Genomic DNA, 40,963 nt, shown 5'->3' with positions numbered 1-40,963 from the left:
GTAACGGTTCTTTTGAGGATTAGATTAAGGACTAAATCCTCGACTGGGTGTATTAGTTCTACTCACTTGATGCTGATAGGACTCTAAACCGCTCTGTATCGCTTTGTGTTGGCTTTCAGACAACTCTTTACCATATCGCTCAGTAAACGTCTCTAAAGTGGCTTTAAGAGCCTCTGAGTAGGTTTTACGCTGGGTTGTTGGTAAGGAATTAACATCACGCAACGCAAGTTTGAATTGCTGACAGGTTTTATCCAAGATATCTGCTAAATGTTCTTTAGCAACCTCCCTTGCCTCAGCTGGGTAGTTATCCTGATTGATGTAATCCATTAATTCTTCTATATAGCTGAACGATGACATGGTGTCCCGAGTCATTCTGCCAACCTCTCCTGCGCTACCGCCTAGCTTGTCAATGATACTAGTATTAAATGTCGCACGCTTTTGATCAATATCGTCCCTAAAGTCCTCAAAATGCTTAATAAGTGCCAGATACTGCTCTCGTTCAGCTTTAGGATCACGCAAAAGCTTGATAATGGATTTGTTATTTTCAACTAGCGTGTAATCAAAACGTTTGCCCACTTGCTGTAAGTGATCTCTAAACCCTAGCGCTTTATCTTTATCTTCAATACCAAGGCGCTTTGCAAACTCGCTAAGTATCGCAACTTGACGCTTATCAAATTTATCAGGGGCATCCTCTATCGTTTCTCCTTGTGCCCAGCTGATTGCCATTGAATTGTGATGGCGTTGAATTAAACGCATGGCTAAGTGCAGCTTCATACGTTCAGCATACTCAAAGATTCTCTCATCTTTGTGACGGTTTTCTCGAGTGTCTCGATCAATTTGTCCTTGCTGTCGATCAAGTCGAGCAGCTCTTGCTCGTCGTGCTGCGTCATCGAAGGGGCTGGGGGCTGCTTTTGCTCGCTCTGCAATACCTTGATGGATGTCCTGAGCGATTGATTCGCTGTCTGTAGCTCTTTTTGTGTTTGCAGTAACCCATTGTTTTGAGTGCTCAACTCTGTATTTTGCTTTTTGGCTTCTTTCGTCTGTGCCATTAATCCACTTTGGTAGGTTTTCGCATCGTTTAGCTGCCCAAGCAATGCCTGATTTTGCGTCTTCAACGCATCGTTTTGTGTCGTCAACTCGAATTGCTGTTCTATTATTTTGTTCTGTGCAGTACGTAATGTGAGGTTCTGAGCTTCTAGAGAGTTGTTTTGCAAAGTCAGCTCGTCGTTTTGTGCCTCCAATGCTGCCAGGTAGTCTTGCATTTTTCTCAGTTGCCCAAGCAAGTCCTTTTCTAAGTGCGCTAATTCGTCGCTCATTGTCTGCCTCCTGTTTGATATGGTTCTCAGCCACCAATTTATTACGTGCTTTGATGGCGCGGTTGGTATTACCTTTTTCGGTCGTGATGCCTCGGCGCTCCATGGCCGTTGCTTCCACGCCCATTTTAATGGTGGGCTGCTGATCAAGCCCCTGATCCTTGTAACTGCGCGCATCCATCAGCGGTAGATGGTATTCGGCCAATACCTTATTGGCGGTATCTACCCACATCTCCCGAATACGCTTAATCTCCTGCATCGATGACGGCAGATCATGCGCCTTACGTTTTTTATTGGACCACTCAAACGGGGTCTTAAGCTTTGGATCAAATGCCAAGGTTTTATTTGGTCCAACGGTAGGCGCTCGAGTAGTGACTAAAATATGCGCGTGAAAATTACGGGGATCAGGGTTTTCCTCACCCTCACGCAAATACTTAGAGCTTGGCGGTACATTAGGATCAAAAGGCAATTTCATCACCGGACGATGGATACACACATCCGCAATCACATCCATATCGTCGCAAAGCTTTTGGGCAAAGTTTATGGCCAGCTGATGCCGATCATACTCGTCTAACTCATACGGCAAATTAATCAGCCACTCACGTGCCACCCGACTGTCCGAACGTGTCTCTGCCGCTTCAGCGGTATTCCAAAGCGTCTCCCGATCCACACTCACACCCAGCGCCTTTAATGAAAATGGTAAAACGATATCGCTACTCATCACACCAGACTTTTTACTATAGTCATGGGTCTTGCCATATTTGGCATCATCAAGCACATCGCCAGCACGATAGGCCGCCGACGCCACTGCCGACTGTCCTGCTTTTCGAGAAATCGCCTTTGTTGCAATGTGTACCATCGTCATAAAGAGTCACCTGCTATTTTTGCTTTTTGCACACCACGGTTTTTTGTGGTGTGCGGGGTTTGGGGTTTCCCCAACGAAGAAGGATTCAAAATTAAGAATAGTAACGAAGTGGATAGATTGAATTTTGAGTCGTTACTTCGCCCTTAGTCAGGGGGACGCCACCATTAAATAATAAACTAAGCTATCTAAGGTTTCGGATGTAATTGTGTTAAAGCTTACCACAAGTGATTGAACGATAGTAAGGTGCTTGCTATGCTGAGTAAAATTTAATTGATAAGGATAAATCTGATGTCAGTATCTAATAATAAAGCGCCTGTGTCTATTTTTGATAGTCAAGACTCTAATGAGCTAAAAGAGCGACAACGGTTAGAAGAGTTAAAACGCCAAGCTAAGGTTCAGCAGGTGAAGCTGGATAAACGATTAAACAAGCAGAAGATTCTAATGGGGGCATTTTTAGGTCAGGTATTGGCAACTGATGGTGAGAGTGAGCAGATGATTCGAGAGTATTTTGCGATTCATTTTCCAGATTTTTTAACGAGAAAATCTGATAAGTTTTTATTCAAAAGCATGATTGAAAGTTTAGGCGGTGATATAGGTTTAGGCGATGAAGAGGATTCATTTGAGATTCAACAAAAAGAGAAGAGTCAAAAAGCTATTCATGAGGAAGGGGAAATGAAAGTTGATGCTACGGAACAGAGCCAACCAGAGAAATTTGTGAGCACGACCGATAGGAGTCCACTAGATTTTTCTTTGGGTGAGACAGATTATTCTGATCAGGGCAGTCACCAAAATTATCATCGTTAAAAGCGTGACAATAAATATGGTATCGGCTAATAAAAAATAGCCAGATGGTGACAACTGGCTATTAAGGCAATAAATATCAAGCTCTATCGGTCATAAGAGAGGCCTTTTTAATCTAAAACGATTATGCTGCTTGGTCAGTATGAGCTGTGACCAACTCTATAAAGGCGGTTTCAAGGGTGCTTAACGTATAATCATCAATCATAAGACCGTCATCTAGCTGTCGTTGCACCCAGACATAAATCGCTTCATCATTATAAAGGATAGAGTCAACACCAAGTAATGATGCCAGTTGTACGCCCTGCTGTATTTGTAAGCTGAATAACAGCTGAGAGGCTAAAGCTTTAGTCTGTTCACTAAACCATGTGCAGCTGTTGAGCCGCGATAAATTAGTGTTCATAGATATTCTCCTATAGATTATTGTATGTAAATAATGGATAAAATGACCTACTACAGGTCAAATTATACCTATATTTTAATCTATTGCAAGAGAAAATGACCTTCTAAAGGTCTTTTTATGCGTCTAAAGGTGATAATGTCTTATGAGCGAGGGTATTCACTCAGGCGTTTCACTGCTGTCCTCATTTATAATTTCATATAAATCACCAACATTGATTCTAAGATACGTGCATAAAGACTCGATGACATCTAGATCAACTCGGGTGGCTTCTTCATGATACATGCGAGTAATGGTGCCACGATTGATACCAGTATCTCTTGCGACATCGGCAATTTTAAGGCGTCTTTCGCCCATGATGGTCGATAAGTGACACTTCACCATAGTGGTTTCCTCATTAACGATTAGTAGTTTTTGATTGGTGAACGGATTATAACGAATATGAGCGGCTAAAGTATTCCTTTTAGTAGCTCAAATTGGTATCCAATAGCGCAATTTGCCTAGTAATAGGCAGTTTATTATGCTGTCTTTGATACAGGACGTCTATCATGATGGATATACGCTAGTTAGAAAAGGCGATGCTATTTTTACTATGAAGTATTGCTATTAATAGTGATGTGACGTACGTTTTTAGTTATACTTATATACTTATATACTTATATACTTATATACTTATATACTTATATACTTATATACTTATATACTTATATACTTATATACTTATATACTTATATACTTATATACTTATATACTTATATACTTATATACTTATATACTTATATACTTATATACTTATATACTTATATACTTATATATTCAATGCATGCTACAGGGATCTGTATTTATGAAGGTAATCGCGGTATTAAATCAAAAAGGTGGCAGCGGCAAGACTACCATCGCAACGCATCTGGCTCGTGGCTTACAGTTAAAAGGCCATAGTGTTCTGCTAGTAGATAGCGATCAGCAGGGCAGTGCGCGTGACTGGAGAGCGGTTGATGAAGACAATCCGGTACCAGTGATCGGGCTCGACAGACCAACACTTGATAAAGATTTAAAAAGCGTCTCTGATAAAGATTATGTGGTGATCGATGGATCTCCGCAAGCTACTAGTCTGGCTATTTCTGCTATAAAAGCGGCTGATTTTATATTGATTCCGGTGCAGCCGAGTCCCTATGATATCTGGGCGACTAGCGATTTGGTTGATTTAGTGCAGCAGCGTATTGAAATGATGGATGGCCAACTAAAGGCAGCCTTTGTCGTCTCACGCGCCATTCAAAATACCAATATTGGTAAAGAGGTTGCAACCGCGCTGCTTGATTATAATCTTCCGGTATTAGAGACCAGAGTGATGCAGCGAGTTGCTTATCCTAATAGTGCCGCCCTTGGTAAGACAGTATTTGATACCGAATCGCCTAGTAGCAATGCGTTACAAGAGATAACCGCATTGGTCAGTGAGATTCAAATATTTTTTGGTGAGGAGTAAGTCATGAGTTTATCAGCAGGTCGTCCTAGTAAGAACGTTAAGGATCAATTGGCTTTATCGGATGTGACGGACAGTCCCAAAAAGACGGTACGTGTGAATTTTAATTTAGATGAAGATAAGCACATTGCGCTCAAACGGTACGCGCTTGAAAGTCGAAAAACGGTGACTGAGTTGTTGACTGAAATGATTGAGGAAAAATTGGTTGAGCGATAGGTATAAAAAATTCGTTTTTCTATACCTATAAAAAGGATATGTATAAAAAACTCAAAAAATTATACATATCGTCGAACGCTGTGCACCTTACTAGTATCATCAGATGCTTGTTTTCTTAAGACAGACGCAGAAGCAAGCTGTAAAGAAAATACCCATGGCAAAACAAGCACTGTTTCCTATATCAGCACCATATAATAGAACCAAAAACGGTTAGCAGTGCTAAGGTATATTGCTCTTAATCAAAGCGTACTCAATAACGATTTAAGTTACACAAAACATAAGGGGCTTCTAGCCCCATCATTATTCCTATAGGATTTTCATCATGACAAGTACCCAACAACGTGCGGAACTGCATCGACAAATTTGGCAAATTGCAAACGAGGTTCGTGGCTCAGTCGATGGGTGGGACTTTAAACAGTATGTGTTGGGGACTTTGTTCTATCGCTTTATCAGTGAAAACTTCTCCAGTTATATTGAGGCAGGGGATGAGAGTGTTAATTATGCCGCTCTTCCTGATGAGGTGATTACTGATGATATTAAAGACGATGCGATTAAGACTAAGGGTTATTTTATATACCCAAGTCAGCTGTTTTCTAACGTGGCTGCCAATGCGCATAGAAATGAGAACTTAAATACGGATTTGGCCGCTATTTTTAAAGAGATTGAAAGCTCGGCCAATGGCTACCCGTCTGAGCCTGATATTAAGGGGCTGTTTGCTGATTTTGATACCACCAGTAACCGATTAGGTAATACGGTCGCGGATAAGAACACTCGATTAGCTGCGGTGCTTAAAGGGGTGGCAGGCCTTAAGCTGCATCAGTTTGAGGACAGTGAGATTGATCTATTTGGCGATGCTTATGAGTATCTGATCTCAAACTATGCGGCTAATGCCGGTAAATCAGGCGGTGAGTTCTTCACCCCTCAAAGCGTGTCTAAACTGATTGCTCAAATTGCGATGCATAAACAAGAGACAGTTAACAAAATCTACGATCCAGCTGCAGGCTCTGGCTCTTTATTGCTGCAAGCTAAAAAGCACTTTGATAATCACATTATTGAAGAGGGGTTTTTTGGTCAAGAGATTAACCACACCACCTATAACCTTGCACGTATGAATATGTTTTTACATAACGTGAACTACGACAAGTTTAATATCAAGCTTGGTAATACGTTGCTAGAACCGCATTTTGGGGATGATAGGCCTTTTGATGCGATTGTCTCGAATCCGCCGTATTCAGTGAAGTGGATTGGTAGTGATGATCCGACCTTAATTAATGATGAGCGTTTTGCACCAGCGGGTGTATTGGCCCCTAAATCAAAGGCGGACTTTGCTTTTGTGCTGCATGCTTTAAATTACTTATCGAGTAAGGGGCGCGCCGCTATTGTTTGCTTCCCTGGTATCTTTTATCGCGGCGGTGCTGAACAAAAGATTCGTCAGTATTTGGTAGATAACAACTATGTAGAGACGGTAATCTCCTTAGCACCCAACTTATTCTTTGGAACCAGTATCTCGGTTAATATCTTAGTGTTATCAAAGCACAAAACAGAGGGTAAGACGCAGTTTATTGATGCCAGTAAGCTGTTTAAGTCAGAGACCAATACTAACGTACTGAACCGCCCCGACTTTATCGGAGAGTGATTTACTTGAGTCAGGCAGCGATGCCTGACAGGGTTAAATTATCATAATACCGCTTTTCAAAATCAAAAGGTGACACATAACCAATCGTACTATGCAGTCGTGTTTTATTAAACCAGTCCACCCACTCAAGGGTTGCCAGTTCAACATCGTTCACACCAGTCCAGTTTTGCTTTAAATAATGAATCACCTCAGACTTATAAAGCCCATTGACCGTTTCAGCCAATGCGTTGTCATAAGAGTCGCCTGTTGTACCAACAGAGGCAATCACGCCAGAATCCGTCATTTTATCAGTATAGCGAATGGATAAGTACTGAACCCCTCGATCACTGTGATGAATGACATCTTTGGGATGGTTTCTATCTGCTATTGCTTGATTTAAAGCCGCCATCACCATATCGGTGTTCATACGATTAGATACCTTCCAACCAACGATAGCACGGGCAAACACATCAATAATAAAAGCGGTATAGACCCAGCCGCTTGTCGTCTTGATATAGGTAAAATCTGCAACCCACAGCTGGTTAGGACGATAAGCGCTAAAGTTACGATTGACTAAGTCATCAGCGCGCTTTTGGTCGTCACGGCTGTTGGTGGTAATCTTGCCTTTGCCACGCCAGACGCCTTGTAGGCCATACTGCTTCATTAATCGCTCTACGGTACACCGAGCAACCTTTAACCCGTCAGCTTTCATCTGCTGCCATACTTTACGCGCACCGTAACGGCATTTGCTGTCCTGCCAGATGCGTTTAATCTCGCTGAGATAGTAGTCGTCATGCTGACTGCGCAGTGAGCGTTTTTCAGGGTAGCTCTCCAAGTCTTTAGCACGGTGATAGGTTGATGGGGCAATCGGTAATACTCTACAGATCAGCTCGACCCCATAATTATTCTTATGATCGTCGATGAATTGAATCATGATTTTAGTCAGCGGTCGAGCTCCGCCTGGGCGAAAAAAGCGGCAGCCTTACGTATGATCTCATTGGCTTGCTTGAGCTCTCTGCATTCGCGTTCAAGCTCCTTGATGCGCTCTTTATCACTTTGCGCTTGCACCGATGCAGGAATAGTTTGATCGATGTGTTTTTTATGCCACGACCGCAGGGTTTCAGGCGTACAGCCAATCTTAGGGGCAATGGCTTGAATCGCTGACCATGTGGAGGGATAGTCGCCCAACGCTTCTATCAGCATGCGAACGGCGCGTTCTTTAATCTCAGGAGTGTAGGTTTGTTTTTTCATTGTCGTATTCTCTCAGAATGTTGAGTCTCCGACAATCCCGGGGCGGTTCATACTGACTGATGCGCATATCGAGCAGATCATGACGTTGTTTGATACTAAAGAAGATACGGATTATTTGTCTGCCAATATTGATAACAGTACTATTGCTAAAAATGACTATAACTTATCGGTAAGTGCTTACGTAGAGGCAGAAGATACGCGTGAGGTTATTGATATTAAAACTTTAAATAGTGAGCTTAAAATGACAGTCGCTAAGATTGATAAGCTGCGTGCTGATATCGATAAAATCGTTGCGGAGATTGAGGCATGAGTCAGTTAGGTTATATAGAGAAGCTACTTGATGGGGTTGATGTTGAGTGGAAGAAATTATCAGAGATTTTCAATTTAAAAAATGGTTATACCCCATCAAAATCAAAAAAAGAGTTTTGGGAAAACGGTCAGATCCCTTGGTTTAGAATGGATGATATCCGTGAGAACGGCCAAATTCTTAACGACTCCCTACAAAAAGTCTCTAAATCTGCCGTCAAAGGAGGGAAATTATTCCCAGCTGACTCGATTATAATATCAACATCTGCAACAATTGGGGAACATGCCCTAGTGACCGTTCCTTTTTTGGCAAATCAAAGGTTCACTAACTTATCTTTGAAACCTGCTTATACTAATCGTTTTAATATGAAGTTTATTTTTTATTACGGCTTCCTATTGGCTGAGTGGTGCAAAAATAACACAACAGTATCTAGTTTTGCCTCAGTGGACATGAATGGGTTTAGAGAACTCCAAATCCCTATCCCTCCCCTAAACATCCAAGCCGAAATCGTCCGAATTTTAGACACATTTACCGAACTTACAGCAGAACTTACAGCAGAACTTACAGCACGTCAGCAGCAGTATGCGTACTATCGTGAGCAGTTGCTGACGTTTGAAGAGAGGGAGGTTGAGTGGAAGGAGCTAGGAGAAGTGTGCGAAAGTATTTCTTCCGGTAAGAATAAAATTAAGTCTGAGTTAGGGCTTTATCCTGTCTTCGGTTCAACAGGGATTATTGGAAGAACAGATACCAAGGTGTATGAAAAGGAACAAATTTTAGTGGCTAGAGTTGGTGCTAACGCTGGACGTGTAAATATAGCAACAGGCGAGTATGACGTTTCAGATAATACGTTGATAGTTCAAAATAAAGACAGTATTGTCCTAAAGTTTTTATATTATTACTTGGTATATATCAACTTAAACCGTTTTACTAAAGGAGCTGGACAACCATTGCTCACAGCTGGCCAATTAAAAAAAATGTTAATTCCCACCCCGCCTATTTCCGAGCAAAAACGCATCGTCTCTATTCTCGATAAATTTGATGCTCTAACCACTTCGCTTACTGAAGGCCTCCCGCGTGAAATAGCGCTACGTCAGCAGCAATATGAGTATTATCGTGACCAGCTTTTAAGCTTCCCTAAGCCTGAGGTAGTAGCTCATGACTGACCAAACAAAAACCATTGCTGAATCGAATAATTTTATCGTTTTAAATAAATATACCAAGTGCGATCAGCCTGATGGGGGGTATCAGACTGAAGACGATCTAGAGCGTGAACTACTCAAAGACTTACAAAACCAGGGATATGAGTTTGTCCCTGGTTTAAACTCGCCTGAAACGATGCTGGCTAACGTACGTGTACAGCTGCAAATCTTAAATGATGTACAGTTTACAGATGCTGAGTGGCAGCGTTTTGTGATGGAGTATCTTGATAATCCTAGTGATAACATCACGGACAAAGCTCGAAAGATTCATGATGACCACATCTATGACTTCACCTTTGATGATGGGCATTTGCAGAACATTGCCCTGCTGGACAAAAAAAACATCCCACGTAACAAAGTACAGGTCATTAAGCAGTTTGCCCAAAAGGGCACACAAGCCAATCGCTACGATGTGACTATTTTGGTCAATGGCTTGCCGCTTGTGCAAATTGAGCTTAAAAAACGTGGTATTGCCATTCGCGAAGCATTTAACCAAGTACATCGTTACAGCAAAGAGAGCTTTAACTCCGATAACTCCTTATATAAATATTTACAGCTGTTTGTTATCTCAAATGGCACCGATACCCGTTACTTTGCCAATACCACCAAGCGCAATAAAAACAGCTTCGATTTCACCATGAACTGGGCGCGATCAGACAATACCTTAATCAAAGATTTAAAAGACTTTACCGCGACCTTCTTTCAAAAAAACACCCTATTAAACGTGCTCATGCATTACACCGTCTTTGATGTGAGTAATACCTCATTAGTGATGCGTCCGTATCAAATTGCCGCTACCGAGCGTATTTTATGGAAGATAAACAGTGCCTATCAAGCCAAAAAGTGGAGCACTCTTGAGAGTGGCGGCTATATTTGGCATACCACAGGCTCAGGTAAGACTTTAACCAGTTTTAAAGCTGCCCGCCTAGCAACATCACTGCCTTTCATCGATAAGGTGTTTTTTGTGGTGGATCGTAAAGATCTTGATTATCAAACCATGAAAGAGTACCAGCGCTTCTCCCCTGATAGCGTCAATGGCTCCGACAGTACCGCAGGACTCAAGCGTAACCTTGAAAAAGATGATAATAAAATCGTTGTTACCACCATTCAAAAGCTAAACAACCTGATCAAAGGTGAGGCTGATTTACCCATTTATAATAAACAAGTGGTGTTTATCTTTGATGAGGCACACCGTAGCCAGTTTGGTGAAGCACAAAAGAACTTAAAGAAGAAGTTTAAAAAATACTATCAGTTTGGTTTTACAGGTACTCCTATCTTCCCAGAGAACGCTTTGGGTGCAGAGACGACTGCCAGTGTCTTTGGCCATGAACTGCATTCATACGTCATCACTGATGCCATTCGTGATGAGAAGGTCTTGAAGTTTAAGGTGGACTACAATGATGTACGTCCGCAGTTTCAAGCCATTGAAAGCGAGCAAGATGAGAAGAAACTTACAGCTGCTGAAAACAAGCAATTGTTATTACACCCTGATCGTATTGAAGAGATCTCAAAGTACGTTTTAAAAAGCTTTAGGCAAAAAACCCATCGCTTAAAAGGAAACGGCAAAGGTTTTAATGCCATGTTTGCTGTTAGTAGTGTGGACGCAGCAAAGGCTTACTATGAAACCTTGAGTCAGCTACAAAAGGACAGCGAGAGGCCCTTAAAAATTGCCACCATATTCTCCTATGCTGCCAATGAAGAACAAGACGCAATCGGTGATATTGCTGATGAAAGCTTTGAGCCAACAGCCATGAATAGCAGTGCTAAAGAGTTTTTAAGCCGTGCTATTCATGATTACAACGAGATGTTTAAGACCAATTACGGCGTAGACAGTAAGTCTTTTCAAAACTACTACCGTGATCTTGCAGGACGCGTTATTAAGCAGGAAGTAGATTTACTAGTTGTTGTCGGTATGTTCCTCACAGGTTTTGATGCGCCGACCTTAAACACGCTCTATGTTGATAAAAACCTTCGCTATCACGGACTGATGCAAGCGTTCTCACGTACTAACCGCATTTATGATGCCACTAAGACCTTTGGCAATATCGTGACGTTTCGTGACTTAGAGCAAGCGACCATTGATGCCATCACCTTATTTGGGGATAGAAATACTAAGAACGTGGTGTTAGAAAAAAGCTATAGGGAGTATCTAGAAGGCTTTACCGATATTGCGACAGGAAAAGCACGACGTGGCTATTTGGAAGTGATTAAGGAGCTGCAGCAACGCTTTCCTAACCCTGATGAGATCGTCAAAGAGGCAGACAAAAAGGACTTTGCTAAGTTATTTAGTGAGTATTTACGTGTCGAGAACATCTTACAAAACTATGATGAGTTTGCAAGCCTAAAAGCGCTTCAAAGCATAGATATTACTGATGATGAGGCAGTTGAAATATTCAAAGCTGAGCACTATTTGACGGATGAAGATCTTGCTGCCATGCAAAGCATCGATGTACCTGCTGAACGCACCATACAAGACTATCGATCAACGTATAACGACATACGTGATTGGCTGCGCCGTGAAAAAGCCGCCAAGGATCAAAGCGAGTCTTCGCTTGACTGGGATGAAGTGGTTTTTGAGGTAGATCTTCTTAAGTCTCAAGAGATTAACCTTGATTACATCCTTGAGCTGATTTTTGAGCATAATAAGAATACCAAGGATAAGTCCGCCTTGGTTGAAGAAGTGCGCAGAGTGATTCGAGCAAGCCTTGGTAATCGCGCTAAAGAAAGCCTGGTGGTAGATTTCATCAATAAAACTAACTTGGATAACATCCCTGATAAATCCAGTATTATTGAGGCCTTCTTTAGCTTTGCTCAAACAGAGCAGCAGCGTGAAGCCCAAGATATGATTGCAGCTGAAAATCTTAATGAAGAGGCAGCTAAGCGTTATATAACGGCATCTTTAAAGCGTGAGTACGCCAGTGAGAATGGTACGGAGCTAAATGAGATTCTACCTAAGCTCAGTCCTCTTAATCCACAATACCTAACTAAAAAACAAATCGTCTTTCAGAAAATATCAGCTTTTGTTGAGAAGTTTAAGGGTGTAGGCGGAAGGGTATAATTGTCGATATTAAAGAAGAATACCCTAAATTTTGTGTAAGTAGTTAATCTAAATGGCTCTTACACAAAAGCTGGAATAGTCTATAGTAGTTATCAAAATAAACGGCTGAACCGCCCCGAATATATCGAAGGTTGATTTACTTCACTTCAAAGAGTATGAGTGAGGACCGTTGAAATAAAGATAACAACCTAAAGCATCCGCTTTTAAAATCAATTAAGTGATTTTATTTAATACTTACTAGTCTAGAGCCTAATTTTCGAAATGAAAACAATAACTTACTCGATTTAGTTTCTTTGTCAAAAACGTAGTATATGACTTACACATTAAGTCTAAAAATAACTTTATATCTATTATATTTTACATGTAAGGAGCAAGTGTGAATCTACCTTCATCATTAGTTGAGAAAGCCAAAAAAGGTGAAGTAGTTCTTCTACTTGGCTCTGGAGCACTCTACGACGCTAAACTTCCAAACAATCGAAAAATTCCTTTAGGTAATGATCTTAGAGACTTATTGTGCGATAAATTTTTAGATGAAAGTTTTAAAAATGAAGCTCTATCCTATGTAGCACAAATTTCGATATCTGAAACATCTCTTTTTGATGTTCAAGACTTTATAAAGGAGTATTTTGAAGATTTAGAACCTGCCAACTATCATTATAAATTAGCCGAATTTAGATGGCGTAGACTTTATACAACTAACTATGACCTTCTAATTGAGTCAGTATATAACCATAGACAAGATAGACCTAAAGGATTACAAAAACTATCAGTGGTTTACTCTGATTCAAATATCAAAGATAGTCATAAGTTAAAAGATAATCAATTGGAGTACTTTAAATTACATGGATGTATTACTAGAGAACGTGACAACGATCTACCATTTGTTCTAACTATAGATGACTTCAATGATACACTTGAGCATAATAGAAAAAATATGCTAAAAACACTGTATGAAATGGCAATTAGCTATCCTATAGTATTCGTAGGTCACAGTAATCAAGACTCAAATATCCGTTCAATATTAAAGATGGTTAGAAATGATTCACCCCAAGGTCAACGACATTACCTTATCAAACCTGGTGCAAGAGAGTCAGAGATTAGAGCTTGGGAAGAGAAAAAAATCACGATTTTAAATATGGGGTTTGAAGGTTTTTTAGAGTGTTTAGAAAAAGAAATATCTCTGAATGAAAGAAAACTTTCATTAGCTCTTCAAAAGAACGATCATCCGATACAAAGTCTATTTATTACTCATGACAAACCTAGTCACTCTTTAGCAAATCTCTTAGAAACGGATTGCCAATTTGTTTATGAGGATCTTCCTGTTGGTGACTGTAAAGCTGAAGATTTTTATAAAGGTGATGTTAAGGGTTGGTCGGGAATACATTTACAATTCGCAATAGAGAGAACTTTACAAGAGAGGTTCATTAGAGAGTCTTTCAAAAAACCAGAAGCTGAAAGAGATGAACCAGTTGAGTTTATTGTCATAACTGGCGCATCTGGAACTGGAAAAACTGTTTTCTTACGCCAGTTAGCTTGGATATCTTTACGGGAGACAACATCTATTCCACTCTGGATAAGACACGGAGGTGAACCAGATATTGATAGTATTTTAGAATTATCTAATAAAACTGATGAAAGAATTTATTTATATTGGGATAACCTAGAATCTAATAAAAAGTATATTTATAACTTTATCAAAGATGCTAGAAAGCGAAAATTAAAAATAACTATAGTTGGTTGTGAGAGAACAAATATTTGGGGGACGCAATGTGAAAATCTTGATGAACTTAGTACAAGAACATATTCTTTAAATAGAATGTCCGAAAATGAAATCGACCTATTATTAAAGAAATTAGAAGAGTTTGATGTTTTGAGTCCTTATTTAAAGACTGTAACTCATGAAGAGAGATGTAAATACATAAAAGAAAAGTCAGAAAGACACCTTCTTGTAGCGTTGTATGAAATTACAACTGGTAAGCGTTTTGAGGATATTATTCTAGATGAATTTAATAGAGTACAACCTGCAGAAGCGCAGAGCATATATCAAACAATCTGTACACTAAATAAATATGGTATATCAGTGAGAGCAGGGTTATTATCAAGAATACACAAGATTGATTTTAAAGAGTTTGGAAGCAGATTTCTTAAACCATTAGAAAATATTATTTACCCAGTTCACTCTCATTCAGATGATATACAATATATATCTAGACATCCTGAGATTGCTGAAATCGTAGATCGATATATATTAAAGACACCAGATCTAAGAATTAATGAATATTTAGATATTATAAAGTATATCAATATATCCTATAGCGTTGATGAAAAATGTTTTAAGCAGTTAATGAAGGCAAAAAACATGCAGGAAGTTTTCAATAATTCTGTTGATGCTTTAAAAGTTTATGAGTATGCGACTGAAAATATACCTGATAATGCTTATTTGTTACAACAGATGGCTTTATATCTTCACAGAATAAAAGATAATCGGTTAAGGGAAAGCGTAAAACTACTTCTTAGAGCTAAAGAATTAGAACCTTACGACTCATCAATTTTACACAGTTTGTATTTGGTCTATAAAGACAATATAAATTTAGAGGATTCTGAAACCAAAAAAGAAAAGTATATCAGAGAAGCCATAAGTTATATTAATCAAATGGTTGATGTTGAAGGTAAAGAAAATTCTTTTTCAGCATCCGCACGTATAGACTTGAATCTAAAGTTATTATCTTATGATTTACAGAATGAAAGTGATTTAACAAAACCATACATACAGAAAAAAATTACTTCATGTCAAGATGCAATAAAGAACTTTAAATTAAGATTTCCTGAAGATACCTACTCATATGAATTTGATAAAAAATTAACAAAAATATTAAAAGACTATGAAGGATATATACAAGCGGTTAAAGCGTCTTATGAACAAGGGCTAAGAACACCTGATAGAGCAATGACAATAGCTCAAATTAAAATTGAAGAAGGGGATTATGATGGTGCTGTCAGTATTCTAAAAGAAGCAATCGGTGACAATAGAAGTAATCATAAACTTTATTTTGAATATGCTCAATTGTTAAGGAAGCATAGTAAAACTGAGGTGTTAAGTGATACATTAGCGTATAACTATCAACGAAGTTATAGTCCAAATGACTCCAATTATATAGCTCAGTTTTGGTTTGCTCGATTTGCATTTTTAAGTAACGATAAGAAAACTGTTAATCAAGCCCTAGAAGTTTTCAAAAAACTGAAATCTGCTAGAACAAGCTCGATTATAAAAAGAGAAATTAGAGATTCCGACAAAGATCCCATTAAACATAATGATATAGTTTACTATGGCTCTGTGTCAAAAATTATGTATCAACATGGTTTTATCGATTTAGATAAAAGAGATGTGACTATTTATTTTGATAAAATAAATATGGCTGATGATGAAAACTGGGATTTACTTCAGATAGGAGATAGGTTAGCTTTTCATATAGGCTACAATTACTTTGGGCCTACAGCTACTAATGTAAAACCTACCTAAAAAATATAGGGTCCATGAGTATAAACAAGTTCATTTAAAGTCGTAAAGCGTCTCTATATGAGGCCTAAAATTTATGACTAACAAAGACTATAGCTGACCTAAATGTATTAAAAATAAAACCTACGCATTTAAATAACCCACTGCCAAACACAGAATTTACGACAAATTAAAATATTTTCTATGATAGCTTTTTTATTTGATAAATTCAGGATCAAGAATTGTTTAACGGTAAAGAAGTCTATCCAATGATAAAAATATTAGGGATTGGCATCACCTCTACAGTTAGCAGTTTTTTGAGGGGTAAATTATAAAGGTTCCGCGACAGTTCGTTTTTGGTATACCTATGGCGAACTAATCAGGTGCTTTCACTGGTTTGGCGCGCTATACAGGAGTCAAACTATATGATGAAAATTTTCCAAGTTAATTTCTACGAGATTAACGGCATGGGTCAGATGTAAGGATAGTTATAATGAAATATATCAAACAATTTGTAAATTCTTATGGAGAGCATACTTGGGATTTTACGTACTACTATGATGAAGTAGTGAGCTATGCTGAAGAAACCGTACAACTAAACTTGGTAAACTAAGCGTATTGACAGGAGTTTACCATGACCAAGAAAGTAAGAACCTACAGTGACGAATTTAAAGCAGAAGCTGTTAAAAAGATAGCAGACAATAACGGTAATGTTTCAGCCACAGCCAAGCAACTTGGCATAGCGATGCAAACGTTATCTAACTGGCAGAACAAAGCCAATCAAGGCAAGCTTATCGGCACAGAACAATATGATCCCGATCTTATGAGTGCTCTTCAAGAAATAAAGCAGCTCAAGCGGCAGCTTAAAGTAGCCGAAGAGGAGCGCGAAATTCTAAAAAAGGCGACGGCGTACTTTGCAAGGCACAGCTAGTCAGGTACGCCTTCATCAAAGATAACCAGCACCTCTTTCGCATCACCACTATGTGCCGCGTGCTAAGTGTTAAGTTATCAAGCTATTACGACTGGCTGGGTCGTGATCTCAGCGACCAACAGATACATCGCAATCAGTGTGAACTACTGGTTAAAGTCGCTCATACTCAGACCAAGCAGTGCTATGGCGTAGATCGACTGCATGCCCACCTAAGAGCGCAAGGGTACGATATCAGCCAATATATGGTTAGAAGCATCAAAGAAGAATACGGCATTAAATGCCGTCGTCACAAGCGCTTTAAAGTCACCACTGACTCCGATCATAACAAGCTGGTTTATCCAAACGTGCTGGATCAGAAGTTTGATGCAAACCGTCCTAATGATGCATGGGTAAGCGATATTACTTATATCTGGACTGCTGAGGGCTGGTTGTATTTGGCAGGCGTTAAAGATTTATATACCAAAGAGCTTGTCGGCTATGCTATCAACAAACGCATGACTGCTGACTTGGTTTGCCGTGCACTCAATATGGCAATCAAAAACAAACGACCTAATAAAGGATTAATTGTGCATTCAGACAGAGGCAGTCAGTACTGTAGCCATGCCTACCACAAAATCATTAAGCAGCATCACTTTATAGGCTCTATGAGTGGTCGTGGCAATTGTTATGACAATGCGCCAATAGAAAGCTTCTGGGGCATATTAAAGAATGAGCTAATATATCATAAGGACTATAAAACACGATTCACAGCCATTACTGACATCATCAAATATATCGAGCTGTATTACAATCAGACTAGGATTCAAAAGGGTTTGGGCTATAAATCGCCAAGACAGGTGTGGTTTGACTTTTATCGTCAGGCTGCGTAACTAAAATCTCCCAAGTTTAGTTCTACGGGATTGACAGCAGGGGTCATAGCTCCTAAGATACTTAAACGTAGGGATGAGTTAAGCCCGATTTTATCAAGTGATTTAAACGGAATAAATAATAGAGAGAAGACGCTTAATAAGGGCATAATCAAGACGATTTATTATGATTTAGAAAATGATAGAATTTCGTTGAAGATCGAGCAAAGACAAGGTAGAGATTTAATAGAAATTATCTATTCTGATATTGTAAATGTTAATATCAATTGTTGTATATTACCAATCACCATAATGGTACATGAAGTAGACGTAACGCCTGATAGTAATATTTTACATTCACTATTTTTATTAGGTGATACAGAAATAGTTTTTGAATGTAAAAAAATAGAATTGAAGACTATGCCTCTTAAAAAAGTCACAAGTTAAGCTCGAAATTAACTGCACTGTCTAATTGATTATGTCAAAATCAAAGCATATATTTTGGGTTCAACTTATCAAAATATATAACACGAAACTTTGACTATACCTTAGCGGAACCAGCTATCTCACCCTTCAAACATATTAACAGACTACTCAAAATAGACTGTTAATATGGAACCATCTATAACAGACTTTAGAATTATAGGACTGGTTGCTGTGCTTTTTTCCTATCATTAGCCTATACCCAAAACATAAAACCTTTAAATGATAATCTATCTATCATTAGACTTTTTTATATTATTAAATGATAGTAATATCTTGTTATTATCAATGAGCACTAATTATTAAGTCTAAATAATAGAGGTGGGTTATGACTGTTCGTATTTATGTGAGAGCCAGCACTAAGGATCAAGACGCTACCAGAGCATTGGCTGATTTGGTGGCTTTCAGTACAAGTTATGATGATAACCATGTTGAGTACGTCGAGCATTTCAGTGGTACAAAGCTCGATAGACCATTATTAGCCAAGCTGCTAAAGGACGCTGAGCAAGGCGATATTCTACTGGTTGAAAGCGTGGATAGATTAAGCCGATTATCTCAAGATGATTTTGCAATTCTAAAGCAGCGTATCAAAGACAAAGGCTTGCGATTGGTGGTGGCTGATCTACCAACGACGCATACAGTTAATAATGGCATGACAGGTGAGATCCTAACAGTGATTAACCATATGCTGATCGACTTATTAGCAACGATGGCAAAGCTTGATAACGACAAGCGTAGAGAGCGTATCAAGCAGGGATTGGCTAACAGTGGCTATAAGCCCTCCGGTAAGAAGCCTAATACAACGAAACACAATCGTATTAGAGAATTAGACAGTCAAGGCAATATGACAAAAGAGGAAATCGCTAAGGCAGTTGGTGTTGGCGTAGCTACTGTTTACCGGGTGTTAAAGCCAGGCTCATAGCTGAGGTATTTTATTTTATTTTTGTTCATAAACAGCTGATATATAAGGCTTTACACGCGAGGCAAGAAGGCTTTATTTGCAGAAATAGGTACTCTATTACTACGTAGCTGTGTTAAGAACGGTGTATTTTCATCATTCAATTTCGTTCAATTATGCCCACTTAAAACGCCCTTCGATCTTTATCTAAAGACATCACAGCGTCATATAAAAATCGATTTAATGCAATGAGGCTTCATTATAATCATTATATTGCATTCATAATCGCTTTTCTGCAAAATGGCTTATCTATAATCGCTTGAGCCCCTCATGATGAATACCCCTACTTCAGACCCTATTGGCGCAGCATGGCTTATCCGTTATGCCAGCATCGAGCTGGTGTCCCCTTTATATGTCAGCAGTAGTATCGGTGGGCGCAGACAAACCTATAAAGACGGTGACGTCATTCATAACGCTTATCAGGAAACCGCGCGTCCACTGGACACTATCATTGCGCACTTACAGTTTCACATGCGTCATGAAGTACTGAATTTAGAGTTACTGGTTCGTCTATTTGAGCAGGTAGGTGCTGATGACGTACAAGCATGGGTAAACGCTGAGCCGACAGGCAGCTATGCCCGTAGAATGGCTTTCTTGTATGAGTGGCTCATGGGTCAGCAGTTAGCAGTACCGAGTAATTTAGGCGGTAACTATGTGGATGCTCTAGATGCTAAGAAGCAGGTTACTTCAAGCCCTGCGCATGTCATAAAGAATGCTCGTTGGCGTATCAATGACAATCTTGCAGGAACCCGTCATTTCTGTCCTCAATTGGTGAAAACAGAGTTGTTTACGCAAGCCGCTGCACTCGATATTGCCACAATGGTTGACAAGCTGAACGATGAATTTGGGCAAGACTTACTGATGCGTGCCTCCGTATGGATGACATTACGAGAGAGTAAAGCCAGTTTTACTATAGAAGGTGAAGGGAAAGAGTTAAAACGTATTGAACGTTTCGCCGATGTGATGGCACGGCGTACCGGCAAGGGCGATATTCCGCTTGATCCTGAGTCGCTAGCAGAGTTGCAACAAGAGATACTTGGTAGCAAAACGGTCATCCAGCAGTATGGCGTCCGTCAATCTCCAGTTTTTGTGTCGCATACTCAGGTCAATGGCTTTAAAGAGATTGTGCACTATATTGCGCCACCTGCTGATGACATTGCTGAAAAGCTCAAAGGGTTACAGGCATTTATGGAAAAGACCGAGGGACAATCGGCACTGATACGTAGTGCGGTTGCTTCCTTTGCTTTTGTGTATATTCATCCGCTAGCGGATGGCAATGGCCGAGTACATCGCTTCCTAATTAACGATGTACTCAGACGCGACCAGATCATTCATGAGCCGATTATCTTACCTATATCGCAAGCCATCGCTGAGCATCCCTCAGACCGTCATGCCTATGATAAAATTTTAGACCGTGTATCCGTGCCACTTATGGAGCAAATCCGTGATCATTACAGCTTTGATAAACAAGCGATTACTTACCCTGATGGTATTCGCTCAAACTTAAATTTTGAAGACAGTCACCTTATTCAACCGGCATGGCGCTTTATGGACCTGACGCCTCATGTTCAGTACTTATCAGGACTGATTGCGCATGTTATTGAAAAAGAGATGCATAACGAGTCACAGTACCTAAGACAACATGACCATGCACGACTGGCGATAAAAGAGATTATTGAGATGCCCAACAGCTATGCCGATAGAATCATTCGTAGCATGCTGCAGAATAAGGGTGCTAAAAGTAATAAGCTATTGAAAGATTATCCGTTTTTGGCAAATGATGAGGTTTGGGACGATATTTTCTCTGTGGTTGTAGAGACATTTAAAGATGAAGCAAATGGTTTGAATAGTTAGAACAAACTCTGCTATACGCAGGAAAGTCTGCCTTAATAATCAAGCTCAAGCTAGTATTTGTGTCATCGTTACGATAATGATTCGTTTATAAAAGATTCGGCTAAAATACTGTCACCTGAAACGTAATCAATATTTTTCTTACTTAAACAGAATATATTAGAGGAACTTTGATAACAGACAATTTTTATTTGACAAGGTTATTACAGATCCTCAAAATAATTTTGAGTATTTGAGTATTTGAGTATTTGAGTATTTGAGTATTTGAGTATTTGAGTATTTGAGTATTTGAGTATTTGAGTATTTGAGTATTTGAGTATTTGAGTATTTGAGTATTTGAGTATTTGAGTATTTGAGTATTTGAGTATTTGAGTATTTGAGTATTTGAGTATTTGAGTATTTATTTAGCTATACAGCTATCAAATGACGCGAGCACTTAGCTGTAGCTTGTATTTCAGAATAACTACGCCCAGATTTCAGAAGGCTAGCGATAATCTTACGCTTCTCGGTATCTTTCCTACGTCCTGAATATTTACTTTCTACCTTAGTACGAGAAATACCTTACATCTGACGGTTACGTCGATCTTCATAGTCCTTTCTAGCAATAGCAGCGAGCATATAAAGCATCATCGAATTGATGGCCTGTAATACGCTGCTCATAAATTCAATGCTGCTATCAGATTGAGGCGTTATATAAGAGGTCGGTAGCTCTTCTGATACTACCGCCAGCTTCTTTTCTAATAGCATTCTTTTGAGAGTATCCCAATCAGCTTGGTTTAAACGTGCTAAGCGGTCAATCTGCTCAACCAAATTATATCGCCTTCATGGGCATCATTTATCAGTTACATTAACTGTGGACGTATTAAAGTTGCGTCTGACTCGTTTTCAACATAGAAGGCGGCAATTTTGTGACCATGATCAGCAGCAAGCTATATGAGCTCACTTTTGGCACGCTTGGCATCTTGATCTTTGATTGGCGCTCTATGCTCTGATAAACATAAACACCTAAAATAGTCTGTTATAAGTAGTTCCATTATTGCAGTCTATTATAAGTAGACTATTAATTGATTAAGAGACCTGTTTTGATAGTGCCCCTGGGGTATACCCTAGGATAATAGGAAATCCATCGCGGATGACAAAACCTGTTTAGCTTTTAAACAATACGGGTTTGTCGATAGTATGTAAGATAAGTTCGAAAAGTGACTAGAGTGTTAGATTATTCATACTGGGTCTGAATTAAAATTTTATTGTGATTAATTTCTGCTCAATGTTATTCATTTGTCGCCATGATGAGTGATGGCGGCTTGTGATTTAGTTAGGAAAAATAATCTTGAGTAATAAGGTACGTTTGTAGCATTTGCAGCAGGGCTTGTTCTAGGCTTCTTTACTTACACTTTCCTGTAAATTCTTTTTTAGTAAATGATCGAATATAAACGGGCCAAAAGGTAAGAGTGAGCCGAGTACGCCCGCAGGTATTGCCCAAAGAGGCATTTTCATTTTGATAGCTGAGCCTATAAGTATTATGATATAGGTAATAAACAATATACCGTGTGCCATACCGATGTATTTCACACCTTCTGGAATGTCCAGCATATATTTTAGTGGCATGGCGATACAGAGCAATAATAAGAAAGAGGTGCCTTCTAGGTAGCCTATAATGGTAAGGCTTTTTAATGCGGCACTTTGTTTTTTTCTAAGATTATGTATTTGTTTGATAGTTAGCTGAGCATGTGACACTATATTATCCTTTTGTTATTTCAATAAATAATTTAGGCGGTATTCAATGTCTTTATAATAATGGCCCTGTCCAGAGCTTTGAAGTACTGGTTTTTGTCATCTACCACTTAGCACGTCACGCCTTCGTCTAGCCACTTCAAAATCATCCTGCGTTCACTCGCATACAATTATGCATTGGGTTTTGGGATATAGAATGAGAGAGTATTTGTATTAATCATATATCACCTTCCAGTTCGCATTTTTATAAACACACTTGAGTATAAAAAGTATCTTTCCGTATAGAGCAGCTATGACGCTAGTTCTTTTTATTTGTACTGATCAATATTCACTTGTTTATTCATTACGCTTACTTTCCAAAAATATCATATCAATTATAATCAACGCTACACCGACACAGACACCTATATCTGCAACATTGAAAATAGGATAATTCCAGACATCAGCATAATGCACATGGATAAAGTCAACCACTTTGCCAATTCTTAAACGATCGATTAAGTTGCCAATCGCACCGCCAAGCACTAAGGCCAACCCCATAGACAATAGCTTGGCTGTACGTGGCGCTTTGATTAAATAAATCGTTAAAAAGATAGCCATTACAAAAGCTAAGCCTGAGAAAAACCATTTCTGCCAACCGCCAGCGTCGGCTAAAAAGCTAAATGCTGCCCCATAGTTATAAGCGAGTGTCCAGTTGAGAAATGGTTCAATGACCGGTACGGGGTCATTGAACGCTAATTTGGTTTGGGCCAACCACTTAGTCCATTGATCAAGTATTAACACCATTATCGCCAACAAATACCAGATAAAAGCGCGACTGCCATTGGCAACCATTTTTGGCATTTTATCCAACTTACCTTTAGGTGTTATCGAGTTGCCTGAAGTCACGTACATAGCTTTAGGCGTATGATTCATGGTTTTAGAGTCAATCGATTGATGAGTACTACTCACAGCTATAGGTACTTTATTGTCAGCAATATTAGTACTAGCCGATTCAACGCTATTCAATTTAGTACTATCTAATCTGTCGGTAGATTCAGTCATAGTTGTTTTCTTTATCTGTGTTTATACAATGAACAATGTTAAACGTATATGTTTTTGGTATACGACTATTAATCGCGCCACTTTTATAAACGGCTCCACTTACCGCTCTGGTGTTATGAAACTTACGGTAATAATTTTTTATTAGGGAATCTGTTGATTGATTTCAACATTAACCTGAGTCTGTTCAGCGCTAATCACTATAGGATTACCCGATAAGTCGCCTGACTCTGCTATGGCATTACCGCTATGACTAATACGAGCAACGACTGCTAACTGAGTTTTGTCACTACGAGCTGAATTTAACGTGCGATCTGGCATCATCGCATCAAGATTGCTTAAGCGGATACTAGCCTCACCTTGCTTGATAATACTAATGGGTAAACGTTTGGCGGCAAACGGTGGACCTCCTTTAACGTCACGTATCGCAACAAACAACACATCATCAGCTTTCACTAACGGTAATAAATTAGCGTTAATTTTCACTGTCACGTCAATACCTTCTAGCGCTTGCTTTTCTTGCGTGCTAACGTAGTTGCTTAACTCATCTAAGCTTGCTAAAGCTTTAGTATGATCACCTGGTTTGGCCACAATGCTGCCTTGTAAGCGTTTAATCCAACCTTGCGCTTGGGCAAAGTTACTACTACGAGTCTCACCCATTGCCATGAGCATTTGAGCCCGTTCATGCTGCGGATTCTTAGCTAATATAGCTTGTAATACACGGCGAATATTGGCGTCTAACTGACCTTCATTAACGAAAAAGCTAGTCTGAGCATAAGTGGTGGCGATTTCTTCATTTTCAGGAGCTAAACGATAGGCACGAGATAAGGCTTCCAGCGCAGAATCAGTTGCCTCCATAGATAAGAAAAGCTCGGATAGGCGCATCCAGCGATTAGGATCATCAGCATTACGATGAACATTGGTTTGCATGGCGCTAATCAGTTGACGACCATCTTCAAACGCCCATGATGGCGGCTTGTCAATTTTAGCTGTCAATAGGTCGTCAGCCACTTGTCCTACTTTGTCCTCAGCTGTCCACAAATCAAACACGGGCGTACGATTGCCTATTAGTAAATACGCCATTGCAGCCAATATTGGGATCCAAGCTGCGACAATTAAACGGCTTTTGACATCAGGGGTGACCATAGGTGTTATCTGACGCTGCACATCTAATAGCTGACGCTCCAGTTCCAGCTTTTGATTTTGATAATGGCTATTATTAATAGTACCGCTGTCTTTATCTGTTTGTAGCTCAGCTAAACGTTCGCGAAATACTGCAACATTAATATCTAGCAGTTGATTGTCTATTGGTTTGGACTGCAAACGCGGTGCTCGTAGCCATGGCATAATAGCAATCAGCGCAAATATAAGAGCAATCAGCAAGCTTAGAGTTACAAATAAGCCAAAAGTAGAAAATAGAGTCATTTTTTGTCCTCTAGGCTAGTAATGTCGTGGTCGACACTCTCAGCTTGCGATAATAGACGATCAAGCTCAGCCTTTTCCGTAGAGGTCAAGGCAGCAGTACTGTTCACTGTGACGCCGCTTTGACCACGGGCAACAACTTGGCGACGCTTACTTTGCCAAAACCAACCAATAATTAAGACGAGCAATAATAGTGGTGGAAAAAACCATAGGATCCATGTTGATGGTCGCATAGGCGGCTTGTAGCTAATAAAGTCACCGTAGCGCTCTTGCATATAGACGCGTATTTCAGCATCACTACGTCTATCTTTAATTAAATCATAGACTTTTTGCTTTAGATCCTGTGCAATCGGTGCATCAGAGGCTGCAAGGTTTTGATTTTGGCATTTTGGGCAGCGAAACTCTTCTATTAATCCACGATACTGAGCTTCTTGCTGTGGTGAGTCAAAATCGTATACGTCAATAGCTGCGTTTGCCGTCATGTTAAGCAGACACGCTAGTATTAAGCTTGCTAGTTTTAAAACTATATTGGGTTTTAGTTGAGGAGCTCTTATTCGAGTAACGTTCATTTGCACATCTCCTCAACCTGAATGAGATCAGGACTATCGTTGTTCTTATTAGCCTTATTAAGTACTGTCAGGCACGGCTTAACACGCTGTTGCCAATTGGCTTCATTAATCTCACCAACAATATGCTGACGAATGATGCCATCTCCATCCACAACAAAGGTTTCGGGCGCACCAGTTATGCCTAAGTCTAGAGCAAACTGACCCAATGAATCCTGAATAGACATAGAAAATGGATCACCGCCTCGGTTTAAGTAACTGAGCGCATTACCAATCTCATCCTTATAATTCACACCAACGATATCAACGCCGCGCTCTTCTAGTTGCATTAAAAACGGATGCTCAATAACGCAAGTTGGGCACCATGAGCCCCAAACATTAAGTAAAAACGGCTTATCCGGCAAATTATCATTGGTGATAGTACGGGTAGTATCTGCTAATAACGGCAGCTCAAAGGTAGGAACCGGACGCTCAAGAGCGGTATTGGTCACAATGTCTGTTGGTTTACCTAAGCGCATGTACAATATAACTACCAAACCAAAAAAGAGGATAAGCGGAATTAAGAACCATAGCTTCGTCTGCTTTTTTTTCATTGTCTTTGGGTTACGCTGCTTACTGTTTTGGCTATCTTTTTGCTCAGGAGTATTATTCGACATAGTCATTTATTTCTCCTTTAGTGTCGACATCGTCGATACTGAGATTGCCTGCTCAATAGCTACCTCATTGACTCCATAAGTAGCCAAACTACCAGTAACTAGCAACGGAGCTTTAATTTTTTTGATGCGGTATCGTTTATCAAGCATACTAATTAATCCACCTAGAGCCATGATAATTGCCCCTAACCAAATCCAGCGAATTAATGGTTTTACATAAATCCTTAATGCCCATTGGTTACTACCATCGGCAATAGGTTCGCCCAGTGCGACATAAACATCGCGCATAAGACTGGGGTCAATAGCAGCTTCAGTTGTTGGCATCGTGCTGATAATATAAGTACGCTTTTCTGGAGTCAGTTTCGCCACTTCACGACCGTCTTTGGATACCACCACTTGCGCTTGCGTTGCATCAAAGTTACTACCCTTTATTTCAAAAAATTCAGTTACTTCAAAATCGTAACCTTGAACATTGACTGTATCGCCAATACCCATTGCTACGTCACGCTCAATACTCAGGCTACTAGTAAAGGCTATGCCAATGACAGCAACCAATACGCCAATATGAGCAGTCTGTTGACCCCAATAGCTAAGACGCAGCTGACGCAGACCTTTAAAGAAATTAGGGGCGTTCTTGGTTTTGTCTCTAAAGTCAACGATCATCCATAGCAGTACCCAAAAGCTCACCGCTAAAGTCACGCCAATATTGAACATAGCAGATGGACTGGTAAAGTAGGCGATAATAGCAGCCAATACGATACTACTAGCGGCAATGGCGATACCCACCCCTAGTAACGGACGCTTATCTTGTTTCCAGCGAATATTAGAGCCCATACCCATAGCGATTAACAACAGCCATGTCAAAGGCACAAACAGCGCATTGAAGTATGGAGGCCCTACAGATACCTGACCGAGACTAAAGGCATCAGCGATAATAGGATAGAGGGTGCCGAGCAGCACCACTAAGGTTGCAATCAAAATGATGGCGTTATTGATCACTAAAAAGGACTCACGTGAAATCAGCTGATATTGACTTTCAACGGTTAAACGCCAACCGCGAACGGCAAACATTAATAGACCACTACCGATGATAATGCCAAGAATAGCTAAGATGACCAAACCACGCGTCGGATCAGCGGCAAACGAATGCACTGAGGTAAGGACTCCAGAGCGTACCAGGAACGTGCCAAGCAAGCTTAAGGCAAAGGCGAAAATAGCCAGCATGATGGTCCATGCTTTAAACACCCCGCGCTTTTCAGTGACTGCTAATGAATGCAGCAATGCTAAGCCGACAAGCCAAGGCATAAACGAGGCGTTCTCTACCGGATCCCAAAACCACCAACCGCCCCAGCCAAGCTCGTAGTAGGCCCACCACGAGCCCAGTGCAATACCAATGGTCAAAAATCCCCAAGCCGCGAGCGCCCATGGACGTGACCAGCGTGTCCAAGCAGCATCTAAACGCCCTTCCCACAATGCCGCCATACAAAATGCAAAAGGCACTACCATACCCACATAGCCCATATATAACATGGGCGGATGAATAATCAGACCGAAATCTTGTAGGACAGGATTTAAATCAGCGCCATCGACCGCTAGATTGGGTAAGGTACGCTCAAACGGTGACGAGGTAAATATCAGCATTGTTAGCATCATTAACTGTACACCGGCCAAAATAACTAATACCCGCGCACGCATTGATAACGGCAAGCCGCGACTAAAGTATGATACCAGTGCACACCATGTGGCCATGATGGTCATCCATAGCAGCAAAGAGCCCTCGTGTCCGCCCCATGTCGCCGATAACTTATAGTACCAAGGCAACAGCGTATTGGAATGCTGCGCGACGTAACTGAGGCTAAAATCATTATAATAAAAACCTGCTATCAAAGCGCCAAATGACGTTATCATGGCGGCAAACTGTGCCCAAGCTAAGCTAGGGGCTAGTCGTTGCCAAGCAACTTGGTTACGAATAACACCAATAGTTGGCAGAATTACCTGCAATAACGCCAATACAAAAGCGGTAAGCAAGGCAAAATAGCCCAATTCTGTAATCAACATACGGTCTAACCTTATTTACTCTAATGCGGTTGCAGTTTACTGTAGCGGTGGAATTTTTATTATTAGAACCCACCCCCGAAATCTGCTGCTATCTCTAGTTTTTAATTGATTTCGAAGGGTTTTATTTAACTACTTTAGGCGGAGTTACCAGTGGAGGCGCGCCTTTAAAGCGCAGTAAACGTAACGCATTGAGAGTAACGAGCACTGTTGCTCCAGCATCAGCTAGAACCGCAATCCATAGTCCAGTAATGCCGAATACGGTCGTGATCAGAAAGACGCCTTTGAGACCTAAAGCGAAAATGACGTTCTGATGAATGTTGCGCATGGTGGCACGCGAAAGTGCAATCAGATGGGCCATGTCTGTAACACGACTTTTTAATAATGCGATATCGGCCGTCTCAATGGCCACATCGGTACCACCACCCATCGCGATGCCAACATCAGCGGTTGCTAGTGCTGGCGCATCGTTAATACCATCACCCACCATCGCTATTTTGCTGTTATTCTTCATCTCGTTAAGCAAGCGCAGTTTGTCCTCAGGCAACAGCTCAGCTTCCCATTCCACGTCTAAATTACTGGCAAGTGCTTGAGCGGTTAAGCGGTTGTCGCCTGTTAGCATGACGGAGCGCACACCCATCGCTTTAAGTTGAGCCACACCTTCATGAGCGTCGTCTCGTAACTCGTCTCTTAGTGCGACCAATCCAAGCACTTCTCGACTTTGCTCATCGAAAAGAACTGAGACGGTCTTGCCCTCATTTTGCAGCGCCTCGATTTGTGCCTGTTGCTCGGCTGAAATTGATGCCTCATCTGCGGCATAAACAGGCGAACCGATAGCTAGCGCGCGCCCAGCGATAGTTGCGTGTACCGCTTTACCCGCAGTAGCAGAAGCTTTAGAAGCCACAGGTATGACAACTTTGGCGGCTTTGGCATGACTGACAATAGCTTCAGCAAGCGGGTGACTAGAACCTGTCTCCACACTGGCAAAGAGCGCCAATACCTTATCTTTACCTTGAGAACCCTGATCCTGAGAATCCTGACCTTGAACACTTGAATACTCTTGTGTAATGTCAACAACATCGGTCACGCGTGGTTTGCCTTCAGTTAAAGTGCCTGTCTTGTCAAAAGCGACTGTCTTCACTTGGCCGATGGTTTCTAAAGCACTACCGCCCTTGATCAGCAAGCCGCGGCGCGCACCGACCGCTAGACCAGAGGCGATAGCAGCTGGTGTTGAGAGCACAAGAGCACAAGGACAAGCGATCAATAATAAGGCTAGACCTCGATATAACCAAGTTGACCAATCTCCGCCCATGGTTAACGGTGGGACGATGATAATTAGGGCGGCAATAGCCATCACAGCCGGTGTATAGTAACGACTGAATTTCTCAATAAAACGGGCAGTGGGTGCTTTGGAAGCTTGCGCTTGCTCTACCAAATCAATAATGCGCGAAATAGTGTTATCGGCGGCTGTCTTTTCTACGCGCACTTGGAGCACACCATCGATGTTAATTGACCCTGCAAATACATTGTCACCCATCGTCTTGGCAACAGGAACAGACTCTCCCGTCACGGGCGAATCATCAAGGCTGGACGCACCTTGAACAATGGAACCATCAGCAGATACCCTATCTCCAGGACGCACCAGCACAAGGTCATTCACTTGTAGTGAAGTCGCTGGAACGTTACGCTGCCCACCTTGAGCATCAAGTAAAATCGCACTTTTCGGAACCAGCGATGATAAGGCTCTGATGCCAGCGCGAGCGCGATCAGCAGCGATACTCTCAAACAGTTCACCGATTGAGAACAAAAAGACAACCGCTGCGGCCTCTTCAGCTTCACCAATGATAAGTGCGCCAAGCACGGCGACGGACATCAGCGTTTCAATTGAAAAGAATGAACCTGTTTTAGCCAGTGCTAAGGCTTTGCGTGCAAATGGAAAAACGCCTACAATCACAGCGATGGCAAACACCCATATCCCATAAGCGGGGAACAGTAGTGACAGTGCATAAGCGCTGCCCATCAAAATACCGAGACCAACAACCTGTTTGCCTTTTTGAGTTTGCCACCACCGCTTATCCTGCGGAGCCATCTGATTGTCGCTGTCAATATCAATAGCCGATACAGTTTGTTGACCAGTATTGGCAGATATACCGAACCCTAGGCTTTTGATTGTTTTTTCGATATCACTAGCCTGAGTCGGCGCACCAGGGGCTAAATTTAGCTCTAGCGTTTCTGTAGCGAAATTCAGCTGAACATCAGAAACCCCAGGCATACGTTTCAAAGCTGTTTCAATCTTGCCGATGCAACTGGCACAGTCCATACCTTCAATATGATATTTCATAATAATTTACCCTTTGAATAATGATATTATGAACCCTATAGTGGCTTTAGAGTCAAGGTTATTTATCTACAGTTTCGTAATTTTAATTTCTCTAGCGCTAGTCTTTACAGCCACTTTAATTATTTAAATCATAGAGGTTGTTATGACAATCAAAATTGGTGAGCTCGCTAAACGCACAGGTGCCACAGTAGAAACCATTCGCTATTATGAAAAAGAGCGTTTATTACCCGAGCCTTTTCGTAGCGAAGGGAATTATCGTTTATATAATGAAGAGCACATTGAGCGTCTACAATTTATCCTACATTGCCGTACGCTCGATATGGCTTTAGATGATGTGCGAATCTTACTTGAATACTGGGAGTCGCCTGACAAGGACTGCGGCGATGTGAATAACTTGCTAGATGAGCACATTCATGCTGTGGAAATACGAATGGAAGAACTGATGCACTTAAAGCATCACTTGACCGTTTTGCGCCAGAAATGTGCAAGTAGTGCACCAGCGTCATCATGTGGCATTTTAAACGCGCTTGTCGATAACTCCTGTCATGAGTAATGATATCAGTAGTGTTCATTTCTGACGGATCAAATCATGAAAGGTTAAATACGCCCTGATGTTAAGCACAAAAAAACCCAGCAATGATATTAAGATCACTACTGGGTTGGAGGAAATAACAACTATGTTGTGCTGACTTAGAAAGTCTTATTTATCATTCATAGCAAGGTGGATATTACGATCTGATGCGGATGCGTCATCCACGTATTTTGAATCGCGCCATGTCGTATAAGCATAGACACCACTGTATGGGCTGATGCTGTTCTGACGGAAATCAGAAATCCAATTTTCGCCATCAAAGATTTGGATATGGCCATGCGGGCGCTTTGATGAGCGATCATAGACAATAACATCACCTACTTGGGTTGGCATATCATTACTGATTTTGCTAAAACCTGCTTTATCAAGCGTGCCACGAGTGGCGTACTGATAGGCTGAAGGATTGGGTGTAAATTCATAACCAGCTGATTGTAGTGCTTTACGTACGTAACGGGCACAATATCCAGAGCTGCCAGATAAAGCCACTTTTGAGGCGCGAGCAGCAGCGATAGCGGGGGCTGAATTGCTGTCAGGAACTGTATTGACTTGCTGCTGTTGTTTTTCAGCGTATAAGCGGCTGTTTAATGATGAAAGCTGATTCTCTTTTTGCTTGGCCTGCGCACTTAGGTTGCTAATTGCTTGACTAATTTCATCATTATTAGAAACATAAGCACCACTTTTGGTGCTATAGATGTTTTTTGATGAACCGTAGTTTGATGCCACAGAAGTATTGGTGATGGTATTATTTGTTTGAGAGATTGTGATAGCAGCACCACTCGTTTGTGCTATGCCCATACCCAGTACTGACAAAATCAATAAAGCCTGTTTCATAAATCTAATACCTACGGTTAATTCAAAATCGTCTGTTATCAACAACAGCGCAGTCAATTAAATCTCAATAACTCAAGTATATATATGTCATAGTGACTGATACTTCTGCTGCATATTATTCATATAAAAAATGATTATTGGCGATCACAGCTCATTGAAGTCTTACGAAGCTGTTACAAATCAAGCTGCTGACCAAAACACAAAGCCGACTTTAGCATAGGTTGTTTAGCCTGTCATTCCCCTTAAAAACCCCAAAAATACTTTTTTGATGTCGAAAAAATTGCTAATATCCCACATTTTACAATGTAAGTTTGTGTAACATGTACAGAATATAGCTGACTAGATTGACCACAATTTCTACTGTTTTATAAGCAAAAAAACGTCTGAGGGTTAAATCTATAATTTAGATTTAACCCTCAGACGTTTTTCTATTGGATGAAGTAATTACCCTATATAGGGTCTAACTAATTATTAAGATAATATAATAATTTATAATATTAATATAGATGTTAATTCCCTACTGGCTTATGTAATATTACGTAATTGTTTCGATACATCCTGTATATTCTTGTATTAACCCTTAATTATTTATCTATTTTAAGGGTTAATAACCGATAAATCCGCTTACATTGTCATCAAAAGTTACAAATTCAAAGTTATTTTTGCTTTTAAAGTCGCAATAGCTAATGATTTTTTTGATGAAGAATCATTTTATAAGCAATAGAACAGTCTTATACCTGCCTCATTTACTTTTAACGCTAACACTATAATCAAAGTATTCTTAACTGCTAACACACTATAATTGCTGCTCTACCGATTCAATATCAGCATAAACTTGGGTCGTCCCGTCTTTATTGAGCTGCATAACCTGATAGGGCATGAATTTATTTTGATACTCCATACCTGGGCTACCAACAGGCATGCCAGGTACGGCAAGACCCATAGCTTGTACTGGCGGATTTTCTAAAAACTGCGCCATATATTTAGCGGGTACATGACCTTCAAAGACGTAACCATCAGTAGTGACTACAGTATGGCAAGAACGCATTTCATTTGGAACGCTGTAGCGCTCTTTAAATACGGCTAAGTCCGCAACATCTTGCGCGGTTGCACTTAGACCATTATCTTCTGCATGACTTATCCATTCTTTACAGCAGCCGCAATTGGCATCTTTATAGACAGTGGCTGAGACGTTTTTTAGTAGGTCTGGTTTACTTACTGATGTCATCATAGGAGTATTTATAACGTTTGGTTCAGCTGTCTTCGGAACAGTCACTACATCTTCAGTTGATGCCGATGTTGTGCTTGCATCAGATACGCCACTACTCGGTTGGCTACAAGCAAATAGTGATGAGGCGGCAAGTAATACTAACGTACTACGCAACCCCTTAGACAGATAACGATTGAATATAAGACTGGATTTTATTTTTAAGGGGGTCATAGTGCTCTCTCATGTACTGTAGATATTGTGAGCTATAGAAGGTCAAGTAACACTTCATATCGTTTGGTAATGTAGCATAATAACCCATCAAACGGAGTACGTAAATTTATCCATTGAGCAGTGCGGACTGGTATCATAAGCAGTTTTCATTTTGAAATGCTGCCTGTAGTATTAACAGGTCTATCCGAGTTTTGGATTTTGACTAAAAATTCAAAACTCATAATTTTGGATAATTTGCGATGCGCCTGTCTACTATTAATCTACAAAAGCGTTTGAGTACTCACTCAAATCAATTACCGCTATGGTTTACGCTAGTAGCAGCATGGCTTGCAGGGGCTATTTTTTTATTTGCGCTAGCGCCTCATGGGTTCTGGCCGCTAGCAATAGTGTCACCAGCGATTTTATATGCGCTGTTGGTACCAAATATGAGTGGTCGTCGCGCTTTTATTATCGGTGAAGCTTACGGTATGGGGCTATGGTGCGTCGGCGGCTTTTGGCTCTATACTGCCATCCATGATTATAGCGATACTCCAACGTGGCTCGCATTGATTATGATTGGATTGATGGGTCTCGGTATGGGACTGTTTCATGGATTTTTAGCACTAGTCTTTAACCGTATGGTAGGCAAACAACCCTTTTCATTTGCTGCTCTTTGGGTGCTACAAGAATGGTTAAAAACTTGGTTATTCACAGGCTTTCCGTGGCTATTTGTTGGTTATGCATTTACTGAAGAGTATTGGTTATCGTCCTTAGCACCCGTTGCTGGTGTTTTTGCCGTCTCTTTTGTTGCCATACTATTGGCTGCAAGTTTAGTAGAGCTACTGCTTCGACGCAGTAGTTATGCCGTCGTTTCTGTACTGTTATTAGCCATTAGCACATCATTATGGCTGGTCAATCCGCAATGGACAAAACCTAAGGGCACACCTGATCTGTCAGTGTCATTGATTCAAGGTAATATTTCACAAGATATAAAGTGGCTGACGCAATATCAAGTAGAAACGCTAAAGATTTATGCGAAGTTAACGCGCACTGAGTGGGGACGTGATGTGGTGGTGTGGCCTGAATCATCTATTCCGATGTTTCAGGATGAGGCTGCGGGCTTTATTAGTGAAATGATAGAAATGGCCAATGCGACCAATACGACATGGATAACTGGTATCCCTTATAAGGATAAAGCGGCATTCAATGCCAGTACGGATAAGTATCCCCCATTTTACAATAGCGTGATTGCTCGAGGTGTAGAAGCGGAAGGCCTATACAAGAAGCAGCGTCTAGTGCCTTTTGGAGAGTATATTCCATTTGAAGGCGTGCTCGATATTTTCCCAAGTTTGGCCGGTAGTCAGGATATTAAGAGCTATAGTCGTGGTAGTGATCAGCAGTCACCGCTAAAGGTGCGTGAACACAATATAGGGACGGCTATCTGTTATGAGGTAGCTTATCCAGATACCACGCGTAAAAATGCCATCGATACTGACTTTTTGTTGACCGTCTCTAACGATGCCTGGTTTGGCACTTCAGCAGGACCATTGCAACATTTGCAAATGGTACAAATGCGCGCGCTTGAGAACGGGCGCTGGTTTATTCGAGCGACCAATACTGGTGTTACCGCTATCATTAACCATAAAGGTCGTATTGTAAAACGCGCACCGCAGTTTGAGCGTACTGTACTACGTGGTGAGATACAGGCACGGGTTGGTAACACGCCCTTTATGCTTATGGGAAATTATCCTATCTTGATAATAATAACCCTGTTATTACTAATAAGCTATTTTGGCAAAGGTCTAACCACACTTAGAAGACGAGGGTAATAGTAAACTTAATCATAATAATTTAATCAGCGTAAGTTTTTTATTTTTTCTAGGTAACGTCCTAACGCACGTAAATATAAAAGTTTTAAACTATTGATCACATAAGAACTGATTGAAAAAATTATGTTGACATAAGGCACGCGCCTCATACTTAAAAAGAGATAGCTATATACGGTCTATCATCTTTTAGTTGATACTTTCATTTAATGCACGCGATTTTTGATTGTCATCTGCCTTAGTACCAAATTCAATAGTTGCATGTTGTATATTCTGATGCGCCAAATCTTCCTTGATGTTTTCTTTCATAGTAATAGTCTCTTCAAACGTTATATCGGTCTTCGGTACAATATGAACTGTAAGAGCATTCTCAGTGGTACTCAAAGCCCAGATATGTAAATGATGAAAGTTTTGAATAAAATTATAGCTCTCTAAGATAGCAGTGATTTTACTGAGATCAACATTTTGAGGTACTCCGTCGATAGCAAGCTTGATACTCTCTTTTAGTAGACCCCAAGTCGATAACAGTATAACGACTGAAATAATCAAGCTAACTAGAGGATCAACGATATTCCAACTTGTATAGTAAATAATAATGCCCGAGATAACGACACCTACAGAGACCAATGCATCTACCATTAGATGCAAGAAAGCACCTTTGATATTAATATCGTCTTTTTGACCTTTGTAGAATGCAAAAGCAGAAACAGTATTTATAAATACACCTATTAGAGCTGTAATAATAATAACTTTTCCTGCAACTTCCGGTATCGTATCAAATCGACCCAAGGCCTCATACGCAATACCTATAACGATTGTAACTAACAATATGGCGTTAATAAGAGACGCCATTATAGAAGCTTTTTTGTAGCCATAGGTATAAAGCGTAGTAGATGCTTTCTGTGCTAATTTCATTCCAATTAACGAGATTATTAAACTGGCAACATCACTTAAGTTGTGGCTAGCGTCTGCGATTAAAGCTAATGAATTAGTTGAATAGCCCACTATAAACTCGATGAGCGTAAATGCAGAATTTAGACCAATCCCAATATAAAAAGCTTTATTCATATTTTTAGGGTCTGGAGCTTGATGACTGTGGTTATCTGAATTACTCATAATTTACCCTTGTTTAGGTTGCTGCATTTTATTAAAGGTAGAAAATAAGTTTATTGCATATTTTCTATATTGCACAGTCAATATTGCTCTAATACCGTAGACCCACTTATTTTTATCAATAAACTGAGCCACAACTTGATTGTGTGTCCTATCTCTCCTTGGGCGAAAAAAGCGGATTTTACTGTAATCTAACTGGCTTACGTAAGCTTCTTGTTCTCATGTTCAAGCTCTTTAGTATGTGTAGCTTAGTCTTGAATGTTGGTTAGTATAGTTTCATTAGTGTGCTTTTTATGACATGACCACATAAAGGTGTAATCGTTTAATGCTTCAATCAGCATACGAACGGCGCGTTCTTTAATCTCAGGAGTGTAGGTTTGTCTTTTCATTATCGTATTCTCTCAGAAAGATGATTTACCGCTTCTTAACAGCGCGTGTAAAACCTTGCATCTGACGACTAAGCCGGTCTTCATAGTAAACTATCCCAGTATTGTCAGAAACTTAACGTCTTGTGAGGATGTACTAAGTGCTAACTTCAAAATGGTTGAAATACCTACGCTAAATGACGACAAAAAAAGCCTAAGCAATCTAATGAAAAAGTAGATAATAAAAACCCAATCTACATGACAAACAAAAAAATGCCTCTGGGAGTTGACTCCCAGAGGCATTTAGTTTTAAATATAGCTAACGGTTACAGCGTGTTGACGCACACTGTAACGAACAAATAAGCACCTGAACTGCGTTATTTGAACAGCATTAAATGCCCGTGTAGGTGCATTTTATCCAAAATATGCTTTCATATCAACCTTATTCACTATACATTTTAAAAACTGCTTGTTCGCTCGTTACCTCCTTGTGCTGCTCTCTCTGTAATTGTTACCCGTCAAATGGGTGGCAGGCCTCGGCGACGACTGCGTTTGACAGAAGGGTAAAGCTCTCGACAGGGGGTTCTAGACATATTGAGCAACGCAATGAGTGGTTACTCGTGCATATCGTAGCGGTATATTGGGTTTAGGCCCTTGCTAGCGTATGACAGCACAGTAGCGGTTAAGAGCGTGTCTAGGCGGTGCTATCAGCCGTAATCTTAACAACCGTAGCTTGATACAGTGATACGGTCTTGATGACGCGATGGGCGATGAAGTCGGCATGACTAATCACATCAAATCCAAGGAATGCACTAAAGCGTTTGTGAGTATTTTTTTACTCATAAACGCTTTAGGGTGAGTGTTCCTTGAAATCTGCTCAAGGCTCCAAAATCAGCATAAATTCACTTAGGCTAATTTAAGTAGTATATAGCCCACTCGGCTATATACTATAAGAGTCCAGAGAAAAATTTAGAATAGTTATTATACAGCAGTCACTTATTCAGTGAGTCGATATTGTCATGGTTGATTCATAAGCTTAGTGTGAATAGAACGATATCTACGCTTTAGGTAAAGTCTCTTCCTAGCTCATAACTATTCTTTATCTTGGAACCTTGAATACTTTTATTTAATCAACATCCAAGGCGTTATCTTTGTTTTGAATAAGTATGAGATCATCTTGAGCTTTCTTGAGTTTATTTTGTAACACAGTCACTTGTTCTTGTTCTGATAGGTAACGGCTCGATAGCTCGCCATATTGCTTATTCAATATACTATGTTCAGCTTCAAGTTTAGCCTGTATTTGAGTCAGCTGCTCATAAAGTCCTGATAGCTTATCACGTTCAGCGGTGACCGCCTTTAGCTCTCCTTTGATCTCTGCGGTAGCAGTTTGTATCTCATTGCGTTCAGCTGTGACCGTCTTTAGCTCTGACTTAGTGGCTTTAAGTTCCGCCTTTAAACGTGCAATCTCTGCTTTATCGCTATCAGCTGTAGCTTTAAGCGTGGCTACCTCACCAAGACTACTAGTAAGCTCTACAGATTGCTTATCTAATGCGCTACGTGTCTCTACAAGCTGTGATTGTGCTGTTTCTGCTTTAGTTCGTTCAAGCTCTAATTGATGCTTAGTATCTGATAGCGTCTGTTTGGTAGCATCATGGTCAGCTGTGGCTTGCTGAGCGCTTTTAGTTGCTGCTTCCGCAGTAGTGGCCACTTCGTCCAGCTGCTGTAGTAGATCTGCTTGTTCACCCTCTAAGGTTTTAACTGCTTCTTGCGCTTCGTCCGTCTCTGCTTGTGCCTTAACCTTAACCACCTCTAGAGCTTCACGCTCCTTAGACAGCCTATCGTTCGCCATATCAATAGCTGTCTGCCACATATCAGCGCCAAGCGTGTGCAAGCGTCCAGTGATACCGCTAGGTAAATCCACTTGTTGTAGCTCTTGCTCTTCCTGCTGTTCTCGCTTCCAACTCTGCATCGCATCACTAATGGTAGTGAATGAGCCACCGCCTAGCGCCTTACGCACCTCTGCCAGTGTCGGCTTGATCCCTTGCTCCTGTAATCGGTCAGCTGCTGCATGAATATCTTGTGTGGTGAGTGCCATGATTTTGTATTCCTTGATAGTGCATTGTAGTATGTTGTATATAGTATAATACAATATACAACATACTACAATACAAGGTGTAAAAAAACCCCAAGTCGTCTTGAGGTTATAACTTGTTGGCTAAGACTTAATGATCAGTTAGGTATTCTTCTAGGGCATCATTGATCATGTCCTGATAGTTACCGCCTGTCTGCTTGGCTCTGTCCTTAAACTTAGCAAGAATGCTTGGGCTGATAACACTGGCTTCTGTAGTAAGCGTTTGTGGTTTGATACTGCCACGGATCGCGCCTGACCAGTCGGTGATTTCTGGAATGTCCGATAGATCAATGTCGTCATCGCTAAGCGTTGCTAAGTACTCTAAGTCCGCTTGCTGCTTAGCCGTTAATGGCGGCAACTTATCTATGTGATAACTAACCTTGTTCATATTGTCTCCTTTCAATCTTTATGGCACGCCTGGCAGAGATAATGCGTATAACCTCAGGCCATAGATTTCAAACACTGCAAAAGCATTGGCCTTTGACTCTTAAGTAAGCCATATATCATAATTGGTAGTAAACATAGTAATTACCTACCTTGACTGACTTTTGGTAAGTAGCTCTCAAGCGCTTTGTTTGGCTTGTTAAAGCTTTCAGGTTCCCGCTGTATGAGGTTAATCATTTCACGCTTAAAAATATCAGTACTCATTTTACCGTCATAGCTTAAACCTGGGTGATCGTTATAGTCGTTCATAAACTGCACATTATCAACAATTGATTTGATCTTATCTTCTGACAATTTACCGTCTTTACCAGCAATTTTATCTAATAACTTTTTGTGAAATTTGAGCTTTAAGCCTTTATAGCCCTTCCCTCTTGCTTTTTTTTGATACTCTACACTGACTTTATAATTCGTATTTTCATTTATATCATTGATAGCTGTTTCAATAACATATCTTCGCAACTCACTAAATTGCTTATACTTATCTTTAACACACATTACGTGTTTAAACTCTTCTATCGTAAACTCTTTGCTGTACTGGTATTGATTAACCCACATTACCACCAATTCATACATTTTTATTGAATGAATACTCGATAACTCACCTATTTCTAATAGCTTGTATTTAGTGAAATTAGCTTTAAGTTGCGTCAAATATGGCAGTATTTTATTTGCGAATGATAATACGACTTCTCCGTTATCCGGATCATAGACAATACTACTAACAAGCCTTGTTTGAAGCGTTTTATTCTCGGGCAAGCTCATAACAATATCGACGTCATATAAACGTTTGCTTGCGTTCTCTATGTCACGATAAACATTCTGTTCGTTCTTAGACTTCTTACCAAAAAACAATGATTTAATATCATCAACTGTTACTTTGTATTCTGTGTCTTGCGTGACATTTGGTGCATCAGGCCTACTATCAATCTGACTAATACAAGCAAGCATGAGCTCTTTATCCGTCTTTTGCATTGTGTACGTTGCTAGGATTAAATCATTTGACTGAACAACTAAGTTATTTTCCATTTCAACTCTGCGCCCATAGTTACATTTAACAAGATATTATCATAAAATAGAGTTATAAAAAGAGTGTTTTTTATTTATCTCTGTTTTTTGCTCATTTACTCTGTTTTTTGCTCATTTACTCTGTTTTCTGCTCATTTACTCTGTTTTCTGCTCATTTACTCTTTTTCTTTCTTGTAAGGTATTGATTTTAAAGGTGAAAAAAGGCTCTTAAACAGGAGTAAACAGGAGTAAACAGGATTAAATAAACCCCTTAAAGAAACGGGTGATAAACTTTTTTGTGGATAAGTGAAAAATCATCACTTAAACCGCGTAGCTTGCCTAAGTAACTTATTTCTCA

At 40.3% G+C, this 40,963-nt stretch carries 29 protein-coding genes, 3 pseudogenes and 1 other annotated feature; of the genes and pseudogenes, 13 read left to right on the top strand and 19 right to left on the bottom strand.

Annotated features, from left to right (window positions below; all coding sequences use genetic code 11):
• Positions 1 to 24: 24 nt before the first annotated feature.
• Positions 25 to 2,178, bottom strand: coding sequence for a MobA/MobL family protein (locus AK825_RS14225; protein WP_068039586.1), 2,154 nt, complete (start codon positions 2,176 to 2,178; stop codon positions 25 to 27).
• A gap of 288 nt (positions 2,179 to 2,466) precedes the next feature.
• On the opposite strand from AK825_RS14225, the gene AK825_RS14220 reads away from it, so the two are divergent.
• A complete protein-coding gene (locus AK825_RS14220) occupies positions 2,467 to 2,982 on the top strand; it encodes a hypothetical protein (RefSeq protein WP_068039583.1) in 516 nt (171 codons plus the stop codon).
• Between the two features lie 121 nt (positions 2,983 to 3,103).
• On the opposite strand, the gene AK825_RS14215 is transcribed toward AK825_RS14220, so the two are convergent.
• Both AK825_RS14215 and AK825_RS14210 read right to left on the bottom strand, forming a co-directional pair.
• The gene (locus AK825_RS14215) at positions 3,104 to 3,379 is read right to left on the bottom strand and encodes a hypothetical protein (protein WP_068039580.1); all 276 of its coding nucleotides are present in this window, start codon (positions 3,377 to 3,379) and stop codon (positions 3,104 to 3,106) included.
• A 156-nt stretch (positions 3,380 to 3,535) separates the two neighbouring features.
• Positions 3,536 to 3,760, bottom strand: coding sequence for a helix-turn-helix transcriptional regulator (locus AK825_RS14210; protein ID WP_058368516.1), 225 nt, complete (start codon positions 3,758 to 3,760; stop codon positions 3,536 to 3,538).
• Positions 3,761 to 4,220: 460 nt separating this feature from the next.
• On the opposite strand from AK825_RS14210, the gene parA reads away from it, so the two are divergent.
• From parA to AK825_RS14195, 3 genes and pseudogenes are all read left to right on the top strand, one after another.
• On the top strand, positions 4,221 to 4,859 hold the full coding sequence (gene parA / locus AK825_RS14205) for a ParA family partition ATPase (protein ID WP_068039576.1): 639 nt from the start codon (positions 4,221 to 4,223) through the stop codon (positions 4,857 to 4,859).
• Positions 4,860 to 4,862: 3 nt separating this feature from the next.
• On the top strand, positions 4,863 to 5,072 hold the full coding sequence (locus AK825_RS14200; RefSeq protein WP_025652656.1) for a plasmid partition protein ParG: 210 nt from the start codon (positions 4,863 to 4,865) through the stop codon (positions 5,070 to 5,072).
• Between the two features lie 322 nt (positions 5,073 to 5,394).
• Positions 5,395 to 6,681 (top strand): annotated as a pseudogene (locus AK825_RS14195) (type I restriction-modification system subunit M); the annotation flags it as partial.
• Between the two features lie 37 nt (positions 6,682 to 6,718).
• Here AK825_RS14195 and AK825_RS14190 read toward each other — a convergent pair.
• A protein-coding gene (locus tag AK825_RS14190; protein WP_149038742.1) for an IS3 family transposase occupies positions 6,719 to 7,938 on the bottom strand; the annotation gives its coding sequence in 2 pieces (ribosomal slippage) (positions 6,719 to 7,653 and positions 7,653 to 7,938; 1,221 coding nt in all).
• Positions 7,547 to 7,663 (bottom strand) — a sequence feature (AL1L pseudoknot). It overlaps the preceding gene by 117 nt.
• Positions 7,939 to 7,987: 49 nt before the next feature.
• Between AK825_RS14190 and AK825_RS14180 the strand changes: the two are divergent.
• From AK825_RS14180 to AK825_RS14140, 7 genes and pseudogenes are all read left to right on the top strand, one after another.
• Positions 7,988 to 8,248, top strand: a pseudogene (locus tag AK825_RS14180) (N-6 DNA methylase); the annotation flags it as partial.
• Positions 8,245 to 9,408 carry a restriction endonuclease subunit S gene (locus AK825_RS14175; protein ID WP_068039569.1) on the top strand — a complete coding sequence of 388 codons (1,164 nt, stop codon included), beginning with the start codon at positions 8,245 to 8,247 and terminating at the stop codon, positions 9,406 to 9,408. The pseudogene AK825_RS14180 and the gene AK825_RS14175, both read left to right, overlap by 4 nt.
• Positions 9,401 to 12,502, top strand: coding sequence for a type I restriction endonuclease subunit R (locus AK825_RS14170; protein ID WP_068039565.1), 3,102 nt, complete (start codon positions 9,401 to 9,403; stop codon positions 12,500 to 12,502). The genes AK825_RS14175 and AK825_RS14170 overlap by 8 nt, the downstream gene beginning before the upstream one ends.
• A 376-nt stretch (positions 12,503 to 12,878) precedes the next feature.
• Positions 12,879 to 16,022: an SIR2 family protein gene (locus AK825_RS14165; RefSeq protein ID WP_068039562.1), complete on the top strand. Its 3,144-nt coding sequence runs from the start codon at positions 12,879 to 12,881 to the stop codon at positions 16,020 to 16,022.
• A gap of 610 nt (positions 16,023 to 16,632) precedes the next feature.
• A protein-coding gene (locus AK825_RS14155) for an IS3 family transposase (protein ID WP_149038736.1) occupies positions 16,633 to 17,798 on the top strand; the annotation gives its coding sequence in 2 pieces (ribosomal slippage) (positions 16,633 to 16,891 and positions 16,891 to 17,798; 1,167 coding nt in all).
• A gap of 787 nt (positions 17,799 to 18,585) precedes the next feature.
• On the top strand, positions 18,586 to 19,179 hold the full coding sequence (locus tag AK825_RS14145; protein WP_011959997.1) for a recombinase family protein: 594 nt from the start codon (positions 18,586 to 18,588) through the stop codon (positions 19,177 to 19,179).
• 306 nt (positions 19,180 to 19,485) lie between these two features.
• Complete coding sequence (locus tag AK825_RS14140; protein ID WP_082787299.1) at positions 19,486 to 21,069, top strand: Fic family protein; 1,584 nt, start codon at positions 19,486 to 19,488, stop codon at positions 21,067 to 21,069.
• Between the two features lie 405 nt (positions 21,070 to 21,474).
• Here the strand turns inward: AK825_RS14140 and AK825_RS14135 are convergent.
• The 8 genes and pseudogenes from AK825_RS14135 to AK825_RS14100 all read right to left on the bottom strand — a co-directional run bounded on the left by AK825_RS14135 (position 21,475) and on the right by AK825_RS14100 (position 30,878).
• Positions 21,475 to 22,065: pseudogene (locus AK825_RS14135) on the bottom strand (recombinase family protein).
• Between the two features lie 375 nt (positions 22,066 to 22,440).
• The gene (locus tag AK825_RS14130; protein WP_227511554.1) at positions 22,441 to 22,773 is read right to left on the bottom strand and encodes a DUF3817 domain-containing protein; all 333 of its coding nucleotides are present in this window, start codon (positions 22,771 to 22,773) and stop codon (positions 22,441 to 22,443) included.
• 363 nt (positions 22,774 to 23,136) lie between these two features.
• Positions 23,137 to 23,844, bottom strand: coding sequence for a signal peptidase II (gene lspA, locus AK825_RS14125; protein WP_037026031.1), 708 nt, complete (start codon positions 23,842 to 23,844; stop codon positions 23,137 to 23,139).
• A gap of 141 nt (positions 23,845 to 23,985) precedes the next feature.
• Entirely contained in the window at positions 23,986 to 25,266 is a 1,281-nt protein-coding gene (gene ccmI / locus AK825_RS14120) for a c-type cytochrome biogenesis protein CcmI (RefSeq protein WP_025643930.1), read from the bottom strand.
• Positions 25,263 to 25,832, bottom strand: a complete 570-nt coding sequence (locus tag AK825_RS14115; protein ID WP_025643928.1) for a cytochrome c-type biogenesis protein — start codon at positions 25,830 to 25,832, stop codon at positions 25,263 to 25,265. The genes ccmI and AK825_RS14115 overlap by 4 nt, the downstream gene beginning before the upstream one ends.
• Positions 25,829 to 26,422 (bottom strand): DsbE family thiol:disulfide interchange protein, encoded by a 594-nt coding sequence (locus tag AK825_RS14110; protein ID WP_025643927.1) that lies wholly within the window; start codon positions 26,420 to 26,422, stop codon positions 25,829 to 25,831. Before AK825_RS14110 ends, AK825_RS14115 begins: the two co-directional genes overlap by 4 nt.
• Before the next feature lie 69 nt (positions 26,423 to 26,491).
• Positions 26,492 to 28,540, bottom strand: coding sequence for a heme lyase CcmF/NrfE family subunit (locus AK825_RS14105; protein WP_025643925.1), 2,049 nt, complete (start codon positions 28,538 to 28,540; stop codon positions 26,492 to 26,494).
• Positions 28,541 to 28,661: 121 nt separating this feature from the next.
• On the bottom strand, positions 28,662 to 30,878 hold the full coding sequence (locus tag AK825_RS14100; protein ID WP_058025811.1) for a heavy metal translocating P-type ATPase: 2,217 nt from the start codon (positions 30,876 to 30,878) through the stop codon (positions 28,662 to 28,664).
• 142 nt (positions 30,879 to 31,020) lie between these two features.
• On the opposite strand from AK825_RS14100, the gene cadR reads away from it, so the two are divergent.
• Entirely contained in the window at positions 31,021 to 31,431 is a 411-nt protein-coding gene (gene cadR / locus AK825_RS14095; RefSeq protein WP_007394845.1) for a Cd(II)/Pb(II)-responsive transcriptional regulator, read from the top strand.
• A gap of 147 nt (positions 31,432 to 31,578) precedes the next feature.
• On the opposite strand, the gene AK825_RS14090 is transcribed toward cadR, so the two are convergent.
• Together AK825_RS14090 and AK825_RS14085 are read right to left on the bottom strand one after the other, a co-directional pair.
• The gene (locus AK825_RS14090; protein ID WP_025643918.1) at positions 31,579 to 32,301 is read right to left on the bottom strand and encodes a CHAP domain-containing protein; all 723 of its coding nucleotides are present in this window, start codon (positions 32,299 to 32,301) and stop codon (positions 31,579 to 31,581) included.
• Positions 32,302 to 33,097: 796 nt separating this feature from the next.
• On the bottom strand, positions 33,098 to 33,742 hold the full coding sequence (locus AK825_RS14085; protein ID WP_082787298.1) for a DUF411 domain-containing protein: 645 nt from the start codon (positions 33,740 to 33,742) through the stop codon (positions 33,098 to 33,100).
• Positions 33,743 to 33,981: 239 nt separating this feature from the next.
• Between AK825_RS14085 and lnt the strand changes: the two genes are divergently transcribed.
• Entirely contained in the window at positions 33,982 to 35,550 is a 1,569-nt protein-coding gene (gene lnt / locus AK825_RS14080; RefSeq protein WP_068039556.1) for an apolipoprotein N-acyltransferase, read from the top strand.
• Positions 35,551 to 35,736: 186 nt separating this feature from the next.
• On the opposite strand, the gene AK825_RS14075 is transcribed toward lnt, so the two are convergent.
• The 5 genes from AK825_RS14075 to AK825_RS14055 form a co-directional block, all read right to left on the bottom strand.
• The gene (locus AK825_RS14075; RefSeq protein WP_058025953.1) at positions 35,737 to 36,663 is read right to left on the bottom strand and encodes a cation diffusion facilitator family transporter; all 927 of its coding nucleotides are present in this window, start codon (positions 36,661 to 36,663) and stop codon (positions 35,737 to 35,739) included.
• A 245-nt stretch (positions 36,664 to 36,908) separates the two neighbouring features.
• Entirely contained in the window at positions 36,909 to 37,049 is a 141-nt protein-coding gene (locus AK825_RS14775) for a hypothetical protein (protein ID WP_156410079.1), read from the bottom strand.
• Between the two features lie 1,102 nt (positions 37,050 to 38,151).
• The gene (locus AK825_RS14065) at positions 38,152 to 39,120 is read right to left on the bottom strand and encodes a DNA-binding protein (protein ID WP_068039549.1); all 969 of its coding nucleotides are present in this window, start codon (positions 39,118 to 39,120) and stop codon (positions 38,152 to 38,154) included.
• 127 nt (positions 39,121 to 39,247) lie between these two features.
• A complete protein-coding gene (locus AK825_RS14060; RefSeq protein ID WP_025643904.1) occupies positions 39,248 to 39,544 on the bottom strand; it encodes a hypothetical protein in 297 nt (98 codons plus the stop codon).
• A gap of 140 nt (positions 39,545 to 39,684) precedes the next feature.
• Positions 39,685 to 40,626 (bottom strand): replication initiation protein, encoded by a 942-nt coding sequence (locus AK825_RS14055; RefSeq protein ID WP_025643902.1) that lies wholly within the window; start codon positions 40,624 to 40,626, stop codon positions 39,685 to 39,687.
• Positions 40,627 to 40,963: the final 337 nt, after the last annotated feature.

The organism is Psychrobacter sp. P11G5 (assembly GCF_001593305.1).
Taxonomy (GTDB): Bacteria; Pseudomonadota; Gammaproteobacteria; order Pseudomonadales; family Moraxellaceae; genus Psychrobacter.
This window is presented reverse-complemented; position numbering and strand designations above follow the sequence as displayed.

Coding starts and splice junctions, on each gene's coding strand:
- AK825_RS14200 (WP_025652656.1), top strand. CDS start 4,863: ATGAGTTTATCAGCAGGTCGTCCTAGTAAGAACGTTAAGGATCAATTG.
- parA (WP_068039576.1), top strand. CDS start 4,221: ATGAAGGTAATCGCGGTATTAAATCAAAAAGGTGGCAGCGGCAAGACT.
- AK825_RS14085 (WP_082787298.1), bottom strand. CDS start 33,742: ATGACCCCCTTAAAAATAAAATCCAGTCTTATATTCAATCGTTATCTG.
- lspA (WP_037026031.1), bottom strand. CDS start 23,844: ATGACTGAATCTACCGACAGATTAGATAGTACTAAATTGAATAGCGTT.
- AK825_RS14215 (WP_068039580.1), bottom strand. CDS start 3,379: ATGAACACTAATTTATCGCGGCTCAACAGCTGCACATGGTTTAGTGAA.
- AK825_RS14175 (WP_068039569.1), top strand. CDS start 8,245: ATGAGTCAGTTAGGTTATATAGAGAAGCTACTTGATGGGGTTGATGTT.
- AK825_RS14055 (WP_025643902.1), bottom strand. CDS start 40,626: ATGGAAAATAACTTAGTTGTTCAGTCAAATGATTTAATCCTAGCAACG.
- AK825_RS14075 (WP_058025953.1), bottom strand. CDS start 36,663: ATGAGTAATTCAGATAACCACAGTCATCAAGCTCCAGACCCTAAAAAT.
- AK825_RS14775 (WP_156410079.1), bottom strand. CDS start 37,049: ATGAAAAGACAAACCTACACTCCTGAGATTAAAGAACGCGCCGTTCGT.
- AK825_RS14100 (WP_058025811.1), bottom strand. CDS start 30,878: ATGAAATATCATATTGAAGGTATGGACTGTGCCAGTTGCATCGGCAAG.
- cadR (WP_007394845.1), top strand. CDS start 31,021: ATGACAATCAAAATTGGTGAGCTCGCTAAACGCACAGGTGCCACAGTA.
- AK825_RS14105 (WP_025643925.1), bottom strand. CDS start 28,540: ATGTTGATTACAGAATTGGGCTATTTTGCCTTGCTTACCGCTTTTGTA.
- AK825_RS14060 (WP_025643904.1), bottom strand. CDS start 39,544: ATGAACAAGGTTAGTTATCACATAGATAAGTTGCCGCCATTAACGGCT.
- AK825_RS14140 (WP_082787299.1), top strand. CDS start 19,486: ATGATGAATACCCCTACTTCAGACCCTATTGGCGCAGCATGGCTTATC.
- lnt (WP_068039556.1), top strand. CDS start 33,982: ATGCGCCTGTCTACTATTAATCTACAAAAGCGTTTGAGTACTCACTCA.
- AK825_RS14110 (WP_025643927.1), bottom strand. CDS start 26,422: ATGAAAAAAAAGCAGACGAAGCTATGGTTCTTAATTCCGCTTATCCTC.
- AK825_RS14170 (WP_068039565.1), top strand. CDS start 9,401: ATGACTGACCAAACAAAAACCATTGCTGAATCGAATAATTTTATCGTT.
- ccmI (WP_025643930.1), bottom strand. CDS start 25,266: ATGACTCTATTTTCTACTTTTGGCTTATTTGTAACTCTAAGCTTGCTG.
- AK825_RS14145 (WP_011959997.1), top strand. CDS start 18,586: ATGACTGTTCGTATTTATGTGAGAGCCAGCACTAAGGATCAAGACGCT.
- AK825_RS14220 (WP_068039583.1), top strand. CDS start 2,467: ATGTCAGTATCTAATAATAAAGCGCCTGTGTCTATTTTTGATAGTCAA.
- AK825_RS14115 (WP_025643928.1), bottom strand. CDS start 25,832: ATGAACGTTACTCGAATAAGAGCTCCTCAACTAAAACCCAATATAGTT.
- AK825_RS14210 (WP_058368516.1), bottom strand. CDS start 3,760: ATGGTGAAGTGTCACTTATCGACCATCATGGGCGAAAGACGCCTTAAA.
- AK825_RS14090 (WP_025643918.1), bottom strand. CDS start 32,301: ATGAAACAGGCTTTATTGATTTTGTCAGTACTGGGTATGGGCATAGCA.
- AK825_RS14225 (WP_068039586.1), bottom strand. CDS start 2,178: ATGACGATGGTACACATTGCAACAAAGGCGATTTCTCGAAAAGCAGGA.
- AK825_RS14065 (WP_068039549.1), bottom strand. CDS start 39,120: ATGGCACTCACCACACAAGATATTCATGCAGCAGCTGACCGATTACAG.